This is a genomic window from Halorubrum saccharovorum DSM 1137, from assembly GCF_000337915.1.
Classification (GTDB): domain Archaea; phylum Halobacteriota; class Halobacteria; order Halobacteriales; family Haloferacaceae; genus Halorubrum; species Halorubrum saccharovorum.
Window position 1 is genome coordinate 1 of record NZ_AOJE01000020.1, and the last position, 56,484, is coordinate 56,484.

58 protein-coding genes, 1 tRNA gene and 1 pseudogene are annotated in these 56,484 nt (G+C 58.5%); 18 read left to right on the plus strand and 42 right to left on the minus strand.

The window, feature by feature from the left end; all coding sequences use genetic code 11:
• Positions 1-121 precede the first annotated feature (121 nt).
• The 8 genes from C471_RS16240 to C471_RS06245 all read left to right on the plus strand — a co-directional run bounded on the left by C471_RS16240 (position 122) and on the right by C471_RS06245 (position 7,045).
• On the plus strand, positions 122-898 hold the full coding sequence (locus C471_RS16240; protein ID WP_080505546.1) for a restriction endonuclease: 777 nt from the start codon (positions 122-124) through the stop codon (positions 896-898).
• Positions 899-1,224: 326 nt separating this feature from the next.
• On the plus strand, positions 1,225-1,407 hold the full coding sequence (locus C471_RS06220) for a hypothetical protein (protein WP_049909037.1): 183 nt from the start codon (positions 1,225-1,227) through the stop codon (positions 1,405-1,407).
• Positions 1,400-2,065 carry a recombinase family protein gene (locus tag C471_RS06225; protein ID WP_004047192.1) on the plus strand — a complete coding sequence of 222 codons (666 nt, stop codon included), beginning with the start codon at positions 1,400-1,402 and terminating at the stop codon, positions 2,063-2,065. The genes C471_RS06220 and C471_RS06225 overlap by 8 nt, the downstream gene beginning before the upstream one ends.
• A gap of 325 nt (positions 2,066-2,390) precedes the next feature.
• A complete protein-coding gene (locus C471_RS16885) occupies positions 2,391-2,900 on the plus strand; it encodes a hypothetical protein (protein WP_152421826.1) in 510 nt (169 codons plus the stop codon).
• Between the two features lie 58 nt (positions 2,901-2,958).
• Entirely contained in the window at positions 2,959-3,255 is a 297-nt protein-coding gene (locus C471_RS06230; protein ID WP_049909038.1) for a hypothetical protein, read from the plus strand.
• Positions 3,256-3,404: 149 nt separating this feature from the next.
• Positions 3,405-4,001, plus strand: coding sequence for a DUF3267 domain-containing protein (locus C471_RS06235; protein WP_004047193.1), 597 nt, complete (start codon positions 3,405-3,407; stop codon positions 3,999-4,001).
• Between the two features lie 51 nt (positions 4,002-4,052).
• Positions 4,053-5,285: an AAA family ATPase gene (locus C471_RS06240; protein ID WP_004047194.1), complete on the plus strand. Its 1,233-nt coding sequence runs from the start codon at positions 4,053-4,055 to the stop codon at positions 5,283-5,285.
• Complete coding sequence (locus C471_RS06245; RefSeq protein WP_004047195.1) at positions 5,285-7,045, plus strand: 5-methylcytosine restriction system specificity protein McrC; 1,761 nt, start codon at positions 5,285-5,287, stop codon at positions 7,043-7,045. Before C471_RS06240 ends, C471_RS06245 begins: the two co-directional genes overlap by 1 nt.
• Positions 7,046-7,053: 8 nt before the next feature.
• On the opposite strand, the gene C471_RS06250 is transcribed toward C471_RS06245, so the two are convergent.
• The 7 genes from C471_RS06250 to C471_RS06270 all read right to left on the minus strand — a co-directional run bounded on the left by C471_RS06250 (position 7,054) and on the right by C471_RS06270 (position 18,466).
• Complete coding sequence (locus tag C471_RS06250) at positions 7,054-7,437, minus strand: hypothetical protein (RefSeq protein ID WP_049909040.1); 384 nt, start codon at positions 7,435-7,437, stop codon at positions 7,054-7,056.
• A gap of 76 nt (positions 7,438-7,513) precedes the next feature.
• The gene (locus C471_RS06255) at positions 7,514-7,915 is read right to left on the minus strand and encodes a hypothetical protein (protein ID WP_152421827.1); all 402 of its coding nucleotides are present in this window, start codon (positions 7,913-7,915) and stop codon (positions 7,514-7,516) included.
• Between the two features lie 166 nt (positions 7,916-8,081).
• Positions 8,082-8,495: an HNH endonuclease gene (locus C471_RS16245; protein ID WP_160163127.1), complete on the minus strand. Its 414-nt coding sequence runs from the start codon at positions 8,493-8,495 to the stop codon at positions 8,082-8,084.
• 150 nt (positions 8,496-8,645) lie between these two features.
• Positions 8,646-11,315 carry a DUF1156 domain-containing protein gene (locus C471_RS06260; protein ID WP_004047198.1) on the minus strand — a complete coding sequence of 890 codons (2,670 nt, stop codon included), beginning with the start codon at positions 11,313-11,315 and terminating at the stop codon, positions 8,646-8,648.
• 185 nt (positions 11,316-11,500) lie between these two features.
• Entirely contained in the window at positions 11,501-13,099 is a 1,599-nt protein-coding gene (locus C471_RS16890; RefSeq protein ID WP_152421828.1) for a hypothetical protein, read from the minus strand.
• On the minus strand, positions 13,092-15,053 hold the full coding sequence (locus C471_RS16250) for an AAA family ATPase (protein WP_080505549.1): 1,962 nt from the start codon (positions 15,051-15,053) through the stop codon (positions 13,092-13,094). Before C471_RS16250 ends, C471_RS16890 begins: the two co-directional genes overlap by 8 nt.
• A 206-nt stretch (positions 15,054-15,259) precedes the next feature.
• On the minus strand, positions 15,260-18,466 hold the full coding sequence (locus C471_RS06270; RefSeq protein ID WP_049909041.1) for a DUF499 domain-containing protein: 3,207 nt from the start codon (positions 18,464-18,466) through the stop codon (positions 15,260-15,262).
• Positions 18,467-18,825: 359 nt separating this feature from the next.
• On the opposite strand from C471_RS06270, the gene C471_RS16895 reads away from it, so the two are divergent.
• The 7 genes from C471_RS16895 (at position 18,826) to C471_RS16905 (ending at position 29,752) form a co-directional block, all read left to right on the plus strand.
• A complete protein-coding gene (locus C471_RS16895) occupies positions 18,826-19,086 on the plus strand; it encodes a hypothetical protein (protein WP_004047201.1) in 261 nt (86 codons plus the stop codon).
• Between the two features lie 246 nt (positions 19,087-19,332).
• Positions 19,333-21,990, plus strand: a complete 2,658-nt coding sequence (locus C471_RS06275; RefSeq protein WP_049909043.1) for a DUF1156 domain-containing protein — start codon at positions 19,333-19,335, stop codon at positions 21,988-21,990.
• A gap of 311 nt (positions 21,991-22,301) precedes the next feature.
• A complete protein-coding gene (locus C471_RS06280; protein ID WP_004047203.1) occupies positions 22,302-24,053 on the plus strand; it encodes a DEAD/DEAH box helicase in 1,752 nt (583 codons plus the stop codon).
• Entirely contained in the window at positions 24,046-25,197 is a 1,152-nt protein-coding gene (locus C471_RS06285) for a hypothetical protein (RefSeq protein WP_049909045.1), read from the plus strand. Before C471_RS06280 ends, C471_RS06285 begins: the two co-directional genes overlap by 8 nt.
• Positions 25,198-25,291: 94 nt before the next feature.
• On the plus strand, positions 25,292-26,623 hold the full coding sequence (locus C471_RS16900; protein ID WP_152421829.1) for an Nmad2 family putative nucleotide modification protein: 1,332 nt from the start codon (positions 25,292-25,294) through the stop codon (positions 26,621-26,623).
• Between the two features lie 389 nt (positions 26,624-27,012).
• The gene (locus tag C471_RS16255; protein ID WP_080505548.1) at positions 27,013-28,308 is read left to right on the plus strand and encodes a hypothetical protein; all 1,296 of its coding nucleotides are present in this window, start codon (positions 27,013-27,015) and stop codon (positions 28,306-28,308) included.
• Positions 28,232-29,752 carry a hypothetical protein gene (locus C471_RS16905; RefSeq protein WP_152421830.1) on the plus strand — a complete coding sequence of 507 codons (1,521 nt, stop codon included), beginning with the start codon at positions 28,232-28,234 and terminating at the stop codon, positions 29,750-29,752. The genes C471_RS16255 and C471_RS16905 overlap by 77 nt, the downstream gene beginning before the upstream one ends.
• A 297-nt stretch (positions 29,753-30,049) precedes the next feature.
• Here C471_RS16905 and C471_RS06295 read toward each other — a convergent pair whose 3' ends face one another.
• From C471_RS06295 to C471_RS06430, 28 genes and pseudogenes are all read right to left on the minus strand, one after another.
• The gene (locus tag C471_RS06295) at positions 30,050-30,553 is read right to left on the minus strand and encodes a DUF7342 family protein (protein WP_004047206.1); all 504 of its coding nucleotides are present in this window, start codon (positions 30,551-30,553) and stop codon (positions 30,050-30,052) included.
• 452 nt (positions 30,554-31,005) lie between these two features.
• Complete coding sequence (secY, locus tag C471_RS06300; protein WP_004047207.1) at positions 31,006-32,484, minus strand: preprotein translocase subunit SecY; 1,479 nt, start codon at positions 32,482-32,484, stop codon at positions 31,006-31,008.
• A 3-nt stretch (positions 32,485-32,487) separates the two neighbouring features.
• Positions 32,488-32,985 (minus strand): uL15m family ribosomal protein, encoded by a 498-nt coding sequence (locus C471_RS06305; protein ID WP_004047208.1) that lies wholly within the window; start codon positions 32,983-32,985, stop codon positions 32,488-32,490.
• Positions 32,982-33,446: a 50S ribosomal protein L30 gene (locus C471_RS06310; protein ID WP_004047209.1), complete on the minus strand. Its 465-nt coding sequence runs from the start codon at positions 33,444-33,446 to the stop codon at positions 32,982-32,984. The genes C471_RS06305 and C471_RS06310 overlap by 4 nt, the downstream gene beginning before the upstream one ends.
• A complete protein-coding gene (locus tag C471_RS06315) occupies positions 33,446-34,093 on the minus strand; it encodes a 30S ribosomal protein S5 (protein WP_004047210.1) in 648 nt (215 codons plus the stop codon). Before C471_RS06315 ends, C471_RS06310 begins: the two co-directional genes overlap by 1 nt.
• Positions 34,086-34,643 (minus strand): 50S ribosomal protein L18, encoded by a 558-nt coding sequence (locus tag C471_RS06320; RefSeq protein ID WP_004047211.1) that lies wholly within the window; start codon positions 34,641-34,643, stop codon positions 34,086-34,088. The genes C471_RS06315 and C471_RS06320 overlap by 8 nt, the downstream gene beginning before the upstream one ends.
• Complete coding sequence (locus C471_RS06325) at positions 34,643-35,104, minus strand: 50S ribosomal protein L19e (RefSeq protein WP_004047212.1); 462 nt, start codon at positions 35,102-35,104, stop codon at positions 34,643-34,645. Before C471_RS06325 ends, C471_RS06320 begins: the two co-directional genes overlap by 1 nt.
• Positions 35,097-35,807 carry a 50S ribosomal protein L32e gene (locus C471_RS06330; RefSeq protein WP_004047213.1) on the minus strand — a complete coding sequence of 237 codons (711 nt, stop codon included), beginning with the start codon at positions 35,805-35,807 and terminating at the stop codon, positions 35,097-35,099. Before C471_RS06330 ends, C471_RS06325 begins: the two co-directional genes overlap by 8 nt.
• A gap of 3 nt (positions 35,808-35,810) precedes the next feature.
• Positions 35,811-36,344, minus strand: coding sequence for a 50S ribosomal protein L6 (locus C471_RS06335; protein WP_004047214.1), 534 nt, complete (start codon positions 36,342-36,344; stop codon positions 35,811-35,813).
• Between the two features lie 2 nt (positions 36,345-36,346).
• Positions 36,347-36,739 carry a 30S ribosomal protein S8 gene (locus C471_RS06340; protein WP_004047215.1) on the minus strand — a complete coding sequence of 131 codons (393 nt, stop codon included), beginning with the start codon at positions 36,737-36,739 and terminating at the stop codon, positions 36,347-36,349.
• A gap of 2 nt (positions 36,740-36,741) precedes the next feature.
• On the minus strand, positions 36,742-36,915 hold the full coding sequence (locus C471_RS06345; RefSeq protein WP_004047216.1) for a 30S ribosomal protein S14: 174 nt from the start codon (positions 36,913-36,915) through the stop codon (positions 36,742-36,744).
• Positions 36,912-37,436: a 50S ribosomal protein L5 gene (locus tag C471_RS06350; protein WP_004047217.1), complete on the minus strand. Its 525-nt coding sequence runs from the start codon at positions 37,434-37,436 to the stop codon at positions 36,912-36,914. The genes C471_RS06345 and C471_RS06350 overlap by 4 nt, the downstream gene beginning before the upstream one ends.
• Complete coding sequence (locus C471_RS06355) at positions 37,429-38,154, minus strand: 30S ribosomal protein S4e (protein ID WP_004047218.1); 726 nt, start codon at positions 38,152-38,154, stop codon at positions 37,429-37,431. The genes C471_RS06350 and C471_RS06355 overlap by 8 nt, the downstream gene beginning before the upstream one ends.
• Positions 38,151-38,507, minus strand: a complete 357-nt coding sequence (gene rplX, locus C471_RS06360) for a 50S ribosomal protein L24 (protein WP_004047219.1) — start codon at positions 38,505-38,507, stop codon at positions 38,151-38,153. Before rplX ends, C471_RS06355 begins: the two co-directional genes overlap by 4 nt.
• Before the next feature lie 2 nt (positions 38,508-38,509).
• A complete protein-coding gene (locus tag C471_RS06365) occupies positions 38,510-38,908 on the minus strand; it encodes a 50S ribosomal protein L14 (protein ID WP_004047220.1) in 399 nt (132 codons plus the stop codon).
• The gene (locus tag C471_RS06370; protein WP_004047221.1) at positions 38,908-39,252 is read right to left on the minus strand and encodes a 30S ribosomal protein S17; all 345 of its coding nucleotides are present in this window, start codon (positions 39,250-39,252) and stop codon (positions 38,908-38,910) included. The genes C471_RS06365 and C471_RS06370 overlap by 1 nt, the downstream gene beginning before the upstream one ends.
• Positions 39,243-39,701 carry a ribonuclease P protein component 1 gene (locus tag C471_RS06375; protein WP_004047222.1) on the minus strand — a complete coding sequence of 153 codons (459 nt, stop codon included), beginning with the start codon at positions 39,699-39,701 and terminating at the stop codon, positions 39,243-39,245. Before C471_RS06375 ends, C471_RS06370 begins: the two co-directional genes overlap by 10 nt.
• 2 nt (positions 39,702-39,703) lie before the next feature.
• Entirely contained in the window at positions 39,704-39,916 is a 213-nt protein-coding gene (rpmC, locus tag C471_RS06380) for a 50S ribosomal protein L29 (protein ID WP_004047223.1), read from the minus strand.
• Complete coding sequence (locus C471_RS06385) at positions 39,917-40,855, minus strand: 30S ribosomal protein S3 (RefSeq protein ID WP_004047224.1); 939 nt, start codon at positions 40,853-40,855, stop codon at positions 39,917-39,919. It abuts the gene before it with no gap.
• The gene (locus tag C471_RS06390; protein WP_004047225.1) at positions 40,855-41,319 is read right to left on the minus strand and encodes a 50S ribosomal protein L22; all 465 of its coding nucleotides are present in this window, start codon (positions 41,317-41,319) and stop codon (positions 40,855-40,857) included. Before C471_RS06390 ends, C471_RS06385 begins: the two co-directional genes overlap by 1 nt.
• 3 nt (positions 41,320-41,322) lie before the next feature.
• Entirely contained in the window at positions 41,323-41,748 is a 426-nt protein-coding gene (locus tag C471_RS06395; RefSeq protein ID WP_004047226.1) for a 30S ribosomal protein S19, read from the minus strand.
• Positions 41,745-42,467: a 50S ribosomal protein L2 gene (locus tag C471_RS06400; protein ID WP_004047227.1), complete on the minus strand. Its 723-nt coding sequence runs from the start codon at positions 42,465-42,467 to the stop codon at positions 41,745-41,747. Before C471_RS06400 ends, C471_RS06395 begins: the two co-directional genes overlap by 4 nt.
• Before the next feature lies 1 nt (position 42,468).
• The gene (locus C471_RS06405; RefSeq protein ID WP_004047228.1) at positions 42,469-42,723 is read right to left on the minus strand and encodes a 50S ribosomal protein L23; all 255 of its coding nucleotides are present in this window, start codon (positions 42,721-42,723) and stop codon (positions 42,469-42,471) included.
• Positions 42,720-43,466 (minus strand): 50S ribosomal protein L4, encoded by a 747-nt coding sequence (gene rpl4p / locus C471_RS06410; RefSeq protein ID WP_004047229.1) that lies wholly within the window; start codon positions 43,464-43,466, stop codon positions 42,720-42,722. The genes C471_RS06405 and rpl4p overlap by 4 nt, the downstream gene beginning before the upstream one ends.
• Before the next feature lie 3 nt (positions 43,467-43,469).
• Positions 43,470-44,486 (minus strand): 50S ribosomal protein L3, encoded by a 1,017-nt coding sequence (locus C471_RS06415; RefSeq protein WP_004047230.1) that lies wholly within the window; start codon positions 44,484-44,486, stop codon positions 43,470-43,472.
• A gap of 4 nt (positions 44,487-44,490) precedes the next feature.
• Entirely contained in the window at positions 44,491-45,357 is an 867-nt protein-coding gene (locus C471_RS06420) for a putative RNA uridine N3 methyltransferase (protein WP_004047231.1), read from the minus strand.
• A gap of 226 nt (positions 45,358-45,583) precedes the next feature.
• Positions 45,584-45,862 carry a hypothetical protein gene (locus C471_RS06425; protein ID WP_049909050.1) on the minus strand — a complete coding sequence of 93 codons (279 nt, stop codon included), beginning with the start codon at positions 45,860-45,862 and terminating at the stop codon, positions 45,584-45,586.
• A gap of 106 nt (positions 45,863-45,968) precedes the next feature.
• Positions 45,969-47,259 (minus strand): annotated as a pseudogene (locus C471_RS06430) (PQQ-dependent sugar dehydrogenase).
• A 137-nt stretch (positions 47,260-47,396) separates the two neighbouring features.
• Here C471_RS06430 and C471_RS06435 point away from each other — a divergent pair.
• A tRNA-Gly gene (locus tag C471_RS06435) sits at positions 47,397-47,467 on the plus strand.
• Between the two features lie 343 nt (positions 47,468-47,810).
• Positions 47,811-48,650: an aldo/keto reductase gene (locus tag C471_RS06440; RefSeq protein ID WP_004047234.1), complete on the plus strand. Its 840-nt coding sequence runs from the start codon at positions 47,811-47,813 to the stop codon at positions 48,648-48,650.
• Between the two features lie 55 nt (positions 48,651-48,705).
• Here the strand turns inward: C471_RS06440 and C471_RS06445 are convergent, their stop codons facing one another.
• The 4 genes from C471_RS06445 to C471_RS06460 form a co-directional block, all read right to left on the minus strand.
• Positions 48,706-49,233, minus strand: a complete 528-nt coding sequence (locus tag C471_RS06445) for a redoxin domain-containing protein (protein WP_004047236.1) — start codon at positions 49,231-49,233, stop codon at positions 48,706-48,708.
• 2 nt (positions 49,234-49,235) lie between these two features.
• Positions 49,236-51,116 carry an acyl-CoA carboxylase subunit beta gene (locus tag C471_RS06450; RefSeq protein ID WP_004047239.1) on the minus strand — a complete coding sequence of 627 codons (1,881 nt, stop codon included), beginning with the start codon at positions 51,114-51,116 and terminating at the stop codon, positions 49,236-49,238.
• A 94-nt stretch (positions 51,117-51,210) separates the two neighbouring features.
• The gene (locus tag C471_RS06455; protein WP_004047241.1) at positions 51,211-52,128 is read right to left on the minus strand and encodes a class 1 fructose-bisphosphatase; all 918 of its coding nucleotides are present in this window, start codon (positions 52,126-52,128) and stop codon (positions 51,211-51,213) included.
• A complete protein-coding gene (locus C471_RS06460) occupies positions 52,128-52,931 on the minus strand; it encodes a class I fructose-bisphosphate aldolase (protein WP_004047243.1) in 804 nt (267 codons plus the stop codon). The genes C471_RS06455 and C471_RS06460 overlap by 1 nt, the downstream gene beginning before the upstream one ends.
• Before the next feature lie 223 nt (positions 52,932-53,154).
• On the opposite strand from C471_RS06460, the gene C471_RS06465 reads away from it, so the two are divergent.
• A complete protein-coding gene (locus C471_RS06465) occupies positions 53,155-54,012 on the plus strand; it encodes a 3-hydroxyacyl-CoA dehydrogenase family protein (RefSeq protein WP_004047244.1) in 858 nt (285 codons plus the stop codon).
• Positions 54,013-54,018: 6 nt separating this feature from the next.
• Here C471_RS06465 and C471_RS06470 read toward each other — a convergent pair whose 3' ends face one another.
• The 3 genes from C471_RS06470 to C471_RS06480 form a co-directional block, all read right to left on the minus strand.
• On the minus strand, positions 54,019-54,702 hold the full coding sequence (locus C471_RS06470) for a hypothetical protein (protein ID WP_004047246.1): 684 nt from the start codon (positions 54,700-54,702) through the stop codon (positions 54,019-54,021).
• 76 nt (positions 54,703-54,778) lie between these two features.
• A complete protein-coding gene (locus C471_RS06475; protein ID WP_004047247.1) occupies positions 54,779-55,057 on the minus strand; it encodes a zinc ribbon domain-containing protein in 279 nt (92 codons plus the stop codon).
• 60 nt (positions 55,058-55,117) lie between these two features.
• On the minus strand, positions 55,118-56,434 hold the full coding sequence (locus tag C471_RS06480; protein WP_004047249.1) for an MFS transporter: 1,317 nt from the start codon (positions 56,432-56,434) through the stop codon (positions 55,118-55,120).
• Positions 56,435-56,484: the final 50 nt, after the last annotated feature.

The window sequence follows — 56,484 nt, forward strand, 5'->3', positions numbered from 1 at the left end:
TCGATCCAGGCGATACGTTCGCTGAGGCGGTCGAATTCTGTCATAGACACTCAGAAATCGTCCGCCTCATCCTCTAACTTAACGCGACCCTCAAAACACCCCTTATCATGAAAAGGAACTAATCCAAGCGAAGAGATATCAAGAGGGCAATCGTGTCGGTGGACCTGAGGTTCAGCAGTACGCCTCATTACGGCATCAAGAGGATAACGTGGACAAGGTCGTGATTGTAACGACGAGTGGTTTTACCGATAGTGCCCTCTCTATTGCAAAGAGGGCAAATCTGAAACTCATCGACGGGGCAGGGCTTGCTCAACTGGTTAGTACACTTAATGCATCGGACTTAGTTGAAGATTATACATCCAAGGCTAGTGCCTCATCCGAAAGTAAAGTCCCGAAGACTACAGTTCAACAACCGGAGGAACAGCAGGGGGGTAATACAGTGGCGCTATCGGATACAAGCGAATCCTTATCTATGGAGATTGTTGGGATGGGTCCAATCGAAACAACGACCCAAGGAGGGATACTTCAAGACACTACCCATATCGACGGTATAATATTTGCATTAAAACTTTTCAACCATATTGATGCAGACAGTCTTATTGAAGATCTTAGTGCCTTTGATTTGATTGACGAGAGAGGGAACACGTATTCTCCGGCGAATCTTGGTGCAGGCCAGTTTGATGGAGTCTGGGAGAAACACGGTGGTAAGGGTAAGAGCCTTGATTTCAAAGTAATTGAACCGGGGTCACGAATGAAATACGCCATCGCGTTCAGTATCCCTGACCGCGCGAAGCTAGCTGAGTTGAGGTTTGACCGATACAATATCGAGATCCAATTCAATCACGAATCACGCAAGCGTATTCCTGAGCTACCTCCCGAATTAAAAGGGATGACTTGAGACGGTCGCAGTTTTGATTGCGCGGAAATGACCGTTTTTACGGTGTATTTCATATTAGATCGGGTCGGACCTTCATGCACAGTCAGCGCTATGCATCTTACATGGATCTCAAAACATCACTTGGAACTGGTAGGATTCTCGTTAGTCAATAAGCAGCTCTCATCTATTGGTTGTTTTCAGGTGAGAATCTGTCCAGGGAATAGAATTTCGACGGAGCCCGGTTAGCTTTTCGTGTGGAACTGATCCTGTAATGGCTCAGAAAGGTGAGTTTCTGATACACACCCAATTAGTACTAAGTGTATGGCTATGATTAGTACTAATTATCCATGCCCGAAACCACCGTCACGAAGACGACATCAAAGAGCAGTGACCGCGAGATCGTCCAGTATAGAATGACGGTTCCCAAAGGCCTCGCTGAGTCGTTCGACTTAGAGGGAAAGAAGCTCAACTGGGAAGTCGCGTCTGGCAACAAGTTCGAACTGACGATCGTGGACGATGATCATGAGTGAAACAGCCGTCGGCTACATCCGCCTCTCGCAAGACGGGAAGTCACTAGAGCGCCAACGCCGCGACGTCGAAGAGTATGCCGACGCAGAAGGATTCGATCTCGTAGAAGTGTACAACGAGGGCCGACACGCATCTGGCTTCGACGAGGACCGTCGGGAGTACCAAGCGCTGTTAGAGCAGGTCAGCAGCGGCGACGTCGGCGCAGTCGTCGTGCCGAACATGTCTCGCCTTTCACGCGACCGGAAAGAGCGCTTGCGGCTGCTCTTGGATCTTGACACGGCCGACGTGGAACTACACTCACACGAGCTTGGGCGCGCAGTTGATCTCGATGATGACTGGGAACTTGTACAGCAGTCGATCCAAGCGACCGCCGACGATGTCGGGAAGCGAAAAGAGATCGAGCGATCGAAGCGGGCGACTGAAGAGCGAATAGAAAGCGGGTTCGATCACGGCCGGCCACCGTTCGGTCTTCGATTCGACGACGCCGGCGAGTACTGGATACCCGGCGAGGATTTCGAGGACGCACTGGAAGTCATTTCGTGCCGAAAAGATGGCCTCTCGTGGCGAGAGATAGCCGGCGAGACCGGCGTGAATAAGGACACCGCACGGCGAGTTTGGGAAAGACGTGAGAGGTACCTAAAGGAAGTCGAAACTGCCTGAATCACAGCCCCCGTGAGGCGCTAAATAATCCTCGGAACACGCTCAAGCCGATGGTGGACGGGAAAGTGAAGCGCGGGTCATTGATGATCGTCGCACACGGCCACTCAGCGACATTGGTAACCAGTCACGGAACGACGCAGGGTAGTTCCAAGCTCAGGGAGAACACAGAAACAATGAAATCTGCAAAATCGGGGTATTGCGCAAAGATAAGATCTCAGATACTCGGGTAAAATCCGGCATTTGGTGCAATTATCTCGCGTATTGATCCCAAAAACCTTGATTTACTAGCCTTTTTAATTATATGGTTGTTGGATGTAAATGTAGTATGATCGGAACGGAGACTCAAGCTAGGCTACAACGACGTGCCCGAGAAGAGGGCGAAAGCACCGAAGAAATCATAGTTCGGTTACTCGATGAAACTGCGCCAAAAGTTGAACTCAAACAGGTTGTCGAAACTGCTATCGAGCAATACGGCCACGTGCCACAAGTCGCAGTTGAGCACCAGTCGTTAGAAGAACCGAGGGATCTCGTGATCCTGGTCTGGGGAGCAGATTGCGTCGAAGAAGGGCTCAATGCACTACCAGTAGATGCACAGGTCGTCATCAATACGAAGAACGGAACGATGCAGCTTCCAGTTGAGATGAGGGGGTTAGGGTATCTCCCTCCCAGCCGCGACAGTCGAATGAGGACAACCGTGTATCAGGAAGCTGATGACGAGGTACGCGTTGATATTGAGACGGGAGTTGAATACTTGGAGGAGAAGCTCCGGAATCCAGAAGTGTGGAAGGAAGAATGGTCCGGTAATTCGTTCGAACCATTCGAAGTCAAGCAGTAAACAGCCCGTCCCGCTATTTTGGTCAATCTATTTGACTTCTGAGCCTCATTCACCGTTCATGAGCGACGAAGACGATAGTGAGGCTGATGTTGACGGAGTAGTTGGTCAGTCATCTAGTGAATACTTAAAAATCGACGACAGCAAGCACGCCGAGGAGCGCCATCTCCAGTGCGATGTTGATGATTCTGGATCTAGTAATGACACCGCCGTCGGGAAAACTGAATACCCGGACAATATTGACCAGACGACGCAAGGACACCCTGACCAGGATGACATGGATATTATCGATGAGCCGGACCCGAACGCTGGGAAAATACCGTATCCCGACGAAGTCACAGACAAAAACAGTCAGTAGAATAAGCTTCTCAGTGGGCGTACCGTACTGAGCGGCTCGTAAGTATCTTTTATTAATCGTAGTCGGCCGGAATATGCCATCTGCTGAGATGCCTAACAGAGCCGCTACTTACCATCAATTTTGTTAGCACCCGATAACAAGTATTGTACATGTTGGATGTTGAAGAGTTCGAGAACAAAACCGAATATCATGAATATATCCCATCAGATCGGCTCGTAAGCGCCATCACATTACTGGTGATGGTTGTATTATTGTTCCCTGTTTTCCCGGGCTGGATAGAGTGGATCATGAGTTTCGACAGTGACTACGTAGGTCTTCTAACCACTCTTTCCGACGAAATCGTGTTTATCATCGCTGTAACACTCATTCACGAGTACATCCACTACGCCGTGGGGCGGGCACTCGACTATGAGCCAGATTTTGGAATCGCGCTGAAGAACACCTTTTGGCTGATCAAGGAACCGGCACCATACGTCGTGATAATTGAAGAGTTCGTGTCTCGTGACGAGAATATTCTGGTGCTGATAACCCCGTTTCTACTGATAAGTGGAACAGCACTCGCGGTCTTACTCGTGCCAACACCGGCCTGGGTAACGCACTACGCAGGCGCAGCGTTCGTGTTCAACACAGCCGGCTCGATGGGAGACGTATACAACTGCGCACAGCTACTTTCCCCCCCCCAAGACACTGAATTCGTTAACGTGGAAGATAACGGGATTCGGACCTTCTACAGCACAGCCGAGTGATTCACCGGGTTGAGATGGATTTTATAAGTACTGGGCTATACCTATCTGAAAATGGGTAATTCGTCGGACGATACGTACACGCTGGAAGATGCCGAGGGTGAGATCAACATCCTTCGGCGTGTTGAGGACGACGTCGTTGAAGCGATCGAGAACGCTGCCAGTGAGGAAGTCCTCCAGTACCTCATTGAGGAGCAAGAACTCGATATAGCCCACGACGGTAAACGCGGCCTCGGAAAGGTCCGGCAGGCAGTTTTGGAGTCGCGCCTCGCTTCGGATCGACTGAAGCGTCTCGTGAGCCTCCGTGGAGACGAGACTCCCGAGGACATACTCGTCCCTGAAGACGTCATGCGGAACGCTAAGGTCGCGCTTGAAGCCGGGAAACCTGTTGTACTCTACGGGCCGACAGGAACCGGGAAGACGACATTTGCGAAACAGCTGGCCCGAGAGACGGGTATCGGATACTCTCTCCACACTGCGACGCCCTCTTGGACGCCCTCAGACATTATCGGCGGGATTAGTCCCGACTACACCGGTGAATCGCTCAGCTATCGGACCAAACTTGGCTGTGTCTCGGAGGGCGTTCAGCGTGCTCGCCGGTTCGACGTCGAATACGGGGTTATCCTAGATGAAATCACTCGGGCCGACATCTCCAAAATCTTCGGGCCGCTCTACACCGCGATCGAAAACCCCCACCAGACAATTTTTGAGACCGATGAAGGGGAGACCATCGAACTAGACGAGCGGGTGAACATCATCTGTACGATGAACATGTCGGACCGGACGGTGAATGAGCTTGACAATGCGATCCCCCGCCGGTTCGCCATGATCGAGCTGGACGAGTACGAGGAGGACAAGCGACGACAGCTGTTCCAAGACTGGCTCGATACACACGTCTCCGGACAGACGGATATCGACGACGGCGAGTTGCTCCGCCTCTTTGAGCGTGACTACGAAGGAATCAACCACGGCAACGAATCCACCGCTCAGGGCGCAATCATGCGGTTCGGTCCGATGCACTACCGCGACGTCGCCGTCTTCGTCGGTGTCGCCTGCCGCGACGGGGGGGAGTACGAGTACGACCAGACTGATTCCGTCGGACAAGCCTTCCGGACGTACATCGTTCCCCGGCTGTTGAACTCCGCGGCGTTCCCGCAGGTGGAGCGTATCGCGGAACATTACCGGGCACTGAACGACGAGTTCGAGGAGTTTGACCTCTCTCCGGCGGCTGAGCTCGCCGAACGCGAGCTTGAACAGGAGCGACGCCAGATGGGTTCCTACGAGTAATGAGTAGCATCGACGAAGTCTACCAGTACGGGCGGGATACGTTCGACGTCCCAGAGCGGGGCGAAATTCGGATCGAGGACTGTCCGTCGTCCATCACTGATCAGCTTCGTCGCGCGTCCTTCACACAAGAGAGTCCCGGAGTATTCACAAAACACCAGGAGTCTCTTGACTCCGATCAGCAGTACGACGTCATCACGGTCACTGTGGAAGGTGACGACGGCGACGTCATCCATGTTTCTGCAACCGATATTGTTGGAGCGGTCAGTCTGACTCCGTCGTCGAAGGTGACGATCTCTCCGAAGATCGACTGGGGACCAATCTTCGATATGCTCCTGGCGGTGTACGACCAAAATCGATCCATCGATTACCACGGGATCCCGCTCCAAGACTTCCTCTCCGACGACATCGAACTTGACGACGTGCTCGTCGTAATGGCGATCAACTACCTAGAAGGACTGGAGACGATCCAGCGCAACGGATACATCCGAGACCTGATCCTCCGACGGACCAACAGCCTCGAAGGACGGGGTGAGATCGACGTCGAACAGACCCTCCTGAATCATGCCCGCGGAACCGTCGAACCGAACTGGATACGGAACGAGACGGAGTACGACAACGCCGCGAACTCGTTGCTTCACTACGCCGGGAAGACGTTGTTGCGATTGTTCCGACAAAACGCCTCAGAGTACGAGCATCCCGGGTACGATCGCATCTTCTCGGAAGTCCACCGCGAAGTCGAACGATTGGAGGGGATGGGCGTTGACAGCGGGCTGGGTCGTATCGACGAATATCGACGCATCACCCTCGGCGACCTTCCGAAACAACGCCAGTACTACCGGAAGGCGTTCGACGTCGCAAAGGCAGTATTGTCGTCGTCGCTCGGCCAACAGCTCAAGGATGGCCCCCGAGAGCTGGTCGTGGACTACGTACTGAACATGGAGTCACTGTTCGAGCAGTACTCCCAGGTAGTGATCGAGCGCGAACTCTCGTACATCAAATCGTACGACCACTTCGACTCGGTCGCCAACGTCACTCCCGCCAGATCGCCGTCGGTCAACCCGTTCGAGGGAGAGAACCAGATCTATCACGAGCCCGATCACGCCCTCCAAGAGGGTGAGGAGACGATCGCTGTCCTTGACTCCAAGTACTACGCGGAGGGACACGACCCGGTCAAGGAGTCACCGTCACGGTCCCGGCTGTTCAGCTACGCCTACCTCCTTCACGCCGACAGGCTCGCGTTCCTGTGTCCGTTGCTCGAACCGCGACGCCGACGTGTGACACAGACGGGCGCAGAATTGGAGATCGTCTCACCAACAGGAGACTTCTCGCTGGAAAAGTACGACGAGGTCGTCCACGAGTATCTTCATAGTGTTCTCGAAGAGATCCACTCCGAGCTTGAGCCCTTCCGCGCCATCGCGGAGAACGAGCTCTGTCTGGATGGTGTGAACGAGAGCGATCTGAGTAAAGCCGCAGACGTGAACGGGCCGTTCGCATTTCAGAATCCCCAGGATTTCTCGCTCAAGGTTGTGAAAGCGGCTGCGGACGAGTACTCGTACAACGTGCGGAACCGATACCATCTGGAGCAGGACGGAGATTGGACGCGTGACCAGATCGAGACCCGGTGTGGAAGGCGCAACGAGTACACGTGGACCTGTCTGCCCGTATTCTACGAGGAGGGGGGACGAGACTGGATCGACCTATACTTCCTCAAACGGGATACTGGAGAAGTTGAGAAAGAAGGGCCGTTGAAGCTCTTATGAGAGGAGTCTCAGAAGGGCGTAACGAGCCAGTCTCCACTCTCTTTCCGTTCGAGTTGTGGCCCGAACACGTCCTGTAAGGAGTGAAGTTCGTCATCGTAGCGGAGATCGTACGTTTTTCCCTGCCGATGGAACGATCCTTCGACGACAAACTGGACCGTCGGGTTCTGGTACTCCAAGTCATTCGCGCGCCGATCCATCGCGTCAGCGAGTTCGGCACGAAGATCGTCGTCCGAGAGCGCCTCTTCGAGTCCGACTATAGAGACTTCCGTGGGGACGTCGTCGTTTCGAAGGCGCTCAATAAACTCCTCGATCGGCATCCGGTGGTCGAAGGTATCGTACGCATCTTCGATGACGAGATTGTATCGTCCGGGGATCCGTCCAGGGCCAGCCATTAGTTGAATCACAGTTTCACAGGATAAAAAACGGGATGCTGTCTCCCGGTTATCCAGCAAGTTCGGTTGAGATGGATCACACCACGATATAGATCAAGTCTGGCCGGAAGAACAGCAATCCTCCCACTCCCATCACCATCAGTGATTTCGGATCTGCGTACCGAAAATTGTCGATCGAGGCATTGAACGCGATCATGCCGGCGATCAGGATGAGACCAATTCGCTGACCGGCGATGAAGTTTTGAGTAATAGCTGAGACTTCAGCTCCGATTAGGCCCTCGCCATACTTGATGAACAACCCGAGAAAGAACGTGGTAAGGAAGAACGGGAGTGCTTCGATCTTCCCCGCAAACTGATCTCCGGACCACGCTGTCTTTGTGTATCGGTCACCACTCTCAAAAATCAGGCCACTGATTGAAGCTCCTATGAGACCATAGATGAACGCTTCCATCAGATTAGCCGATAATTGTTCGACCATCTAATCCCGTAATTCACAGAGAATACATAAGAACCCCTACGGAAGAACAGGTTCTAATTTTCTCTCTACTTATGGGAATACTCCGTTCTGTTATCCAAAAATAGAGTTGAATCGGTACCCCATTATTCGCCCCACTATCTTGAACCCAAATACTGTCGCGTCTCGTTCAGAACTCGGAGAGCCCTCTTTGTGAATCGTCATCGGTGAAATCCTGTCCGATGAACTTCATGGACTCAACCTTTGAGATGGCTTTTACCGTGAGCTCGTCCGGACCAACTTCGTTAAGTCGCATATTCAACGCGTTCCGCTCCGCCTCAGAAAGCATCAGTTCCTCCCGATCCGCGAGATCGAGGATGCGAAGTTGGGCATCCAGAGACCGAGACTCAAGTTCGCTATGGCATGATCGACACAACGAAACCAGATTCACTGGGAGGTGCGCATCGTACTCGTCAGGTACACGGGAATCTGGAACAAGATGATGGACGCTTAGTCGCACGTCTCCTTCTGCTTCCTCACAACGGCGACACCGCCCTGCGTCCCTGTTTCGAACCGAGAGAGAAATCTCCTCGAATCGTTGCATTCGATCTTGGTGGGAATCATCAGACATACATCCTGCTACCGTCGGGGACGTTTTGGATTTATCCCTGTACCGACATGGTCCGAGACCGGGACCGCATGAAAATGGAGATACCTCATGAGGGATTCGTGGATTCTCTTGGATCGAGGTGTTTCAGTAGCTCGTGATATCCCGATCGCCGAGTACGCGAGTGTAAGTGTCGTCGCCGGTCACGTCCGCTAGCCGGCCGGCAAGCTCGCGGAGGTCGTCATCAACGCCCCACTTCTCCACGTAGTTCTGGACGGACTGGCCCTTCTCGTAGCGGTAGCGGAGGAATTGAAGTTTATCAAGATTTGAGAGATGTTTGTCACCGTTACCGTTGGTCCGCTCTTGGATGTACGCCTGGCGCTTCTCGTTGTCCCACGTGCCGATCTCGAAGCCGTCGTCGGTGTTGTACAGGCACATCTCCTTGAGGTCCTCAGGCGCGGCGTTGGTGCCGCGACAGAGCTTGTTCACATCATCGAACGAGGGGTCTGGACTATCGAGCAGATCGATGAACACGTCTTCGACACCGATGTCGCTGGCCTCCTGGATGATGCCGTAAATCTCCTGAACGACCTCCTTCGCGGACATAATCTCACCATCGCGCTGTACCTTCCCGTGGTGCTTGGAGTACTCGCGGAAACATGCACCCATCTCCATCACGCCGATATCGCCACGGGAGAGTTTGCGGTTCTCTTCAAGTTGCTTCCGGGTACGGCGGGCTGTGCGGTAGATGTCACGCCGAAGAGATTTCCAGGAAGCGGATTCAGTGTCATCGATTGGGCGGGCGACAACGACAATATCAAAGGATACAGCTTCGCCCTGAATGAACTTGTTCAGGTCTGATGAGATGGGATACGTAGCTGTTACCTCAAAGCCGGTCTCGCAGAGGGACTCTAGTAATTCACCCCAAGATTCCGAGTCAGAGTGGTGATACGTGAAAGCCAGTAACCCGTCAGACTTGAGATGGTAGTGAATATTCTCAAACGCCTGTCCCAGCTCAGACTCAAAATCCTCTGCTGTTTTCCCGTGGAACGGATTTGTGACAATACTATCTGCGCGAGGTGTTTTTTTATCATCGAACCCCGGATAATCACCTTCTAGCAGAATTTTCTGCCAAACGTAGAAGTAGTCAGCAACTTCAGAATACATAACATTATCATAGTACGGAGGATCGGTAATTACTGCGTCAAATTCGCTTTCTCCGAAATCAATTGTTCTAGCATCACCCAAGTTTAGAGTGTGATTTCCACCAATCTCTTTGGAAAATGGCTCTGACTCCTTTGTCTCTCCATCGTCAATATAACGTTCAGTGGGATTTGAGGCGTACTCTACAGCACTGAAGACTTTGTCCATCGTGTTAGAGAAAGTCCCCCGTCCGAATTTGGTACCCCATAGATTGTTCTCAACGAAATCTGTCTGAGGAACGAACGAATTCATTCTAAATGTGCCTTCGATCTTGTTAGCGTTTAGATTGTAGATGGAAAAGGTACTATTGAACATCAAGCTGTCAGAGAAGCCCAGAAGCAACAGTTCCTTGAGATTGCTGTCCGACACATTCTGATCAATTGAGCGTAGAAGTGTACTCAGACCGAACAGCTGTCGATCGGTGAACATATCCTGCCAATTTGCATATCCATGGTCAAAGATGGGATTTCTTTCTGAAGGAATGTGCCCCTCAGGAATTTGCTCGGAAGGGGCATAGGAATGGAGATCTTCGTTGGTTTCCCACGCCTCTTTAGCTTCATTAAAAAGCTGGATATCAGCATCTTCTGCCTTTTTATATCCCTTGTACAGACTTCTATCTTCATCTGCATCTTCGCAGTGTTCACAGTAATACTCTAAAGCGTAGAGTCGCGTTTCATACCCTCCCTGTTCCTGAATCGCATCAGTAATCGCGTACTTCTGGCCACAGTCGGGACAGTTGTAATTCCCCCCCCGCGAAACGTTCCCCTCCTTCGGAACGAACCCATGCCCGCAGTCGTTACAGACGCTCTCTGACTGCCAATCGTCCACCAGCGTCACCGTGCCGCAACCGGGACAGAGAACATTGTACTTGTCGCCGTTCTCGTAGCGTCCCTTCGCTACGCGATAGTCTTTGAACAGCGGGACTGTATGCCCACACGACACACAATCTAATTCCTTTACCCAGAAGTTGTACATCACGTCCGCGTCGTGCTCACCATCACAGTTCGGACAGGGCGTCTTGTAGTATCGCGTGATCTCGTCGGCGACATCCTCCTTCACTTGCTTGAAGGCCTCTTCAAGCTCCCCGACATCTGTCTGTCCAGCTTCGAGTTGCTTTTTTGTGACGAACCACGCAACCGGGTTCAGATCATTGCCGATAACCTCTGCGCCGAACCGTGACGCCTCAACGAGAGATGTGCCGCCACCCATGAACGGGTCAAGAATCTTCTTGTCTTCAACACGGACGTCCTTCGGATAGAGCTCCCAGAGGCTCTCTGGGTCCGTCATATCTACACCGTTGAGGAGCGACGCGATATCGAGGTCAGACCCGCTATCGTCGTCTCCGTAGGCCGCGAGCGTACTACCCTTGTGACCTGGTTCGTAGACAGAGACCTTCTCTGGATCGTCAAGTAGTGTGTAGAGTGAGATTGCACGGAAGACGCAGCCGAGTCGGCGCGCCCACCACTTGTGCATCGTGTAGATCGGGCGATAGTGCATCTTTGCTCGGCCTTCTTTCGCGGCGATCTCGTTCACGCGCTCGATCGGGAACCCGCGTTCAATGGGGAGTTCCGTACGCTCGTGTTTCTCCTGCGGGGGCCCGGATTGCTCAGACATGATTCAGTGTATAGAAAGAATTACTCAGGGCCCTCATAAATGTGGGTTCTCAGCTACTGAATCAGCAGAGCCGACAACTCCTTACTAGCACATGGGTCTAGGAAAGATTATTTTATCTGTCACTCAGAATACAATTGATTGATACTACGGCGATCTCAGAGAATTCACATAGAGTACAACATTAATCAAATAATTCGCTCTGGTTTCTGCTCAAACCCAAGTATATTAATCCCGTCTGGTCCATTCCCCTCTATAACGCCTTTGTGCCCAACAAAATAACCCAATTCTACTTCTTCCGATCCGATGATCGACGGATCATTAGCGAGGAATGGTTTATCAGATTTAGAAACTAATTCGGCATCTTCGCCGACCTTTACAAAGGCACCATATTCCAAAAGCTGCTGAATGCCGCTACGAAGATATTCGATACTAGTTGAGTGCTTAACCTCGCCAACAAGGATTCGCTCGATTTGAGGAGTCTCACTGTTGGTTGCAAGCTTTATTAAAACAATATCTGGAGTTTTTTTATCCGGATTATATCCAAACACTGTCGTCTCAAGTCGATAGCGGTTACTCAGGACGTTCCGTATTCGTAGATTCAAATCCTCTCGTTCAGAACGGCTATTGTTACTTTGATCCCCTTCCTCATCATCTTCAGGCAAGAGATCTTCTACAGTTGGGATGTCGAATCGCAGATATTCCTTGTCATTATATTTACCATCCCAGTCATTGAATAGGAGATAGGTTGCGTCGTCTTCTTTCCATTTAGCAATGAGATTCTCATCCGAAGCCATAGTGAATAGACTACGCTTTGAGTCATTGTGGGTGTCTAATATTCTCAGTATCCAATACATTTCGTATAGTGTGGACACCGCTTCATCGTTATCTGGTGGCTGAATAATCCTTGAATCTAAGAGCCTTTTAGCCAGATCTTCATCCAAATCTTCCCTGACTAATTGTCGGTACATTGCTAATAACTCTGCAGCCTCTCGATATAGTGGCGTCCGGTCACCTCGGACTTGGTGTATTTCAGCATCAGAGATGCTGATAGATACCCTATCCAAATTGGAAAGTTGAGTTCGACTGAGAGTCGTATCAATAATTGACCGGAGATTGATCGGCTCACGTTCTCTTTGCCCTGGATGCTCTAATTCACCGCCAACCGCAGACTGGGTTTCAATTTCCTCAATAGGAATACGATCCTCTTCTTTGAGCCATGGATAAAACCATTGAGGTGCCCTATTTCTGTCTATTCGCTTGTCAAACCGGGTGTATATGTTTTTAATTGTGTATAGGAGTTCGACAAGAATCTTGTTTCGAGCAGATCTTATAGTGGGTTGCTGGATTTGGACAGCAAATGTTTGTCCCCGAAAATCTCCAGTCAGACATCGGTTCTTAATGGTCTCATTCCAGTCAATGTGACCCGGAGCTTGCCCTTGATAAATCTCAGTTTTTTGTTTGGTTTCGGGATCAAGTGAACGCGATCTCAATTTAAGTAGAGATACAAAGTCACGTACTCCAATTGAACTACCGTGAATATCCGTAATAGGTGTGTTTTTAATTTCATAATTTGACCTAGATGGTTTATTCAATGGAATCTCTACTCCAGTAAGTAAAAAGTAGTATTCCAACAGCTCTGTTATTCCGTCTATGTTGATGTTTGGGGTGAAATTATCTAGTGCCGGTTTAATCGAGATCCCCTCTCCTATGTAACCGACGAGATACTCAGCAATATCAGCAACAAGCTCATCTCGATCCGGTTTTTGAAACGAGTTATCAGACATTACTCAACATTTGCTTAGCAGTACGATTTGGAACTTCCTTGGAGAACTGAGACATTCCAGAACTATTGGCTTCTATTCGTCCATGTAGTTGATTTATTATATCAGTCGCGGTTCCAATTGGCACACCCTCAAGTTGAGGCAGAATATGTGCTGCAAATGCGTTACCGTAGTCCAACTCGCCTGACGCATTTAATTCGGAGAGGGTATGCTGGAGTGTATCCTTGATTAAGCCTGGTCCAATCGTGAGGTCTGCTTCGTATCCGTCATCGTTAAGCAGAACTTCCCACAAAATACTCAGATCCTTGTAAACTTGTTCAGCAGGTTCTGAGACGTCATCATCAATGCCAGCCTCAGGCCAAATCTCGGCTTCGGAATCGGGAATATCAACATCGTCCCAACAATCAATATATCGCTCAACAATTTCAGATGAGATCTGGTCAGCATCAGGTACTGGAACAGAAATAAAGGCGAACCGTCGCATAAACGCATATCCCATTCTGTAGAGTGAGGATTTATCAACCGTGTTCATTGTCGCAAGTAGACGCCAGTCAGCAGGAATATAATAATTATACGAAGTGATCGGGGTTGACTCAAGTGAAGCAGGGTTACCATAGAGCATCACTTGGTATCCCCCAATATCAAACGAGAGTGATATATTTCTCTTAGTAAGTGCTGAAAAAAGAGAACCGAAAGCCTTCGCAATATCAGCGCGATTTAACTCATCAAGAACTAACCATTCGTTTTTTGATTCGGGGACAGACGGATCAAGCAATCGTTGTAAAAATACACCTGGTTTGAATTCCAGTTGACCGTCTGATTTAGGTCGATATCCACCAATTGTATCGAAAGTTGACCAGTCAGCGGTTGCTGTGGCTATCGTATAATTATCAGACACGTAGTGTCTACAGATATATTCGGCAAGCGCTGTTTTTCCTGATCCGGGCGGTCCAGTTATGATAACATGTTTTCCTGATCGTATTGCATCGTCAATCTGGGCAGTTACTGGTCGCTCATTTTCTTTCTGGGGGAAGTATAGTCCATCTGGTTGGGAAGGACTAGAGGTTGAATCGATCAGATTATCAACATTATCCCAAGTTCCGTTAGAATGTTGTGGGCCGACCGTATCTGTTTCAGGAGACTCAACAACGGTGGACTCCGATTTCGAACGTTCCAGATCTTTCCACGTTTCTTCGATCTGCTTTAGTCGATCATCAAATACATCCGTTAGTGTATTTCCAGCGCCTGAGTCTTTTTTGAGATCTTCATTACACTTGGATTGTACCGTTTCAAGTTTCACATTTTCGTCTTCTGCGACAGCTTCCTGAGCAAATTTACGCCGTTCACTGATTGAGTGTTTTTCACTATTATATTCTTCAAGAAATTGTACAACTGTTTCCTCGATTTTATAGTGTTTGCTTGCTGAATTTTTCCACTTTTTGGGAAAATGATCATCTATTATTGATCTGATTTGTGTTCGTTTGTACCTCTCAATAAGGGCGTCATCCAATGAGTCAGGCCTTGCGGCTAGCGCTACTTCTGTACGTGGCGTTTTTTTCAATCTACGTTTTTGTCTCCCAACACCGTCTCTAAGTGCTTTGTCCAGTGTAGATTCTTTAATCTGTATCGTCTGGGAGTACGAGAACTCTTGCTGCAGATATGCATCCCAAATAGCAAAAACGTCTTTTTGATCGTTATAACCTGCAAGCAAAACGAAAGACTCCACATTTGTATCCAACTTTCCGTCTCCTTCTGGTTCAATTGGTTGGACATTAAATTCGCCTTCTCGTGTGGAATGGGTAAGGCTGAGGAGGAAGGTTCGAATCTTCTCAGGCAACGGCTGTTTTAGCTCTACTTCGAATGGTACATCTGGACTACCAGTGTCTACAATATACGAATCTAGGGCCTGAACAAAAGCCGTATGACGCTCTTCAATTGGAACGCGCCCATCTGACATAATGAAACCATCGTAATGATACTGTAAAATACATTCGCTCACAGGTTCACGGTTTCTATGAATGATGTACTACTAGGTGTGTTATTATGAACTCACACGTATGTCCATGGTCGTTACATAGAGTAATTGTTGGAATCTTGACTCAGTAAAAGCATACATCATTCGATATAGTGACTAATCTTGGAATCAATCCTCAGAGATATGCCCTATTTTTGGAAACTGATCTCGATTTTTAGACTTGATGCTTCGTCAGGCATCCGCTCGAATAGATCCTGTACCTTAGTGTAATCTTGTTCAGATCGTAGCGTCAAGCTCACTTGCGAGCGTTCGATCTCGGCTGTTCCCTGGAGCGCGCTCGGGACGCCCTCACGGTCCGGCAACATGAACGTGACGTCGCCGTACTCTACGGTCCCGGTTTGGTGGTCCCGACGCCACTTTTTGCGCATGGCGGCGACGTCGTCGCCGTTGTACTCGAACCGCCACGTCTCCGAGCCGACGTCGGGAATCCGGAACGGGTACCCAGGAACCCAATCGGACGCCTTCTCGGAACCCGTCGGCCCGACAATGTACACCGGATCCTCTTCGCGGCCGAGGTTCTGCAGCAGGAACGTCTGTACCATGTCCTCTCTGACCGTGTTGTCGAAGCGATCGGCGACCTTACTCACGGTGAACTGGTCCCCAGTATCTAGGTCGTCCAAATAGTCCAGAATCTCTCCGCCGATCCGGTTGGAGACCGTCGGAACGATTTTCACGGTCATCGGGTTCCGATCACCGAGCGAGTCAAGATACCGCCCGCCAGCTTCCAGTACGTACTCGTCGATGAGGAACTCGTTGACCGCCTCACGGGCTGCCGTCTCGGTCTCGTCCGGCGGGAGGAACACTGATTCGTCTGCGCGTATCTCGCCGATGATCGTTTCGACGTTCGCGTGTCCCTCCGCCTCGATGGCCTCCTCGATGCGCTCGGCAAGGTACGACCCGCCGACAGTCGTCGCGCTTCCGACATCGCGGAGTGTCGCGTCCGACTGCGGCTTGTCAAGGATCTCGTTACCTCGGACAATCACGTACTGGTCCTCACGGTTCATACGCCCGATTGCTCGCATAACGACGTCGTGGCTGTCGCCGTCGATCCAAATTTCTCCGTCTTCGACTAGTTCCAGTTCGAAGTCACCGATATCCAGTGCAGTCGTCCCGCTTCCGAACCGTTGGCGGAGTTCCTGTTCGACGTCGTCCACTCCCCACAGCTCTACGTCATCCTGCCTGATTAGGACGGTGTCAAGCGAACTCCCAGAGAGGTCGTCACGGAAGCCGCCGGAGTCACGAGCCAGTACCGGTTTCCCATCGAGCGCCTTCACCGTCGCGTTCAGTACGTCGTTCGCGTTCCCCGGGACCGGGAGTTCCGGGTCACGGAGGAACTGCTCGTACACTTCCTCGATAGATATCTCGCCACGGCGCTCCAGTAGGTCCGTTACGATGGGCCACACATGCGACTGTAGATCAAACGGATCGGCCGCCGCAGAATCCACGATGTTCGAGGCGTCAAGCTCCGGCCCATCGGACACGTAGACATCGAGATCCATCGGGGCCGCGAGATCGAATTCCTGGAGCAGGTTGTCGCCGTCCAGAACCTCCCCATAGAGCAACTGTAGCTCTTCGCGGAGCTCGCTCTCCTCTTGATCCTCCATCGACTGAATTGATTCGCGGATCTCGTCGTCAAGCGATTCGTCGGCGAGAACTTGACGAGCTCCCTCGATGTACCGTGCCTTGTCGATATACCGAGTCCCCGACTCGATCGCCTTGTCCCCGGAGGGCTGGACGAACACCAGTGTGTTCCGCCACTGGCGTCCGCGACTGTCGTTCGTGATGACGCGTTCGACCTCCTCTTGGGTCCACTGGTCGTCCTTCACGACGACCTTGATGTCGCGGTCGTCCGGGACGTCCCGAATGTCATCAGTCCGGAAACCGACCGGATAGGCGGTCGATCCGAAAATCTCGGTGATGAAGTCGGCAATCTCAGCCTTCGCAGACCGCTCCGACACATCGACGGCGGCGTTCCGAATGAGTGCGTTTGGATTCTGACGGTCCCGGATTGCGTACTTCCCGTTCAGCTTGTGGAGGTGCCACGCGACGCCGTGGAGCCGTTCGAGATTGAGCACGACGTCGGAGACGAGATCGCCCGTCTGGTACGCACCCATCACGATCTCAGAGACCTCAGCACCCTCCCCTTCGCTCGGCTTCAGCGAGTAGAGAAGAATGGTGTTGAGGATGCGACGGCCGTGGGGGACGTCGTCCTCATCCACTCGATTATTGATGTCGCCGGTCGCCGCGTTCAGTCGTTCGTAGTTGATCTTGGCGAGTTCGTCCTCGAATTTGATCCCGTCAATATCTCCATGCGTGATCAGGTCCGTCTCGTCCTGCATTTCGATGAGGACCTTCGAGAAGAGATAGATCATCCCGCGCGTGTTCTGGTTCCCCTCGTCGGCGTAGTACCGCGTTTCAAGCGCGTCTAGGAGGACTGGATGGAACGGGTAGAGGTCGTGCATCTCCGACAGGAGATCGTCGGGGATGGTGACGTGGTCGGACTGATCGTAGGCGTCGAAGTACCCGTTCACGATCTCACGGGCAGCCGATTCGTCCGTGTCCTCGATCAGGCGGTGGTGGAGGACCTGTCGCTTGTCCACCTGATTGTTCATGTTGACTTCGACCGCCTGTTCTCGATTCAGGATATCGTGGACCTCCGAGTCCTCGCGGAGAACCGAGACGATGGTGTAGAGCTCCAGATCAGACAGCGCCGTCGATTCGAGTAGGGACTGGAGGAAGGCCTTGTTCGCGCTTTTCCGATCTCCCTGAAGGGTATCGAACCAGTCCTCAAGCTCGTCTACGAGGAATGCGACGGTGTCGTCGCCCACGGCGTCCTGAATCGTCTGCATGTCCGGGTAGCCGCCGGACTCGTACGTTCCAGGATCGTAATCGAGCGCCTCGAAGAACGGCTCCCAGAGGTACTCGTACTGCTCGTTCTGCATGGCGACCGTGATCGGAACCGCCGCCTCTGGAAGCGACGATTCGAACCCTTCGATATCGTCGGCAGCCCACGAGCCCGCTGCGGCAGGATCGTCGAAGCAGTGATACAGTGCCACCATCTGGTGAGACTTCCCACTGCCGTAGGGACCGTAGAGAATGTGCGTGCCACGTGGGTCATTACCCGTCAGGGAATCCCGGAGGATCGACAGGGCCTCTCGAAGTCCCTGGGTCATTAACGTGCGATCGAAGAAGAGCTCGGCGTCAGACTCGAACTCGTTCTCGTCATCCACGTTGTAGAGTTTTACTTGTCCGTCTATCTGTCCGTCCTCTCGAAGCTCACGGCTGAGCGTAACCGTGTCTTTGAGAGTCTTGGACAGGGAACCTACTTCGGACATGCGTTGATGTATACATAGCTCACCACTAACCAGATAAGCACTATGGTGAGGGGACACCGTTTCCATTAGATGAAAATTGCGTGGATTGGGATCTCAACTCTCTAATTCGAACCGAGACAGATCCAGGCTGTCGGGTGGCTCCTCAGTTCTGAGCTAGGCACGCATCCCCGGTGTCGCTCCAGTGTTTCGGTGGTAAGAAATGCCCGAACGCGAGTTAGAATCCATCTCGCCGAGACGTGCGAAGGAGATGTATCTTGAGGTATGGAAACACGAAGTGTCCGAGAGTACCCTCTCCGGGTATCACTATCGTCTCAAGCACTTCGGTTCGGTGGTGTGCTGAAGAAGCGAGCATAGACAATATGAACGACCTCACGGGGCGGAAGTTCCAAGATTTCAAAACGTGGTGTCGGGATGAGAACGGCCTGAAACCCATCACACTCTGGGGACAACTAGCCACGCTCCGTATCTTCTTGAGGTGGTGTGAATCTATTGACGCCATTGAGAAAGGACTTCACGCCAAGATTGTGATGCCGGTGCTAAAGAAGGATGATGGGCAAAGTGAAGAGATACTGCGCTCAGAAAATGCCGAGAATGTGCTTGCGTACCTCCGGCGTTTTTAGTACGCTTCACGGTGGCACGTCATCTTGGAACTCTTGTGGCACACGGGAATTCGCCTCGGGGCGCTCTATTCACTTGATGTGGATGACTACGATAGCGAGAAAGAACGTCTGGGATACGGAATCGCTCGGATAGAGGCACTCCACTAAAGAACGGAAATGAAGGTGAGCGAATAGTCGCACTAAGCGTTGACGTCTGTTGGTGTGCGGGATTTATGAGACTCGGATGGATTGGATGGATATATCCCAATGTCTCAAGAGACGGGTCACTCTGCTGAAGAAAGTGAACAGAAGGAATCTCCAATTCATCGAGCGTTCCCTATTGAACAAGTCAATAAAATTGCCGAAAAAGAGGCACGGGGTATTGCGAAACGTTACTACCGGCCTATCTACACGATGCATAAATGGTGGGCACGAAGGCTCGGATGTACATTTCGCGCGATCTCGCTTTATACATTGTTAGATGATGCAGATAATGTGAGTGTGTACGAACCGGGAGAGAACGGCACGTTAAACAACTTTGATGGTGAGTATGATGGTTTATCAGAATTGATTGATGAGGTCAATATTGAAAATCCGGACTCACTTTGGGAACTTTATTCTAAAGATATACGGATTGATGGGAAGAAGGTCTTAGACCCATTTATGGGGGGTGGAACAAGCGTTATTGAATCCTCCCGTTTCGGCGCAGAAGTTGTGGGCCACGATTTGAATCCTGTTGCTTGGTTTGTTTCGAAAAAAGAGGTTGATACCGGCCAAACCGACGTGGCGGATATCGAAGAAGCATATGAATCCCTGACGAGGGTCGAAGACGAAATCAAGCAGTACTTCAAAACCTCTTGTCCCAACGGCGATCACGAAGCTGAAGTGATCTCTTACTTTTGGGTGAAGGAATTAGATTGTCCTTCCTGTGGTGACTCTGTACCGTTGTTTAATGATTACCGAATTGCGAAAGGGCGTTACGATCACAAAGGGGAACAAATTGTACTCTGTCCTGAGTGTAACTCATTCGAGTATGTAGATGATTGGCAATCGGAGTGTGACTGTAGCGAATGTGGAAATGAATTTAATCCGAGTAATGGCACTTCTGCGTCCGGTGGTTCAAAATATGCTTGCCAAAGTTGCGGTCAAATCTACCCGGTCACTGATGCTATTGGAGAACAGGATGGATTCCATCTCAATTTGTACGGGTTAGAATACTTCTGTGAAGAATGCGACAAGCGGAGTGATCTAGACAAAGGCGATTACAAGGCATACAAACCCACCTCTAAGGCCGATCAGGAGCTATTTGAAGCAGCTAAGCAGGAGTGGTCGAACAGCCCCGATTTGAGGGCATATATTCCGGATGAAGATCTTCGTCCGGGTCATATGATCAGCGACCGCAATCCGGTGTTTGATCACGGTTATACAAAGTGGGAAGATATGTTTAGCGAACGGCAACTCTTATCTCTGAGTAAACTTCTCAAAGCAATCGATCAGATAGAGGATCAAAACGTGAAGGAATTTATGCTTCTTTGCTTCAGTGATTCACTCCGCGGTAGTAATATGATGGTCACATATCAAACGGGAGCTAATGCAATTGATCATATCTTTAAATCGAATTCCTTTGACCCGCCAAAGCGTCCTGCTGAAAACAATCCGTGGGGTGCGAAAGAAGGCTCCCGAGATTTCAAAAGAGCATATGATCGCCTAAAAAAAGGTGTCGAATACGGATCTGCCCCTTTCGACCGATATCCTGATTCCGATGGAGAAATGGTGAAATCACCTCCATTTAATCAGCCTGTTGGCAAAAATGCGACAGTATTCCAAGGTGATTCAAAGAAATTAAACTATGAAGACGAATTTGATGCAGTTATTACAGATCCACCGTACTATGATAATATAATCTATTCTGAACTATCTGATTTCTTTTATGTATGGCAAAAAATCGTACTCAGCAAGGAGTATGAAGAGTTCAAAGGTGAAGCCACGCCGAGAAGTGATAGTATCGTTGCAAACCCGTTTGAGGGAAAAAGAGAAGAAGAATTTGAAAAAGAGCTTGGAGAAGTATTCAGCAATATAATTTCTGCCCTCAAAGAAGATGGAACATTAGTATTCACGTATCATCATAGTGGATCGGAATCTTGGGGGCAAGTTCTAGAATCCCTGTGTGAGGTCGGTTTCGAAGTAACCGGCGCTTATCCGATAACAGCAGACTTGGATAAGCTAGAGAAGGGCGAATCGGTTTCATTCGATATAATAATAGTGGCCCGCCCGGTGAAAAGTCGGGAGCCAATAAGTTGGAACTCACTTCGTCGGAACATCTTCCGAACCGCAAAGCAGACCCACGATCAACTGAAAAACGAACGTGAATTATCGGCAGGCGATATTGGTGTTATTGAGATGGGTCGATGTTTCCAAGAGTATTCTAAACATCACGGGAAGGTTCGACGTGGGGGTGAGCCAATGTCTGCCAAAGAAGTCGTAGACGAAATATATGGTGTGATCCAACAGGGCAGTGATATTGGGGAAATCGATGTTTTCCTTGACCTGCTTGAGACACCTAATGCTAGCTACGATGACTTGAACAAGCTCACTCGGGGAACAAATGCTAGTCCTGAGCAAATGAGAGATATGAAGCTTTACCGTAGAGATAACGGGAACTTCGTCCTCGGGACGTGGGATGATGAAAAGCGGATGGCCTACATCCAAGAGCGAGTCAACGGCGACGACGAAGCCCTGAACGCTCTTGATAAGGCCCAATTCCTTCGGTATCGCTACGAACAGGGTAAATCCACACAGAATTACCTCTCAAAGTGGGACGTTGACGACGAACTCCGCGAACTCTGTGAAGGGCTAGCCGACGCGACCGGGGACGATACTTATCAGCGTATCCTTGGGGCAGACACGACACTCGGAGACTACTGACACCACGGCAATTCCCCAGTGCCCCGTCAGTTCCCCTGACGTGTTCCCCAGCTGGCCACACACTACTCTTTGTGGGTGTTCCCTATGTCTCAAGACGCTATCAGTAGTCACAGAGCTCCACAGAAGTGTGTTTACAGACGTTGCTGAACATCAACAGCCGTTGTGGCGTATCGGGTTCTCCCTGATTCTAAAAGCGTGTTTCAATTCCATAGGTTGGCAGTCTGAGTGTTCTGTAATAAATATTGAAAACTGTCGTGGACAGAACACATCGCTACACAACATATTTGACGGTCAACTAACTCTCCAACTACATGAGCGATTTTGACCTCGTGGATATCGAGGTCACCCATGAGCCAGCGGACGATGTTCTACACTTAGACCCTAGCGAGGCAAGTGAAGGTCACCTTCATACTATTCAGGCGGTTCGTCTACAAGCGGGCCAACCGGACTCCGAACTCCGGTCGCTGAAACAGCTGGACGAGAATTCGGTCAAAATGCTCGAACATCAGGTCGATGCGGCGTATCGGGCCTTGTTCGAGATGGATGGAAAGGCGTTGCTCGCCGATGAGGTTGGACTGGGGAAGACGATCGAAGTTGGGATGATCCTCAAAGAGATGCACTTTCGGGATACGAATGACTCCGTCCTCATCTTGACGCCCGCTCAACTGGCCAAGCAGTGGCAGGCAGAACTCCGAGAGAAGTTCGGACTGGAGTTTGTCTGTAACTACGACGACGAGTTCAACGGGTTCGACAGTCACGACTACATCATCGCCAGCATCGATACGGCCAAAAGCGACAGATACCGACAGACGGTTCTCGCCCGCAACTGGGACGTACTGGTTCTGGACGAAGCCCACTACGTGAAGAATGAGGAGACAGACCGGTACGAGCTGATCGACCAGCTCTCGTACAACTACGCATTCTTCCTCACGGCGACACCGATACAGAACGAACTTACAGACCTCTACAACGTCGTCTCGCTACTCCGCCCGGGCCTGTTCGGAACACGTGACGTATTCCACCAGTACTTCGTCAATAGCGACCAGGAGACCCTCGTCAACCGTAACGAGCTTCAAGACCGGTTGAACAAGGTGATGATCCGGAATCGGCGTGAAGACACAGACGTCGATTTCACCGAACGACGGATCGATACGCGGAAGTTCGACCCGTCCCCGGCGGAACGCGAACTCTACCAGGCCGTATCCGACTACGTCAAAGGAGCCTACAGCCAAGACCAAGGGCAGAAACTGGTGTTGATGCTCCTCCAGAAGGAGGTTGTCAGTAGTCCTGAGGCGCTTGAGACGACGATACGAAGACGCCTTGACGACCAATCCGAACTCACACAGACAGAAGAGCTGGAGTCGATCTTGGACCTGATTGATGACGTAGACACCGTTACCAAACAAGAACGGTTACTCGATATCGTCGAAGAAGCGCGTGATAACGTTGAGAAAGGTCGTGTGATCGTCTTCACGCAATTCCGCGCTACACAACGCCGCGTAGCCGAACGACTGGCCTCAGAAGGGTACACAGTCCATTCGTTCCATGGCGGTCACTCAAGCCAGGAGAAAGAGGAAATCATCACGAATTTCGAAGAGCAGGGCGGAATCCTTGTTTCGACAGATGCGATGTCCGAGGGACGCAACGCACAGTTCTGCAATATTATGGTGAATTGGGACCTGCCATGGAACCCTATGCGCGTTGAGCAGCGTATAGGTCGGATTCATCGGATCGGTCAGAAACGGCAGGTCTACGTGTTCAATATGGCGTTGAAGGATACTATCGAAGAATACGTTCTTGAACGTCTGTATCACAAGATCGACCTCTTCCAACAGAGCGTCGGCGAGCTGAGCGAGATCCTCACGAGGTTGGAGGAGTCCGGGAAGAGCTTCGAGGACGAGATCTTCGAACGGTTGGTCAACGCCGATTCCGAGATCGATCTGGAGAACGATTTCGACGCGATGGCGGTCGATCTTCAGGAGCAACGTGACTTGGCTGAGAAGTTAGAGGAGTTCAACAGCGGTGTCTTCGAAGGATTCGATTTGGGGGCCAGCGATGACTGATGCCGCTGTTCCAGTGACCCAATCTGCGGTTGAAGATTTCACAGCCCGGTATCTCCGCTCCATCGGTTCTCAAGTGGAAATTCAGGGAGACAAATGGGAGGTACAGATCCCGGAGGATGCCGAAACGGATCTACCGAAAGGTCATTTCACCCTCGTCTGTGGTACGATCGAAGAGATAGATGAGGGTCTCAAACAACTACACCCGGAAAGCCCGTTCTTCCAGGATGTCCTCGAAGATGCCGCTGACAATGCGCCCCTTGGCGGTGTTTCGATCGACGCGTCCCACACGGAGATAATCATACCTGACTGGCTCCAAGAGGCCGACATCTCGGTTACCGACGCTGAGTTCCTTCCCTACTACGATCGACGGGCACTCGCAGTTCTCTTTCGGGTGAGCATCGAAACGGTGAGCGAATATCAACGCGAGTTCCTTCGCGCGATTGCCATCGACACTCGGTCCGAAGAGACTCTTCCAAATCTTGATCAAACGTTTCTGGACCTAACTGAACCCGGGAGAGACACTATTACATCTCACGAAATGACGACTGAGATGAAACGGATTCAGGAGCTCGTGGATGCCTCACGGAAGCCTCTCGTTGAGGACATACAGCCCACGATCGACGAAACCCATCAAGAGGCTTCGCGGGCCGCTGATGCAGAACTCGAAGAATACCGTCAGCTGCAACAACAGCGAGAGGAAGAATTGGCCGAGAAGCTCGATCGTCTTCAGTCGCGGATTGAGGAATTGAACGCGATGATCGATGATAGCGAACAGGAAGATCGAGTTGAAGCTCTCAAAGAGCGCAGAGATCGTAAATCGGACCAAGAAGATATCGAGTCTGAGCTCACGAAGTTACGCCAACAACGTGAACAGGGCTACCCCGAGCAGCAGAGAGAGATCCGTAATCGGCATGCTCTGGAAGTGGTCGTTACTCCAGTCACTGTCACCGAGATCGAATACGAGCGAGGTGATGCCGAATTCAAACTCACAAACGGTGGCGCCAAACAGACAATAACGGTCGGATACGGTAGTGGTGTCGGTGTTACCGAAGAGGTCAGTTGCGATGAGTGTGGACAGCCTCTTACAACAGATAGGCCACTTGGAGGATTCAAGGAAAAATTACGGTGTGTAGAGTGTAACTAGCCGGTCTCCACTCTCCTAACTTTGAGCAGCAGCTAGATAATGTATGGTCTAATTATGTGACAAAATTAATATAGATGGGGAGGAATCCTGAAACATGTCTGTTGACAATATACTTTTGCTCCGGGTAGGTATTGATAGTGGAACTGGAAACGGTCACGGACCCCTATTCGAGGATAATTCGTTCGAATATATCCCGATTCCAGAAGGACCTGAAGGCCCCTCAACGACCGAAGGGAGAACGTACGATGAAATCGCCGGTCGGTACGGGGGATCGCTTGCTGATTACGTGCCACACCTCTCTAACGGTACTCCCCACTTTGACCCTGAGTTTGAAACCTACACCTATGGCGATCCAAGTCCTAACAAGCGTAGTCAGTTGTCTAGGCTATCTTCGGACGATCTTCTGATTTTTTACAGCAGTCTGTCGCCCCAGGATGCCGACATCAAACCGCGTCTGTGCGCAATTGGGGTTTTCACTGTAGACGCCACGTACGACTTAGAAGCGATGTCGCCCGATGAACGAGCGGAGGCTCTCGATCAGGTTCAGAATAATGCACACGCTAAACGGACTGGTTTGACCCCGGATTCGCCAGTCCGGGATAACTTCCCTGTAATTGTGAAAGGACGTCCTGAGGAGAGCGAACTTTTTGATATACCTCGTCCACTCGGGAATAGTGACCGTTCAGTACTTTCTTGGGTTGCGGATATAATCGGATTTAGCGGAGACTTGACCCGTGCAGGTGTCGCTCGTGTATTGGACGAATCAAATGCGGATGAAATCAAAGACTGGTTACAGCACGGGAGCGATCTGTTGATTCGAGATGATCGAGCGCTCCGGTCGTATGTGATGACCTCAGATACTGGATTTGCTCCAAATGTAACAGGAGATGTCTGTACACTCGCTACGTGTAAACCTAGGGTGCGGGAGCATGCACAGGTTGGCGACTGGATTCTAGGGACTCCCTCACGGTCTGCTGGTGAAGAACACCTAATCCATCTCAGTCGCGTTGAGGAAACTCTCTCCTATGACGAATACTACCGAGACGATAGATTCCAGGATAAAAAGCCAGAGCATGATCCGAATGGGGATAACATCTATTACCTGAAAGATGGAGTTCTAACTCAGGATGAAGGAACGAACCATCATAAGAGCCGAAACCACCGGGAGCGTGATTTGAAGACAGATCGCGTGCTGATTAGCGAGACCTTCTGGTATTTCGGAAATTCTGGTGTAGCTGTCCCAGAAAGACTACGACATGATGTGATCCATAAGTACAACCAAGATAGTCGTCGGTTATATTCGAAGTCGGAATCAACATCGCTCCATGATCTCGTAGAGTGGTGTAGTCTCAGATTTGATCTGGGAGACCATGGAACCAGAGATCTAACTCTTACTGGTCCGTCTACCTCCGGATCTGGATGCTGATGTGTCTCTGGCTCTGTTGAAATCCTCTCAAGGTTACACATCTCAACCCGCTGCGGTCAGCACAGGGGACTCACGTATCGGTCAGTATAGTCGAACGCTCTAACACGCTGGCAGCCAACTTACTCTGGATCTCTCAGGACCGGTTTGATGAATATTCTGAGGGAACGATCTATCTCAACGATCACCGATTTCTGACTTACTGTAAGTTAAAATCAAACCTGACGATTGAATCTTTCCACCGTCCGAAGTAGACTCCTATAATAGGGGATTTACGAGTATTTCCCTGAAGGGCCTTGCTCACCCAGACAGCGCGGTACAGGGTATTCAACAGTTTCTAGACACACTGTGAAGAAGTTTTATTAGTTATAACTCTGATAAGATAAATCAATATGCCAATCACTACTCCCGAAGAGTTGGATTATGATGACGAGTTGTATGAAACGCTGAATCCTCGGAAGAAAGACCTTCTCTACCAACTCTTCAATCTGTATAATGACCGGATAGACCATCGAGAGATAGTCAAAGATACGTACACAACCGATGAACTGCGGAAGATACTAGCGAGTAGACTATCCGAAGAGACGCGTACATTTCTGGAACAGCACCGGAAGCTTAGCGAAGAGGGGGTCCGAACTGGTCCTGCGATAGATTATCTTGCAGAACATTACGATATCGATGAAAGCGATTTAGAGATCAATACACGATACGAGCTTCTACTTCTTCTCCATCAAGAGGGGCTAATTGACCGATTGAATGAATTAATGATTCGGTCTCGCATTCGGTCATATTCTGCGAGACGGACCTACTTTCTAGAGGAAGAGCTTGACCTGAGCGGACTGGAGGACGGACTTGGTCAATTTCATCACGAATGGAACCGAGAACAGGAGGATCCGAGTGCCGTTTTAGTTGACGTGGAGTTTGAGACAGAGCAGTTGGTTGTTTTGAAAATCTATCAGGAAGTTGGGCCGAAATATCCGAAGACGTTCTCATTCCGGATTGACGATACCGAGGATGAAAGAGACGGTGTACCAACTGAGCCAGAGCTTTCACAGATCAATTACCACCAACTGAAGACTATCCGCTTCCAATTAGAAATTCTGTCTGATGAAACTGAGATCGTCTTTACAGAATCATTCAACCGCTGGCGTAGGACCCTTAGCCACTTCTTTGATACGGCATTCGGTGTCGATGATTTCTATGACAAGCTTCAGGAACGGACTTCGGACATCGCTGAAAAGATCGAGGATGAAATCGTTGAAAGCGTGGAGGAACGAGACGAGTCTATTGAGGCGGCTCGTGAGACAATAGAGGCTCACCGTTCTGAAGCGATTGATAGAATTGCCCGTCTTGATATCCCAGATGAGCGGAAAGAGGACTTGAAAACGCGAATCCAGACGATTGAGATCAGTGGATCAGAAATCTTTGACGACCAATCAATTGAAACACAGGAATTCCGGTTGATTGCGACCCTAGATGGCCTTTTTGACTCTGTTGATGGAATAGAAGAGGGATTCCGAGAAATGATCAAAAACGCCGACACCGAGAGCCAGTCGTTCGTTCTCACAATTAGTGATCGACCAGTCCAGTTCAGTAATGGTCTGTGGCAGAGTGTCGGAGCAGGAACGCTACCGGATCGAGACCAGCGTGCGCTTGAAATCTTCTTTGATGATGAGAACGATGAATGAAGAAGTAATTGGCGCGTTAGATGAACTCCTTACTCTTGAGGAAGGTAGCACTTCCTTTGAAGAGAACGAGATTCCAGAAATATTGGTAGGTACTGAGTATATTGAATCTGAGATCAGGCATCCGACTCGCTGTCCTATCATACCTTCCTGCCGAGAGCCATGTGAATGTGACCAAGACGGTCCATCGATTGTTGTCCAGTGTGATGCCGGGCATGAAGGGAGCATATCCACGAGCGAATACACCTACTACGACATCAATTTTGAAGCGGTTATTCGCTCGATAGCGGACCACATAGAGCGAAGCTTGGTGAATGTCGATACGAGCACTCAACCCCGCTATGTGTCGGGGATTACCGGCGATAATTTAGATATCTATCTAATAATCTCACCGTCTGATTACCAGAAGGCTATCAATGAGATCTGCATAGCGACTCTTCGGGAGGAGACACCTGCTCTGTTGATTACTCCTGAGGAAAGTGTCACAGAATTGCTTGAGATTCAATCTCTGTTCGCGGGGGGGAATCTGATTTACACGATTCCATTCACTATGCTCACTGCGATTGGTGAGATCCAAAGTTCACTTGAAACGATTGATGAGATCAAATCCTTGGAACGGGAATTTATCGAAGAACAGGCTGATACTGAGCATCCGGTTGTTCTTCGTGTAAACTCGAATCCGAGATACATACTCACAGAGCTCAACCAGATGCGGTTGCTTCGAATGGCAGGTGAAATCCCCCAATCCTCAGGAAAACGATTGGAGAAAATCGGAGAATCGGTCTTCTCGCACCTCTTCGTAACGTATCCTGACCGAGGGGGCGAAGATGACCGGGGGACCAATCTCCCTGATTCAATCTTCTATATTGCGGACAACGGATTGCCGGATGATTGTGAGTCCGTTCTCGGGATCGTCGATACCAAGTCAGGAGAAGATGCAAGCTTCCGGACTGAGTCTGTGGAAGGGAAACATGATGAATATCTACGGCGGGGCCGTCGTCAGTCAGTTGCTGCCGATGTACTTGCTCATACCTTTGTGATTCTGGAATTCGACGGACAGCAAGAACTTGATTTCTTTGATCAGATGGCAACACGGTATCACGATGGCGAATTTATGGTCATATTCACAGCAGAAGCGTTGGCAATGATTATGGCAGCTTATCTCGCCCATACTGTCACAAACGAACTGACACTAGTTGAAGGAAACTTCCAAGCGACCATCTACCCATTTTTCAATAAGGAGCACTTTCGAGAGGCGGGACTCGCTGGCATTACTCGGGATGTTGGGAGAAACCAAGAAGACTACAATGATGCATATATCCAGCGCGATAACCTGCTAATCGTTACAGAAAGCGTTGTGGAAGAACGATTAAAAGACTGTATTGATTCCCCGAATGAAGTCGAACAGATTTTATCATCCTATTATCGAGAAATGACAACAATATGATATTCGTCTTGATTTCAGGCTATCTATTCCAGCATAGCGTGTCATAAAAGTCGAATACATCACCCCAGTCGTCTTAGACGATAGGTACGCACTCTTCAGCAACCGGCTGTTTCAGTCGATAATGTATCTGAAGAATAGAATTTCAATAGAGTCGAATATCTCTATTAAACGAGTACGAGAAGGTGCCGTAGTTTCGGTGGTAAACCTGCGGATGAGAGTGTTGGTGAGTAGTTCAACCTAGTCGTAACGCCACCTGGGTCAAGTAAAAATTGGAACGCAAGCCAGTAGCCCCCAATACTAGGTGGATCTAGCCGCCTTTGTTCGAGCGCGTTCATACAGGCGGCGTTCCTCAATAGCTGTGGCCCAGTCGCCAAGTTCTGTGTAGACGTTGTCAATCTGTGCTTCGTCGAATTCGAGGGTGTTGACTTCAATAGGCGAATCAGCGTCGTACTCGTCTCGGTATTCCTCAATACGGTCGGTCAGCTCTGACACTCGGGACTGCAACTCGCAAACAGTGCTCTCTTGGGCCAGTTCGTACACCCGCCGCCACTCGAAGTAGTCATTATTACGCTGGTACCGAACTGGCCGACCCCCGTGGCGGATAACAATACCAAGTTCAGTATAGAAGGACAGGTGTGTCCGTGCTGAGTCCACCGAGCAATCCGCCCACTCGGCGATTTTGGAGACTGCTGTTGGCTTTCGGGCATGCAACACCGCTCCGTATACGCGGTGTTTTGTATCCCCACCCTCCATCGGCCTATCAAATGAGGGTGGACCGTCGCGGTGAACATCGTCAGTCATACTTATCGATCCAGATTAGGATATCGCCCAGGCGTATTTTTGTAGTTACCTGCATAAAAACTGTATCTGACGTAGACCCTGATCATCATATTCCAAACGGATAATCCAGTGAATTCCCCGTATCTCTAATGTCGTGACAAATCATTATTTATCAGATCGTCTCATCTGTTCTGAGCGGCAACGTGTTGATCTAGTTAGGGACCTAATATGGGCCCAGTAAATCTATGATGCGCCAGTTGTTCGTCAGATGAACCCAGCTCAGCTATTACGGACATATTGGTTTGAGTTTGAAGATATCACGGACTGAGCGTGGGTAACACTCATGCGTCAAAAAGGCGAGAGAGGCTCGATAGCCAGTGCTGAATATAAAGCTAGCCTCGAAGTCAGCTAATCGGTTTCAATAAAACAGCGTAAGAACGCCTAGAACGCCCGTTTACGTTCTAGAATTGTTCTTACTCATTCCCAAACATCTGGCGCATCATCGGGTGCATCTCCATCAGCTGCTCTTCCGCGATCTCCTCGTACAGCTTGTACGTGATAGAGACCGCGAGCAACAGTCCGGTTCCGGAGACCTGCCCGATGGTGCCGAGCAGGTTCGCCATAACGGCGAGCAGCCCGACGAGGGCGCCGCCGATGACCGTTACCTGCGGGATGTACCGTTCCATGACCTTCTCGACGACCTGCGGGTTCCGTCGGAACCCGGGGATCTGCATCCCGGAGTTCTGGATCTGTTTCGCCGTCGCCTCCGGGCCCATCCCGGTGGTCTCGACCCAGAAGATGGCGAAGATCGCGCCGCCGACGACCATGAAGGTGAGGTCGATAAGCAGTCGAACCGCGATCATCCACGGCTCAACCGACGCCGGTATCTCACCCAGGAACCACATCCAGTCGGTTCTGCGCTGGATCGGGTTCAGATAGTAGAACAGCCCGGAGATGGGCTGACCTTGGCCGCTGTAGACGCCGAGCCAGCTCGGCATCCCCGCCCACTGAGAGGAGAGGAGCTGCCCGAGGAACTGGATGTTCGCCTGCAGCGCGCGGACGAGGATCATCGGCAGGACGGACGCGTAGATGAGCTTCACCGGGAAGCGCCCGCGAGCACCCTTCACTCGCGCGTGCGACAGCGGGATCTCGACGCGGACCGACTCCGCGTACACGACGATCCCGAAGATGAACAGCGTGGTGAAAAGCGCCAAGATGTTCCCCGGGTCGAACAGCAGGTTCTGGAGACCCTCCGCCGTGAACGGCGAGAGCGACACCGGCACGTCGCCGACGATGATGCCGTACCAGCTCGCGAAGAAGCCGGAGGCGCCGAGCGCGGAGAAACTGAAGAACCCGCCGACGATCTGCTGGCTCACCGCCGCGATGATGAACAGCCCGACGCCGGAGCCGACGCCCCACTTGCTCACGATCTCGTCCATGAACAGAAGGAGGACGCCGCCGACGAAGATCTGTACGAAGATCAGCGCCTCGACGCCGAACGTTCCGATACCGAGCGACTGTCCGACGGCCGGATCCGCAGGCAGGAACTCGCCGGTGAACACCATGGGCGCGGCCGTCAGCGCCGTGACGATAATCACCAGCAGCTTCTGGAGGCCTTGGTACAGGACCTGATCGCGCGGGTCGTCGGTGTCGAGCCCCAGCAGGTTCGCACCGCCCAACAGCTGGAGGACGATGGACGCCGTGACGATCGGTCCGATACCGACCTGCAACAGCGAGCCGGACGAGCCGGCAAGCACCGACCGGAACTGCCCGAAGAAGTCAGACCCCTGGCCGACGGCCAACCCGAACGGGTTGATGTTGGTCAGGAAGAAGTAGACGACCAAGATGCCGGCCGTCCACATGAGCTTCCGCTTGAACGGAACGTGACCCGCGGGCCGCTCCACGACGGGCATCCGCGTGAGCACCGGTTCGGCGACCTCCTTCCAACTCATTGGTTACGCCTCGTCGTCCTCGTCGTCAGAAGTGTTTTCCGATTCGTCAGCGGCCGCTTCGGCGCGCTCAGAGAGCGTCGCCTCGCCGCCGGCTTCCTCGATGAGTTCGACCGCACCCGCCGTGAACGCGTCGGCGGTGACGCGGAGCTCGCGACGGACCTGTCCGCCGCCGAGCACTTTCACGACGTCGGCCTCGTGGCCGTCCTCGACGACGTCGCGCGCGTCGATGACGTACCCGTCTCCGTCCTCCTCGGCGAGGTCCTCAGCGGCGTACAGCGCCGCGTCCTCGTCGATCTTCTGGACCTTCACTTCGAGGACATCGGTCTGCGTGCTTTCGGGACGCTTGAATCCGTACTTGCCGAGCGGACCGTAGTTGTGGAACTCGTGTTTCGCGCGACCGGCCGCGCCGCGGCCGCCGCGGTGACCGGCGCCGCGCCGGTTCTTGTGCGTTCCGCCGCCGTGCGTTCGGGAACCGCGCTGTCGGCGTTTCTTGCTCGTCATCGCATCGCCTCCAGGAGACTGTCGATCTCCTCGGTGCTGTGTTTCCCGAGTTCGCCGCCCTCGATCACGGGGTGTTTGATGCCCTCGTGACCGCCGCGGGGAGCGTGGAGCCGGAGCGTCGGCGAGAGGCCCTGCTCGCGCAGAGTCGTCTCCTCGTCGACGAGCGCCTCGGCCAGCGCCTCGAGATCGGCGTAGTCGGTGTTGTCGTCGATCCACTCGTCGTCGATGTCGGCCGAGCCCTCCAGGGGCTCTCCGCGTCGCGCGACGGTTCGCGCAACGGCCTCGACGCTCGGTTCCCCGAACGCGACGACATCGTTCACCTTGGTGATCATGCCGTGGTACGAGTCCGTCTCGGGGACGAACGTCGCGTGGTTGACGCGCCCGATGTTCAGCATGTCGAGGGTGTCCTCGACGCCGTACCCCAGGTTCACGTCACCGCGGAGCTGCACGATCGCCTGCATCACTCGCTCACCTCGTCGTAGTGGACCTCACGCGCGTGCTGCGGAGTGCGGGACTGCGCCGCGTTCTCCAAGGCGTTGAACGTCGCCTTCGCGAGGTTCACGGTCGTGCGGGTGTTGCCGTCGGAGTTCGTCCAGGCGTCCTCGACGCCCGCGAGCTCCAAGATGTTCCGAACCGTCTCCGCCGCGGCCAGCCCGAGCCCCTGCGGGGCGGGCTGGATCTCGACGGTGACGGAGCCGGCCTTCCCCTCCGCCTTGCGGGTGAGGGAGTTCGTGCCGCCGGGCTGGTCCTCCCAGGACCCGGAGCCGCGGTCGACCTCGATGATGTTCAGCTTCGCGACGTCGATCGCCTTCTGGATGGCGCCGCCGACCTGGTCGTCTCGGGCCTGCGCGTAGCCGAGGTAGCCGTCGCGGTTGCCCACGGCGACCACGCAGCGGAACTTCACGCGGCGGCCGGAGTCGGTCATCCGCTGGACCATGTTGATGTCCAGCACCTCGTCTTCCAGCCCCGGGAGGAGCTGGTCGACGATTTCGGCCTCCTTCAGCGGGAGACCGGAGTCGAGCGCCTGTTCCATCGACGAGATATCGCCGTTCTGTACCTTGCGGCCGAGTCGCGTCCGCGGTTCCCAGCCGTCGTTGTGTCTACTCATGGTCCTCCTGGATTGTCGCGAGCACGTCGTCGAAGTGCTCGGGTAGGTCGGCCGCGTCGAAATCACCGCTGTACAGCGGCTCGTCGAGCTGCTCGGCGTACGCGGCGATGTGCTCGCCACGCGTGCGCGACCAGTCGGCCAGCACGTCGTCGTTGTGCGGGATCTCGAGGCCGGCGTCGATCGCTCCTTCCTGTACTGCGAACGTCTTGTTGCCGGGCGTCGCCGTGTTGAGCCCGATGTCGAGGACGGCCTCGTCGAGGCCGGCGTCGACGGCGCGGGCGCCCGCGAGGTACCCGGTGAGGTACGCGCTGGGGAGGTTGCCCGTGGGGGCGTCCCAGCCGTACTCGCCGAGCTCCTCGCTGGAGGCGGCCGCGTGGGTCTCATCGCCGTCGGATCCGGGAGTCACCAGCTGCGCCCTGACGTGAGCGTTGCTCACCCGGGCGACCAGGCGAGGCTTGCCCGATTTCAGCAGGCGCAACCTCTGATGGTAATCCGTCCGGACCTCTCGGCGGCGACGCATCGGCACCTTGTATCGTGGTCCTGTCGCCATTAGTCCGTCACCTCGTAACCGTACTGCGTCTGGATGTACGCCTCCAGCCGCGCGACATCCTCGAAGTCGCCACCGCTCGCCTTGTTGTAGAGCGTGCGGTACTCGCTGGCGTCGAGCACGTCCTCGTCGTCGCGGAGCTCCTTCAGGCGGGCGCGCTGCGCACGGATCCGCGCCTTCCAGTCGTCCTTCGTGTTCTGTCGCGCGCCGGCCTTCCCCTTCCGGGTACCGGCGCCCGACTGGTGACCGTACGAGCGCTTCTCAGCGCGCTCGCGGGCCTGACCGCGGGAGTTCGTCTTCGCGTCTTTCGCGCGGATGGTGCCCTGTTCGATGAGTTCGCGGACGTCCTCTCGCGTGATGGCGTCCTCGATCTCCTCCTGTGCCTCGGGATCGAGCCAGACGCGGCCCTTGCCGACGTCCAGCTCGTCCGCTGCGAGCCGTTTCTGCGCCTTCAGATCACTCATCGTCGACCTCCACTTCGACGTAGGTCGGGTTCAGCACGCGGATCTCGCGCTCCTCCGCCTCGTCTTCGATCAGTTCGCGCTTGCGACCGCCGACCTTCGAGGCGATCCGAACCGCCTGCGTGTCGCCGTCGACGCCCTCGAGGTCGTCCGTGTTGTGCACGCGGACCTCCTCGAAGCCGCTCGGGTGCAGGTCGCGCGACGCCTTCGGCGATCGGAACCCCGCCTCGACGACGGGCCCCTTCGCCTTCATGCGGCGGCGCTGCTTGGAGAGCCCGCCGCGCGGCTTGCGCCACGACGTCGGGATCCGCTTTTTCTTGTGGTAATCCTGCCGGTTGAACTGCGGTTTCCCCTCGCGGTGCTTCTGTGCGAGCGCGCGAGCGGTCTCGTCGTCCAGTTCCGGCGTCTTGTCGGCGTGACCGCGGGGGCGAAGCTCCGTCTCGACGTCCTCGTCGGCGTCGGCCTCGTCGGCCTCCTCCTCCTCGTCCGTCTCGTCTTCGATCTCCGCGTCCGCCTCCTCGTCGACCTCCAGCCCGCCGACGTCGGCCTTGATACGCGCTGCGAGCGCGTTGCCGACGCCGTCGACCTCGGAGAGCTCCGACTGGGAGGCGGCCTTCACGTCCTCGACCGTCTCGTAGCCGGCCGCGCGAAGGGCGTCCGCCTTCGAGGGACCGACACCGCTGATGTCTTCCAGTTCTTCGGCCATTGGTTAGGCACCTCCGGTGGGCTTCTCGACGATGTACACGCCGTCTTGGAAGACGCGCGTGTCCTTGTCGGTCACCTTCGTCAGCTGTTCGATGTCGGCGGCGGTCTGCCCGACGGCCTCCTTGTCGGAGCCCGAGAGGGTGACCGTCTCGCCGTCGATCTGTACGTCCGTGTCCCCGCGGATCGGGGTGCGTCGCTGTGCCCGCTCGCCGAGGAAGTTCTCGATGACGACCTCGTCGCCCTCCACGGTCACCTGCATCGGGAAGTGGGCGTAGTACACTTCCATCGTGTACTCCCATCCGTCGGTGACGCCGTGGATCATGTTGGCGACGTGGCTCTCGAAGGTGCCGACCGTGGCGTTCGTCTTCGCGTCCTCGTTCTCGGAAGCGATCGCGACGACACCGTCCTCGACCGTGACCTCGACGTCGGGGTACCAGAGGCGTCGCGTAACGCTCCCGTTGGGACCCTCGACGGTGAGTTCGAGGTGGTCGGTCTCGGCGGAGACGTCGTCCGGAATCTCGATTTCGACTCTGTTCATTGTTAGTAGACGTATGCGATCACTTGGCCGCCGATGCCCTCTTCGCGGGCCTCGTAGTGGCTCATAACGCCGTGGCTCGTCGTGACGATGAGCGTCCCGTAGTCACGGGCGGGGAGGTATCGCTTCTCCCACTTCTCGAACTCGTCGGCACCCGCGGAGTAGCGGGGCTTGACGGCGCCACACTCGTTGATCGCTCCTTTCAGTTCGACCTCGAACTTCCCGGCCTTCCCGTCGTCGACGTACTCGAAGCCGTCGACGTACCCGCGGTCGTAGAGGACCTCGAGGACGGAGCCGATGATGTTAGAGGCGGGCTCAACCGTGTACGACAGGTGGCCAACGCTCTCGGCGTTGTCCATGCCGGCCAGCGCGTTGGTGAATGGATCGTTTCCCGTCATGATCAGCTGTACTTCTCGAATCCCATGTCTCGGGCAACCTCGCGGAAACACTGCCGGCAGAGATTGATGTCGTACTTGCCGACAAGTCCCTGCTCGCGGTCGCACCGCCGGCACGTGTGCCGGGAGTCGGTGCGTTTCGACGCGTGCTCGCCCGTGTCGTTGTTCGCTTCGCTCATTCCGTTACCTCAACGTCGAAGTTCGTTTCGAGGAACGCGGCCGCGTCCTCGGCTGTCATCCGGTGTTTGGACGGGATCGAGGCCGTCGCCTTGTCCCGCTTCGACACGCGGTAGCCGGGACGGACGATCGTCGTCGTCACGTCGAGGCCGTAGATGCCGATGCTCGGGTCGTACTCCTGGCTCGGGAAGTCGGTGTGGTCCTCGACCCCGAAGCTCAGGTTGCCCGTGTCGTCGAACTGGCTCCGCGAGACGTCGACGATGTCGAGCGCGGTCGCGAGGAACTCGTGTGCGTCCTCGGCCCGCAGCGTCACCTTGACGCCGATCGGGTCGCCCTTGCGGATCCCGAACTCGGCGATGGTGCGCTTCGAGGTGGTCCGGACCGACTGCTGGCCCGTGATCTCCTCGATGATCTCCTCGGCGTCCGCGAGCGGCTCACCGCCCTGCCCGACGCCCATGTGGACGACGACCTTCTCCAGGTACGGCTCGCGCATCTCGTGGGACGCGCTCTCGGATTCACTCATCCGAATCACCCGCCTCGTCGGCGTCGTCGCCGGTGAAGTTCTCGTCGATGACGACGAGGTACTCTTCGACCGTCTCGTAGCCGTCCTCGTCGTCTCCGACGAAGACCGTGTTCGAGCCGGAGCCGAGCGTGACGTCGATGTCGGCCACTTCGCCGATACGACCGGCGTGTTGACCGGCGACGGCGGTGACCAGAGCGCCCTCTTCGTACTCGAAGTGGGCGACGATCTCCTTCGACTCGTTGTCGACGACGATCGAGTCCTTCGTGTCGTACTCGGCGTCGTCGTCCACGAGGACGTTCGTCCCGTCGTGGAGCGTCAGCTGGACGTCTCCGCCGGGGACGACGGACTTGTTCGTGATCTTCCCGAGCCGGCTGCCGGCGGCCTCCTCGTCGACGGGGGTCAGCGCGAGCCGACCGCCCTCGTCGGGGAAGACGCGGAAGAACTCCCCGCGCTCGGGGAACGCCAGGATGTCGAACATCCCGATCGGACGCTGTTCGTCCGAGACCGCGTCCCCGTTGACGAGGACCGAGTCGTTGTTCAGCGCGTAGCGCGCCTCCTTCGTCGAGTCGACGTAGCCGAGCACGTCCCGCAGCAGGACGACGAGCGGAACGCCCGCCTCACCGTGCGGGCCGGCGCCGGCCTTGACGGTGAACGTGTTCGTCTTGCGCTCGACCGGCCAGGAGTTCGGTACTGCCAGTCGCTTCTGATGTCGCGTCATTCGTTATCCTCCTGGAGCCGCGCCTCCCGGCGCTCGTCTTCCAGGTCCAGATCGATCACCCGGACGTTGCTCGCCGGGATGGGGCGGGGAACCTCCTCCCCGTCCGCCTTCTCGACGGTGACGTCCTCGACGGTGATCCGTTCCGCGGACAGGTCGACCGAGATGACCTCGGCCTCCGTGCCGGCCGCGTCGCCGCGAAGCACCTCGACGGTGTCGCCGGCGTTGACGCGGACGTTCCGCTGTCCGTACTCCTCGCGGAGGTCGTCCGTGAGGGTGGCCCGGACCTGGTTCTGCCGCTCGTGGAGCGGCGCGGTCTCCGACCGTTTTCGCTGTTTGCGTGGCTGTTTCGTCATGATTAGACGATCATCGTCGCGGTCGAGGCGATGCTCCCGAATCGTTCGGCGACCTCGCGGGCGACGGGGCCTTTGATCTCCGTGCCCCGCGGCTCCTCGAGGTCGTCGATGATGACGGCCGCGTTGTCCTCGAACTTCACGCGCGTGCCGTTCGGACGGCGGATCGGCTTGCGCTGGCGGACGACGACCGCCTCCAGCACCTGCCGCCGCATCTCCGGGGTCCCTTTGGTGACCGAGACGGTCACCTTGTCGCCGATACCTGCCTTCGGGTGGCGGTTCTTCGTGCCGGAGTAGCCCGACACGGAGATCACCTTCAGCTCACGGGCGCCGGTGTTGTCGGCGCACGTGATGAGCGAGCCCTTCGAGAGCCCCTGCGTGACGTCGGCCTTGAGCGCCTCCATCACTGATCACCCGACAGGTTCTCGACGACGACGTGGGACTTCGTCTTCGAGAGCGGTCGCGTCTCCGCGATTTTCACTTCGTCACCGACTTCGAGCGAGTCGAGCACGCCCGGCACGTGGGCCGGGATGCGCGAGCGACGCTTCATGTACCGATCGTATTTCGGTACGAACACGTCGTACTCTCGCTCGACGATGACGGTCTTTGCCATATCCGTCGACACGACCGTTCCCTCGCGGGTCTGGCCGCGGACGGAGAGCTGCCCGTAGAACGGGCACTTCTCGTAGTCGTAATCCTCCGGGTTGTCTGGCTCCGGAGGCGTGGGTACGTCGATTCCTATCGCCATTGTGTGACACCTTGTTCGGTGCGTTCGGCGGGTCGATACCGTAGCCGCTCGCCATCCACCGTCGCGTAGACCACGTCTTTGCACTCGCCGCGTCGGCTCGCCGGACCCGCGTCGTCACCGGTGACGACGCTTGTGGACCCGGACGGGCCAGACTGACGGGGGCGGACCCCCGTAGTATCCGACCCGAGTTGGGACGTAGACCCCGACGACTCGTCGTCGTCGGCGGCTTCATCTGTGCGGGCGGTCGGTCGATCGACGACCGCGAACTCGAACGTCGCGCCCGACTTGGGCACGCGTTTGTCCCCCGATCCCGTTCGCACCACAAGGGTGCCGAACGTCTCGGACAGCACGCGACCGGCGATGCCCGCGTGGGCGTCGCTCTCGGCGTCGGCCACCCGAACCGGGAGGCCGACGAGTTCGTGCCGAACGAGTGTGTCGGGGGATATCATCGTTATTCGTCGTCGAAGTCGCCTTCTTCCGCCTGGATCGTCTTGATCCGCGCGATCGTCTTCTTCATCTCCTTGACGCGGCCGGGGCTCTCCGGCATGCCGCCGGCGGCCCGCTGCGCCTTCGAGTTGAGCAGCTCGGTCTCGAGCTCTTCCAGTTCGACCTGGCGCTCGGCCGCGGTCATGTCGCGGATCTCGTCGGTATAGAGGATCGCCATTTATTCGTCCTCCTCGCCTTCGTCGGCGGCTTCCATCTCTGCGACGAGGTCGGCCGCCTCGGATTCGATCTCCTCGTCGAGCTCGTCGATGTCCTCCGCCTCGGCGTCGCCGACCGGCTCCTCTTCGGCGACGTCGGTCGCCTCCGTGGCCGTCTCCTGGGTCTCCTCGACCACTTCCTCGACGATCTCCTCGTCGATGGCCTCTGCGGGGTCCTCGTCGGGGATCTCGACGTCCTCGTCGGCTCCCGCGTCGGGCACCTCCTCGGGCTCCTCTTCGAGCAGCGACTCGACGCCCTCCTCGGCCTCGGCGCCGACCGCCGCCTGCTCGACCTCCGGGACCTCGGCGTCCTCGCGGATGTCGAAGTCGTCCGGGAGCTGTGCGCCTGGCGGGATGATCTTCACGTTGACGCCGATCGTCCCGAGCTTCATCACCGCGACGCCCTGGCCGTGGTCGACGACTTCCTCCGCGGGCTCACCGTTGTGCTTGATGTAGCCGCGGTTGAACTTCTCGACGCGCGATCGCGCGCCGGTGACCTTGCCGGACAGGACGATCTCGGCACCCAGCGCGCCGGCGTCCATGATCCGGTCGATCGTCGTGTGACCGGCCTTCCGGAAGTACCAGCCGCGCTCCAGTGCGTTCGCGAGACGGTCCGCGACGATCTGGGCGTTCAGGTCGGGCTCGTCGACCTCCTGAACGTCGATCTGCGGGTCGTCCATGTCGAATCGGTCCTCAAGCTCGGTGGTGATCTTGCGGATGTTCTTCCCGCCCTTCCCGATCACCATACCGGGCTTTTCGGCCTTCAGGACGATCTGAGTGCCCATCGGCGTCTGGGCGACGTCCATGCCGCCGTAGCCGGCGCGGCCGAGCTCGTCCGCGAAGAACTCGTTGATCTGTGAACGGCGCAGGCCGTCCTCGATGAATTGGTGTTCGTCAGCCATTATTCGTCAGCCTCCGGGTCCTCGATGATGAGTTCGACGTCGGCGAGGGTGGTGTTCCATCCGGTGGCGCCCGCGGCTCGCGGGTTCCGACCGGGTCGCTCGCCGACCTTGTGGGGGGCGACGTGTTTGATGACCATCTCGTCGCCGTCGAATCCCTGTTCGTCCGCGTTGTTCTTGACGTTCTCCAGGAGCTTCAGGAAGTCCTTGGCGGCCTTCTCGGGGTATCGTCCCGCGTCCCAGCCGTCGATGTCGGAGCGGTGCCCCGCGCCGGCGTTGTGCTGGCGCATCGGCACCGAGGTCTCCTCGTCGATGACCTCCTGGAGGAACTCCTCGGCGTCGGCGACCGTCTCGCCTTTGATCTCCCGGGAGATCTCTTTGCTGTCCTTCACGCTGATGGGCCGATCGCGGAGCATCCCCTTTGCGGTGGTCTCCGGGTCGGCCTCGACGCTGTAGTTGATTCCCATGGGTTACTTGAGGGGCACGAACTTCGAGGACCGGGTCGCGCCGATGCCGGCCTGGCCGTGTTCGACGGTGCTTCGAGTCAGGTGGAACTCGCCGAGGTAATGACCGATCATCTCGGGCTCGACCTGCACGCGCTCGAAGCTGTGTCCGTTGTACACGGAGAAGGTGACGCCGACGAACTCCGGCAGCACCGGCATGTCGCGCAGATGCGTCCGGATCGGGTCGTCCGCCGTCGTCTCCTTGTCGCGGCTCCGGACCGTCTCCAACAGCTTCTGCTGTTCGGTGCCGAGGCCGCGAACGATGCTTCGCCGCTGGCGTGCGGGGAGCAGTTCCGCGACTTCCTCTACGTCCATCTCCTGCAGCTCGTCGAGCGAGTGACCGCGGTAGGCGAACTCCTTGCCCTCGCGGCCGGTTCGGTAGTCTGAACTCATTTGTTGCCACCTCGTCCGGTGCGCTTGGATGCGATGTCACCGACCTTCCGTCCCGGCGGGGCGTCCCGCGAGACCGATTTCGGCTGGCCGGGGTGTTGGCGACCACCGCCGCCGAAGGGGTGGTCGACGGCGTTCATCGCGACGCCGCGCACGCGCGGGTATTTGGTCCCGCGCGCTTTCATCTTGTGGTGTTTGTTACCGGCCTTGACGAAGGGTTTCTCCGTCCGACCGCCGCCTGCGACCACGCCGATCGTGGCGCGGCACTGCGGGTCGAGCCGCTTCACTTCGCCGCTGGGGAGCTGGACGACCGCGACGTCGCGGTCGTGGGTGAGAAGCGTCGCCGACACGCCGGAGGCGCGCGCGAACTTCCCGCCGTCCCCGCGGTTGCTCTCGACGTTACAGACCGGGACGCCCTCGGGGATCTCCGCCAGCGGGAGCGTGTTCCCGGGCTTGATCTCCGCGGAGACGCCGACCTGAATCGTCTCGCCCACGCGCACGCCTTCCGGCGCGAGCACGAGCCGACGGTCGTCGTCCTCGAACTCGATCTCCGCGAGCGGAGCCGAGCGAGCGGGGTCGTGTTCGATCCCGACGATCTCGCCGGTGATCGTGTCGACGTCTTCGAGCTTCTTGTGCGACAGTTCCGCCTTGTAGCGGTGGGACGGGGCCCGGAACGTCGGGCCGCCGCGTCCACGCCGCTGTCCTTGGATTCGTCGTCCCATATCAGAACACCCCGATGCGCGATGCGATCTCGGTCGCGTCGTCGTCGTCGGAGAGCGTGACAGTGGCCTTCTTCGCGCCCTGCGGGGTCACCTGCGTGTTCACGTCGACGACGGAGACGTCGTACCGGTCCTGCACTTCCTCGCGGACCTCGGGTTTGGTCGCGTCGATGTCGACGAGGAACAGCAGCTTGTTCTTGAAGTCCATCTCGTTCATCGCCTGCTCGGTGACGATCGGGTGCTCGATGATGGAGTTCATCGGTCGGCCACCTCCTCAACGGCGCTCTCGGTCCACAGCGTGAGTCGGCCCGGGTGCGCGCCCGGCGCGAGGTCCTCGGCGTTGACCTCTCGCGCGGTCGCGACGTCGACGCCCGACAGGTTGCGGGCGGCGCGGGACGGCTCCTCGCTGGTGACGACGAGCACCGACTTCGGCTGGCTGTACTTGCGACCGCGGGTCTTCCCGCGGCCGGCTCGGACGGAGCGACCCTCCTCGGCGCGCTCGATGTCGGCGTCGACACCGACGGCCTCGAGCACGCCCAGGGCCTCCTGGGTCTTCTTGAGGTCCTCGAACTCGTCGCTCACGACGAGCGGGAGATCGAGGTCCTCGTCGAACGCGTGACCGCGTTCGGCGACGAGCTCGGCGTCGGCGGTGGCTGCGATGGCCGACCGAATCGCGAGCTGTCGTTCCTTGTCGTTGAGGCTCTTCGTCTGGTCCTTCTCGGCCTTCGGCGGGTGCGCGGCGCGGCCCGAAACGGCGTTCGGGACGCGTCGGGCGACGTTCTCGGAGCGCGGGATGTGTGCGAGCCCTCGCCCGGAGCCGAACGACTCCGCGGGGGTTCGCAGCCCGGCGAACTCGTCGGCACCGTAGGCCTGCTTCCGGTTAGCCTGTGCGGCGGAGACCGCCCGACCGATGAGGTCCGGTCGGAACGCGGTCTTGAAGATCGCCGGCAGCTCGACGCTGCCCGCGTCCCCGCCGTCCAGGTCGTGTACTGTTGCGTTCATGGATTATCCCTGGTTGGATGCGGTGGATACGTACCGGACCTCGGGGTCGAGGCGCGGCTGGTCGTTCGGCCGGATGGCCGGGCGGAACCGAAGCAGGCGCTTGTCCGGACCGGGCAGCGAGCCCTTGATGAGCGCGTAGTCGCCGTCGACCTCGCCGTAGTTGACGAAGCCGCCGTCGACGGAGGCGTCGTCGCCCTCGCCGAAGTCGATGAGGCGCTTGTTGAGCTCGGTGCGCTGGTGGTAGCCGGTCTGCCCCTGCTGGGGGACGGTGGAGCGCACGCGGGAGGGGTTCCACGGACCGAGGTTGCCGATCCGGCGCCGCCATCCCTGGCGGGCGTGTTTGCCCTTCCGCTTTTGAACGCCCCAGCGCTTGACGGGACCCTGGGTCCCCTTCCCCTTCGTGATGCCCGACACGTCGGTGTACTGCCCCGCGCGGAAGACGTCGCCGAACTCGTGGGCGCCGCCCTCCGCGACGAGGTCGAGCCCGAAGTCGACGCGCTCCTCGAGGGAGCCGCCGCCGACTCGGGTCTCCATGATGTCGGGCTTCTTCTTGGGTACATTCGAGAGCTCCGAGGGGACGGTGTGCGTGATGACGCGGACGTCGTCGACGGCGTCCTCGTCGAGCAGCGCGCGCAGCTCGTCAGCGTCCTCCTCGAAGGTGTCTTCCGCCGGGAGGTCGAGCGCGCGGTCGAGCTCCTCGTGGAACTCGGTCGCCCAGACCTCTTCGACCGGCTTCTTTCCGTACGGCGTCTGTTCGTAGGCGCGCAGGGCCACCGCGTACATCGGCGGCGTCTCGACGACGGTGACGGGAACGGACTCTTCCATCCCTTCACGCGGCGAGTTGGCCTCGTCGTTGACCATAACGACGTGCGTCATTCCGGCCTTGTAGCCGGCGAACCCCTGCAGTGCGGGGGCTCCGTCGTCGTCTGGCCACGATCGAATGCGCGGGACCTCTCGGTCTGCGCGGGTACGCGGGCCGTAGCCCAGCGAGCCTTTTCGTGGTCGGCTTGGTTGTGGCATGTGTTTACTCCGTGAGTGTGAGCGAGCCGAGAGTCACGAACAGAGCCTCCTCCGTCCGGACGACCTCGCTCGCCTGTGCCGGGATCGTGTTCAGCCAGAGGTCGAACCCCGGATCGGGTTCGACCGAGCGGCCGTCGGCGACAGCCGCCCGAATGCCGTCGGGCGAGAGCCCGAGCATCTCCGGAAGCCCTCGCTCGGGCGAGCCGAAGGCGACGGTGTACCCGCCGGCCTCCCGCGCGTCCGAGACGATGGTGCCAAGCCGCGAGACGGAGAGTTCCTCCCCGTGTCGCGACGTCGCGACGGCCAAGCCGTCGCCGGCGAGCGCTTCCGACAGGTCCGCTTCCACGACCTGGAAACCGTCCTCCGGCTTCCCGGTGATGCGGGCGCGGACCGGTTCTCTCGAAGAGACCCTGATGGTGACGCGCTCCCCCTGCTCGACCTCCATTCCGGAGGGAACGAGCAGGGAGATCGGGTGTTCCCGCAGCGGGGAATTGACCCGGACGCGGCCTTCAGGTCCGACCTCGGTCACGAGTCCCTGTGTTTTCGACTCTTCCCCGCTAGGGGTCGAGCCGGTCCGCCACGGCACGCGGAGCGGCGGGAGCACGCCGGCGTACCGGAGTTCGTCGCGCTCCCCCCAGAGGTCCTTGCGGAGCCCCGGAGGGGTCGCGGCGTACCCCAGCACGGTCCGAACGTACTCGCCGCCCCGTCGCCGCTCGCCTTCCCCGTCGGGGAAGACGACCAGTCGATCCGCCCGGAACACCGCCGCCGCACGGGCGACGTAGCCGAGTTTGCGAGTCGCCTCGCGAGCGTCCTCGGCCTCCCGGACGACCGAAGACGGAATGCAGATCGTGAGTCCGTCTTCGGTACGCATCGTGGCGAGACTGTACCCCTCGATTTCGGACGGCGGCCTAAAAGGGTAGCGGTACCGATTTCGCACTGTGGCGCGTTCACACGGGGTCTGGCGGGGGTTTTCGGCCGCGGATCGAGAGAGTCGATCGCACGGTCCGGTTCGGGCCGGAGGTCCCCCGTCGTGCTCGTGAGGGCACGCGATTCCGGTCAGCGACTGTACGCCTGCCGTCGCCGGCGCCCGGCGGCGGTCACGCTTCGAGACAGACGTTCGTCCGGGGCACACAGACCCGGTTCACTTCCCGTTCGCGCGCCGCACGCCGGAGTCGGTCGGCGAGCGGTTTCGGGCCGTAGCGAACGACGATCGCCGCCGTGACGGCGACGGCGATCGCAGTCGGATACGTGACTGCGACGGCGAGGCCGAACGTCGCCGCGAGCAGCAGCGCCGCTCCCGACGCGATGTCGCTCGCGTCGGCGCCGGGGACGGGGTTCGGTGCACCGCGTGACGGCCGTTCCGTGTCAGGTCGCATACGAGATACGTGGGGCGGACCGGCCTTAATGATAATCTGTATGACGTTTTTGTAACGTTCCTTACGGTAATTCGTTTGAGTAGATCGGTGCGAATCGCTCCCGCCCTCATTCGGGAACGATCCGCACGACCGGGGCGTCGGCGTCGTCGACCGCGACGTAGAGGTGGCCCGTGGTCTGGTCGACCGCGATCGCGCGCATGCGCCAGCCGCGGTCGACGAGGAGAGGTTCGCGCTCGGTCACCGCGGCGTCGGCGACGCCCGCGCCCTCGACCGTGAACCGACCGAGATACTGTCCGGCGAGCGTCCCCGCGAAGAGGTCGCCGCGCCACTCGGGGAAGGCGTCGCCGTCGTAGAAGACGGCGCCGCTCGGCGGGAACCCGCCGGAACCGCACGGCCAGTAGTGGACCGGGGCGACTGCGTCGTCCCGCTCGTCGTGGCCCGGCGCGACGGGGTCGTCGGTCCCGTAGCGACACGCCTCGCTGGCGACCGGCCAGCCGTAGTTGCCGCCGCGCTCGATCACGTTGACCTCGTCGCCGTCCTCCTCGCCGTGCTTGCACTGCCAGATCGCTCCCGTCTCGGAGCGCACCGCCATCGCCTGCGGGTTCCGATGGCCGTAGCTGTAGATCGCGTCCGACGCGCCCCGTTCGTCGACGAACGGGTTGTCGGAGTGGGCGTCGCCGTCCGGGGTCAGCCGGAGCGTCGACCCCAGTTCGTTCGACCGATCCTGCGAGACGTGGTCGGGGCCGAACTCGGTGTCGCGCCGGTCGCCGACCGTGACGAACAGCGCGCCGTCGGGACCGAACGTCGCCCGCGAGCCGAAGTGCAGGTCCGTTCCGCGGAACGGCTCGGCGACGAAGAGCGCCTCGAAGCCCGACAGCGCCGGGGCGTTCGGGTCGAGCCGTCCGGCGCCGACGTGCGTCGTCGCGCCGCTCCCGTCGGCGGGCGAGTCCTCGGTGGTCGCCGCGTACGAGGTACACGCGCGCGTCGGCCGGGTAGTCGGGGTGGACCGCGACGTCGAGCAGCCCGCCCTGCCCGGCCGCGTGGACCGCCGGGGCGCCCTCGACGGTCGAGCGAGATCCGTCCTCGGGGTCGACGAGCGAGAGCCGACCGGTGCGTTCCGTCACGAGGAGGCGGCCGTCGTCCGGGAGGAACGCGAGCCCCCACGGGTGTTCGAACCCCTCAGCGACGCGCTCGACGGCGTACTCGACGTCGCCACCGTCGGCGGGCGGGGCGTCCGCGCCGTCGGCGCCGTCGGCGCCACCGTCGCCGTCACCGCCGTCGGCCGGGCCGTCGTCGCCCCCTTCGCCGAGACAGCCGGCGGTCGACAGGGCGGCGAGGCCGCCGGTCGCTCGGAGCACGCTGCGTCGATCGGCGACGGGGGCGAGGTGGCTCGTCATGGAGGTCGTCCCGTGTGCGTCTCGGTCGCGAGGCCGATGACGCTTCCGGCGGCGAGAGCGACGGGTGGCGGTGCCACGTCGACTGTCGTTCGGAACCCTTATATCTCCGACTCGGGCTATGTGAAGATGCGAAGCACGCACCGGTAGTGTAGTGGTATCACGCAACCTTGCCATGGTTGCAACCCGAGTTCAAATCTCGGCCGGTGCATCTTCTCGAACGTAGTGAGAGAAATCACCGAGCGATTTGAACTCAGAAAGACGCAGCGGCGAGCGTAGNCATCTTCTCGAACGTAGTGAGAGAAATCACCGAGCGATTTGAACTCAGAAAGACGCAGCGGCGAGCGTAGCGAGCCGACCGTCTTTCCCTCGTTCAAATCTCGGCCGGTGCATCTTCTCGCTCCGCTCAAAGAGACACCGCCCTGACTCCCGCTCGCGCTGCTCGCGGGGAGTCTCGGCCGGTGCATTTTGCGCACGGACTACCCGAGTAGCGTTTGCTCCGCGGCCTTCCCCGACCGATACTTTCAATCGGCGATCCGCCGAACCCGTGGCGTGTGACCGTTCCAACGAAAACCCTCCCGAGCGGGGCCGAGCTACCGGCGCTCGGACTGGGCACGTACGATCTCGGAGATCAGACGGCCGAGAGCGTCCGCGCGGCGCTCGACGCCGGCTACGCGCACATCGACACCGCCGAGGGGTACCGCAACGAGGCGGCCATCGGCGACGCGCTCGCGGCGAGCGACGTCGACCGCGACGACGTGTTCCTCACCTCGAAGGTGCTCGCCAAGAACCTCAACTACGAGTCGGTGATCGAGTCGTGCGAGGCGTCGCTCGACCGGCTCGGCACCGACTACCTCGACCTGTACCTCGTCCACTGGCCGAACCCCGCGATCTCGCTGCGCGAGACGCTCCGGGCGATGGCGGAGCTCCGCGATCGCGGGCTCGTGCGCGACGTGGGCGTCTCGAACTTCAGCGCCTACCAGCTGAGCTGCGCGCACCACGTCTCGGACGTGCCGATCGCGGTGAACCAGATCGAGTACCACCCGTGGTTCCAGCGCCCCGACCTCGTCGACTACTGCCGAGAGTCCGACACCGTGATCGAGGCGGCGGCGCCGCTCGCGCGGACGGACGTGTTCGGCGACGAGGTCGTCGCCGAGCTCGCCGAGAAATACGACACCCACCCCGCGCAGGTCGTGCTCCGGTGGGCGCTCGACAACGGCGTGGTCGCGCTGCCGCGGTCGTCGACCCCCGACAACGTCCGGGCCAACGCCGACCTCGACTGGGAGCTCGACCCGGCCGACCGGCGGCGGCTCGACGAGCGCGACCGCGACGAACCGGTGTACGACACGCCCGCCCGCGACTGGACGGACGACGTGTACGGGATCGAGCAGTAACGGCCCCGCGGCCTCCACCGCGCCCGTTCACCACGCCCCGTTCACTACGGCCCGTTCACCACGGCCCGTCGTAGTTCACTCGCGGGCGGTCGACGTCGACGCCGATCTCGCGGAGCGCCGCGGTCGCGTTCTGGACCGGGGAGGGCGTCAGTCTGTCGAGCGCGTCGGTCGTCGCCTCGGCGAACCGCACCGTCCAGTCGCCGTCGATCGCGACGACGGCCCGGCGCGGGATGTCCGAGTGGCCCTCCCACGACTCCGCGAGCAGGTCGTACGACTCCGCGATCCCCCCGTGGAAGTCGGAGACGATCGGGAAGGGGAGATCGAACCGATCGGCGTACGCGAACCCCGCGTACAGCGAGTCGTCGGTGAGCGCGACGACGGCGAGGTCGTCGCGGTCGTGCCAGCCCGCGTCGCGGACCGCGGCGAAGGCGGCGGTGCAGGTCGGGACGAAGTTCGCGGGGGCGAAACAGCAGACGACGGCCTCGTGTCGGTCGACGAGCCGGAACAGCTCCAACTCGGTCGCCCGCCCGCCGGCGACCGCGGGCGCGATGAAGTCGGGGGCCTTGACGCCGACGTCGATCACGGTTACAACACCGTCCCGTGTTTCTTGTCCGGCAGGTCCTTCTCCACGTCCTCGTAGAACGCGAAGCGGGCGGCCAGCTCCTCCCGGAGCGTCGAGGGCGGGACGATCTCGTCGATGACGACCTCGCTCGCCATCCGGTGGACGTCGATGTCCTCGCGGTACTCCTCGCGCAGGCGCGCCTCGGTCTCGGCGCGCTCCTCCGGGTCGTCGATCCCGGCGAGCTTCCGGGCGTACACCGCGTTGATCGCGGCCTCCGGCCCCATGATCGCGATCTCGCCGGAGGGGAGCCCGATCACGCTCTCGGGGTCGTAGGCGGGCCCGCCCATCGCGTAGATCCCCGCGCCGTACGCCTTCCGGACGACGACGGTCTGTTTCGGGACCGTCGCCGAGGAGGTGGCGTAGATCATCTTCTTCCCCTTCTCCAAGATCGCGTCCGTCTCGACCTGTGAGCCGGCCATGAAGCCGGGCGTGTCACAGAGGTACAGCAGGGGGATCTCGTAGGCGTCGCAGGTCCAGATGAACTCGGCGGCCTTCTCGGCCGCGTCCGGGAAGATGGCTCCCGATCGGACCGCGGGGTCGTTGGCGACGACGCCGACGGGGCGGCCGTCGATCCGGCAGAACGCGGTGAGTATCTCCGCGCCGTACCCCTCCTTCAGCTCGAACACCGACTCGGCGTCGGCGATCCGGTCGAGCAGGTCGCGCACGTCGTAGGGGCGGTTCGGCGACTCGGGGATCAGCTCGTCGATGCCGTCGGGCGAGTATTTGGGGGGTTTCGTCTCTCGCTTCGGGGGCTTCTCGCCGGCCTCGTCGGGGAGGTAGCCGATCAGGCCGGCGACGAGCTCGCGGGCGTGCTCCTCGTCGCGGGCGACCAGGTCGGCGGAGCCGGACTCCTCGGCGTGAACGCGGGGGCCGCCCAGCTCGTCCAGCTCGATCTCCTCGCCGGTGACCATCTTCACCATCCGCGGCGAGGCGATCGCCATCGCGGACATCCTCTCGACCATCACGGTGAAGTCGGCGAAGACGGGCGTGTAGGCGGCGCCGGCGATACAGGGGCCGTAGAGGACGCAGATCTGCGGCACCGCCCCCGACAGCATCGAGTGGTTGTAGTAGTACTTCCCGATCCCCTCGCGGTTGGCGAAGAAGCCGGTCTGCTGGTCGATCCGCCCGCCGGAGGAGTCCATCAGGTAGAGCACGGGGTTCCCCGTCTTCAGCGCGCGCTGCTGCATCCGGAGGAACTTCTCGACGCCCTTCGCCGCCATCGACCCCGCCTTCACGGTGAAGTCGTTGGCCATGAAGTGCACGTCGCGCCCCTCGAACTCGGCCGCGCCGGTGAGCAGGCCGTCGCCGGGGAGGCGGTCGCTCGTCTCCTCGGACCCGTCGCCCTCGCCGTCCTCGTCGCCCTCGCCGTCCTCGTCGCCCTCGCCGTCCGCGTCTCCATCGTCTCCGCCCCGCCCGGCCCGCCCGGGCGCGTTCGGGTGCCAGTCGTCGAACGCGGCGAACTTCCCGTCCTCGAAGTGGATCCCGGCCGGGCCGCCCTCCGCGGCGCTCGCGTCGCCCGCGCCGCGGGTCCCGCCCTCGCCGCCGAACCAGAGGTCGAGCCGGTCGCGGACGAACAGCTTCCCCTGCTCGGGGAGGCGGTCGCGGTACTTTTCCGGCCCGCCGTCGAGGATGTCGTCGATCTCGGCTTTGAGGGCGCGCTCGCGGTCGGTGGGCCCGAGGTCGTCGTCGAGGGGGTACTCGACCTCGGGGGGCTCCGCGCTCGCGGCGGGCTCCGCGCTCTCCCCGACGTGGACGTCGACGTCGACGCCGAGGTGCTCGGCGAGCGACTTCGCGATCGCCTCGGCCTCCTCCGGCGTCGCCGCCGCGCCGACGTGGACTTTCATGGGCGCAAGATTTGCGGTAGATCCTAAACAGTTTTCCATGCACGTCTCCCCGGCGCAGAGAGGTCGGCCGCAGGAAGGGTCGCGAACAGCGAGATCAGTCCAGCGCCGCCTTCAGCCGCTCGACGAGTCTCTCGTTGCCGACGTAGAGGGGGACGCGGTCGTGGACGCCCTCGGGTTCGACGTCGAGGATGTCGACCTCGCCGTCGGTGGCCGCCCCGCCGGCCCGCTCGACGATGTAGGCGATCGGGTTCGCCTCGAACGAGAGCCGGAGCTTCCCGTCGGGCGCGTCGACGAGGGCGGGGTACGCGAAGATGCCCCCGTAGGTGAGCACCTGGTTCACGTCGCCGACCATGGCGCCGCCGTATCGGAGCTTCAGCTCGTCTTCGACCTCGCGGGCGTAGGCGGTGAAGTCGTCGGGCCAGTCCGGGACGCGCCCGCCGAAGCCGTAGACGAGGGGGTCGTCGGGGAGCCGCAGGTCGCCCTCGACGATCGAGCGGTCGACCGACCCGCGTTCCGATTCCGTCACCACCTCCTCGCGGACGCCGTCGGCGTCGGCGACGACCATCGTCGTGATCGGGCCGTACAGCACGTAGCCGGCGGCGACGAGGTCGCGTCCGGTGGCGGGAAGCGGGGCGTCGTACACGCCGACGACGGTCCCCATGGCGTTGTTCGACCGGAGGTTCGAGGAGCCGTCAAGGGGGTCGATCGCGACCGCGTACGCGCCCTCGCCGACCGCGCCCCCGGCGTCGACGGCGGCCTCGCGCTCCTCGCTGACGAACGAGCCGACGCCCTCGACCGCGGTCAGCGCGTCCGCGAGCAGCTCGTCGGCGTAGAGGTCGCCGGCCAACACCGACTCGCCGGAGGGGTTGTCGGTCCCGCTCTCGACGCGTCGACCGGGGAGCGCGGCGCGGATCTCGGGCGCCGTGGCCGCGACCGCGTCGAAGATCGCCTCGACGATCGGGTCGCTCTCGGGCGGATCGCCCCCGTCGGCGGCGGGGTCCGGGTCGGCCATCAGTCGGCGCTCTCGGCGATCGCCAGCGCCTCCGCCGGGTCGACCTCGTCGAAGACCACGGCTTCGAGCGCGTCGAGGATGCGCTCGGGCTCGTCGCGCTGGAAGACGTTCCGGCCGACCGCGAGCCCGGTCGCGCCCGCGTCGATGGCGTTCGCGACGTTCCGGAGGAACGCCCTGTCGTCGCGCATCGTCCCGCCGGACATCACGACCTTCGTGGGGCCCGCCATCCTGACGGCCTCGCCCATCGCCTCGGCGGAGCCGGGGTACTTCACCTTCACCACGTCGGCGCCGAGCTCCAGCCCGAGCCGGGCCGCGTACGAGATGGTATCGGGGCTCGTGTCGTTTTTGACGCCCTGTCCGCGCGGGTACGACCACATGACGACGCCCATGTCGTGCTCGCGGGCGCCCTCCTGCGCCTCGCGGAACTCCTCGGCCATCTCGACCTCGTAGTTCGAGCCGCCGTAGAGGGTGAACCCGACGGCGTCGGCGCCGAGCCCGGCGGCGTACTCGGCCGAGCAGTTGACGGGGCTGTCGGGCTCGCCCATCCAGAGATTCGAGGTGCCGTTCAGCTTCAACAGGAGGTTCACGTCCTCCTCGTAGTCGGGGTAGTACGCCTCGGCGACCCCCTTCTGTACGGCCAGCGCGGTGACCGCGTCGTGGGTGGCGAGCTCGAACAGCCGCTCCGGGTCGGCTGTCGACGGGTTCGGATCGAAGTCGACCGGACCGTGTTCGAGCCCGTGGTCGTATGCGAGGATCAGCGACTTGCCGTCTCGCGAGATGGCGTCGTCAGCGTGGGGAAGCATCAGTTCGTACTCCCGTTACATCCGTAAAAAACACTATGGTCGTTCCGGCGGACGTAAAGAAACGAATACGACTGTGTCAGCCCGTTTCTCCCGTATCTTCGGCACATCTATCGCACTCATACTTACTACTCGGATAGTTAATTACCGGGGGCGTCGAATCGGATCGCGGACCGCCACCCTCGGAGCCGCAATACTTACCCCCGCCGCCGCGACAGCGTCTCGCATGCGGGAGCTATCCGACATCGGCGTCGTCGGCGTGGTGGGGGCCGGCACGATGGGCAACGGGATCGCGCAGGTCGCCGCGACCGCCGGCTACGAGGTCGTGATGCGCGACATCGAGACCGAATACGTCGAGCGCGGGCTCGGTGACATCGACGACAGCCTCGCCCGGCTCGGCGGGAAGGGCCGACTCGACGAGGAGCCGGCGGCGATCCGCGACCGGATCGAGGGCACCACCGACCTCGGCGCCCTCGCCGCCGCGGACGTGGTCGTCGAGGCCGCGGTCGAGGACCTCGACGTGAAGCGGGAGGTCTTCGCCGACCTCGACGACGTGACCGACGACGACGTGGTCCTCGCGACCAACACCTCGACGCTGTCGATCACGAGCATCGCGAGCGCCACCGACCGCGCGGGCGACGTGGTCGGGCTCCACTTCATGAACCCGGTGCCGATCATGGACGGCGTGGAGGTCGTCGTGGGGGAGCGCACCGCGGCCGCCGTCGTCGACTTCGCGCACGCGTTCGCCGAGGACCTCGGTAAGGAGACGTGGGAGGCCGACGACAAGCCCGGCTTCGTCACGAACCGCATCCTGATGCCGTGGATCAACGAGGGCGTCCGCGCGTACGACGAGGGCGTCGCCGACAGGGAGGACATCGACCGGGGGATGAGGCTCGGGACCAACGTCCCGATGGGCCCGCTCGAACTCGCCGACCACATCGGGCTCGACGTGGTGTTAGACGCCAGCGAGACCCTTCACGACGAGCTCGGTGACCGCTACAAGCCGGCGTACCTCGTGAGGCGGAAGGTGGAGGCCGGCGACCTCGGCAAGAAGACGGGGAAGGGCTTTTACGAGTACGAGTAGCCGCTATCAGGTCCCTTCGGCGCCTTCGCCGTCCGTGTCGTTGCTCGCGGTCCACCGGCGCGCGCCGGGGAGCAGGCCGACGAGCTTCGTCACGTAGCCGAACCTGAAGAGACCGAGCTGAGAGAGCGCGCCGAGCGCGAACACGGCGAGGAACGCGGGACCGGTCACGTCGAACAGCAGCGGCTCGACCGTGGTCTCCGAGGCGGCCGCCTCGAGCGTCGCGGGGGTGATCGACCGCGACGCGAACGCCGCGCCGATGAAGGCCGTCGAGACGACGAGCGTCGTCCGGCTCAGCACGAACCCGAACAGCGCGCCGACCGCGACGCCCGCCAGCGTCGCGCCGACGAGGAGGAGGGTCCCCTCCATCCCGGCGGCGTCGGCCGCGTACATCGGCCCGACCGCGAACCGCCCGGCGAAGCCGCCGACGAGCCCGCCGATGGCGACGACCGCGAAGGAGAGCCCGGCGTACGCGAGGAAGCCGCCCACCGCGGCGCCGAGCCCGGCGGCCGCAGCGGTCAGCACCAGCCCGTCGACCGCGATCAGCCCGGCGAGGTTCGGCGCGGCGACGTAGCCCGCACCGGCGCCGACGAGGACCCCGGTCAGCGTGACGGCGTAGACGGAGACCGCGGCCCCGACGAACGCGAGGAGCAGCCCCGCGACGACGAGCCCGGCGGAGAGTGGCGTGATCATGTCTCCACGTGCATTCCGATCCGACTTAAAAGGTCGCGAGGCGGGAGCGTCGGCGGAGCGGGACGGCCTGACGCACTCACCGCCCTCGACGCCCGGCCTGTCGATCGATGTACCGCGTGTAGCCGCCGACGGCGAGGCCGAACCCGGCCACGATCAGCCCGAGCCCGAGCATGCGGGTCGTTCCCAGCGTCATCAGCGCGAGGATGCCCCCGAAGACGAACGCGAACACGCCGGCGACGACGACGCCGACGTCGAGGAGCGGAGACGGTTGGACGGTCTCGCAGTGGGGACATATCCGCGCGTCGCTCGGGATCGGCTCCCGGCAGTCGACGCAGTGGACGCGGTCGCGGGACACGACCGCCGGTTCGCCCGTCGGAGACTTATAAGGATCAGTCGAGGGCTACGGCGTCCACGCTCAGTCCGCCGCGGCGGCGTCAGCGACGCCCTCATCCGCCCCGAGCGTCTCCTCGACCTGCGTCGCGACGCACGCGAGCGCGACGACGGCGAGCGCGGCGCCGACCGCGAAGGGGACGACGAAGCCGAAGCCGACGAGCCAGCCGGACGCCAGCGGGCCGATCGCGACCCCGAATCCGAACCCCATCGTGAGCACCGACAGCGTCGTGCCGGACTCGCCCTCCCGCGCGAGGTCCCCGGCAAGCGCCAGCGACGGCGCGAACACGCACGCGACGGCGATCCCCTGGCCCAGCCGGACGAGCGTCATTATCACGGGGTCGGTGACGATCCCCTGCAGGAGGGTCGTGGGAGCGAGCAGCACGAACCCGGCCAAGAGGAAGGGCCGTCGCCCGATCCGGTCGCTCGCCTGACCGATGGGAACCTGGAACAGGACGTTCGCGACCGTCACCGCACCGAACTGGAGCCCGAACCACACGGGCGGCTGGTCGAGCCGGACGTTCACTTGGTTCTGAAGGGTCGCGAACAGCGCGATACAGATCCCCATCGCGACCGTCGCCAGCCCGAGCGCGAACACCGGGTCGAGCAGGCGCCCCTCGCCCCGGACGCGGATCGAGAGGTCGTCGCTCGCCTCGCTCGACTCGGCGGCGTCGCGCACGAGGAGGAAGACGAGGGCGAAGCTGAGGTACGCGCCGGCGCAGGCCGCGACGAACGCGGCGTCGAACCCGTCGAGGACCGGGAGCCCGACCGCTGAGAGGTCGTACGGGCCGCGCTCGACGACGGCGCCGGCGAGGACCGGTCCGAAGCCGAACCCGATCAGTCGAAAGGTGTTGTACACGCCGAAGTTGCCGCCGCGGTCGGCGTCGCTCGCGGCGTACTCGTTGACAAGCGCGACCGTCGCCGGGATGATGAGCGCCGCGCCGAGCCCCTGGGCCGCGCGGAGCGCGATCAGCTGCCAGTAGGCGTCCGCGACCGTGTAGAGCCCGCTGGCGGTCCCGAGGAGGGCGATACCGGCCAACACGAACGGGCGTCGCACGCCCGTCCGGTCCGAGAGCCGTCCCGTGAGTGGCTGGGAGAGGCTGTTGAGGAAGCCGAACAGCGAGAGCACGAGCCCGATCAGCAGCGGCTCGGTCAGGGTCACCGACGCCGCGCCGACGCCGACCGCCGTCCCGAGGAGCGACTCGATGTCGATCAGGTCGCTCGCGATGTACAGCGGCAGGACGACGATGAGGAAGGAGTTGCCGGCGGCGCCGACCATCCGGGCGAGCGCGAGCACGATGACTCGGCGGTCGGTGTCGACGACGCCCGAGAGCACCCCCATCGACCGCGCGTTCGCCCGCGAGCGCAAAGGCGTTTGCGAACGGGGGGCAT

Bases quoted from the DNA above. Each gene is read 5' to 3' on its own strand.
- C471_RS06260 (WP_004047198.1), bottom strand. From the start codon at position 11,315: ATGTCTGAGCAATCCGGGCCCCCGCAGGAGAAACACGAGCGTACGGAA.
- C471_RS06230 (WP_049909038.1), top strand. From the start codon at position 2,959: ATGAGCGACGAAGACGATAGTGAGGCTGATGTTGACGGAGTAGTTGGT.
- rpmC (WP_004047223.1), bottom strand. From the start codon at position 39,916: ATGGCGATCCTCTATACCGACGAGATCCGCGACATGACCGCGGCCGAG.
- C471_RS06270 (WP_049909041.1), bottom strand. From the start codon at position 18,466: ATGTCCGAAGTAGGTTCCCTGTCCAAGACTCTCAAAGACACGGTTACG.
- C471_RS06480 (WP_004047249.1), bottom strand. From the start codon at position 56,434: ATGGGGGTGCTCTCGGGCGTCGTCGACACCGACCGCCGAGTCATCGTG.
- C471_RS06220 (WP_049909037.1), top strand. From the start codon at position 1,225: ATGCCCGAAACCACCGTCACGAAGACGACATCAAAGAGCAGTGACCGC.
- C471_RS06235 (WP_004047193.1), top strand. From the start codon at position 3,405: ATGTTGGATGTTGAAGAGTTCGAGAACAAAACCGAATATCATGAATAT.
- C471_RS06415 (WP_004047230.1), bottom strand. From the start codon at position 44,486: ATGCCACAACCAAGCCGACCACGAAAAGGCTCGCTGGGCTACGGCCCG.
- C471_RS06315 (WP_004047210.1), bottom strand. From the start codon at position 34,093: ATGAGTAGACACAACGACGGCTGGGAACCGCGGACGCGACTCGGCCGC.
- C471_RS06325 (WP_004047212.1), bottom strand. From the start codon at position 35,104: ATGAGTGATCTGAAGGCGCAGAAACGGCTCGCAGCGGACGAGCTGGAC.
- C471_RS16245 (WP_160163127.1), bottom strand. From the start codon at position 8,495: ATGCAACGATTCGAGGAGATTTCTCTCTCGGTTCGAAACAGGGACGCA.
- C471_RS16250 (WP_080505549.1), bottom strand. From the start codon at position 15,053: ATGTCAGATGGGCGCGTTCCAATTGAAGAGCGTCATACGGCTTTTGTT.
- C471_RS16895 (WP_004047201.1), top strand. From the start codon at position 18,826: ATGAACGACCTCACGGGGCGGAAGTTCCAAGATTTCAAAACGTGGTGT.
- rpl4p (WP_004047229.1), bottom strand. From the start codon at position 43,466: ATGAACGCAACAGTACACGACCTGGACGGCGGGGACGCGGGCAGCGTC.
- C471_RS06455 (WP_004047241.1), bottom strand. From the start codon at position 52,128: ATGGCCGACCCGGACCCCGCCGCCGACGGGGGCGATCCGCCCGAGAGC.
- C471_RS16900 (WP_152421829.1), top strand. From the start codon at position 25,292: ATGTCTGTTGACAATATACTTTTGCTCCGGGTAGGTATTGATAGTGGA.
- C471_RS06320 (WP_004047211.1), bottom strand. From the start codon at position 34,643: ATGGCGACAGGACCACGATACAAGGTGCCGATGCGTCGCCGCCGAGAG.
- C471_RS06365 (WP_004047220.1), bottom strand. From the start codon at position 38,908: ATGGAGGCGCTCAAGGCCGACGTCACGCAGGGGCTCTCGAAGGGCTCG.
- C471_RS16885 (WP_152421826.1), top strand. From the start codon at position 2,391: ATGATCGGAACGGAGACTCAAGCTAGGCTACAACGACGTGCCCGAGAA.
- C471_RS06465 (WP_004047244.1), top strand. From the start codon at position 53,155: ATGCGGGAGCTATCCGACATCGGCGTCGTCGGCGTGGTGGGGGCCGGC.
- C471_RS06395 (WP_004047226.1), bottom strand. From the start codon at position 41,748: ATGAGTTCAGACTACCGAACCGGCCGCGAGGGCAAGGAGTTCGCCTAC.
- C471_RS16255 (WP_080505548.1), top strand. From the start codon at position 27,013: ATGCCAATCACTACTCCCGAAGAGTTGGATTATGATGACGAGTTGTAT.
- C471_RS06460 (WP_004047243.1), bottom strand. From the start codon at position 52,931: ATGCTTCCCCACGCTGACGACGCCATCTCGCGAGACGGCAAGTCGCTG.
- C471_RS06250 (WP_049909040.1), bottom strand. From the start codon at position 7,437: ATGGCTGGCCCTGGACGGATCCCCGGACGATACAATCTCGTCATCGAA.
- C471_RS06345 (WP_004047216.1), bottom strand. From the start codon at position 36,915: ATGAGCGAAGCGAACAACGACACGGGCGAGCACGCGTCGAAACGCACC.
- C471_RS06405 (WP_004047228.1), bottom strand. From the start codon at position 42,723: ATGAACTCCATCATCGAGCACCCGATCGTCACCGAGCAGGCGATGAAC.
- C471_RS06275 (WP_049909043.1), top strand. From the start codon at position 19,333: ATGTCTCAAGAGACGGGTCACTCTGCTGAAGAAAGTGAACAGAAGGAA.
- C471_RS16890 (WP_152421828.1), bottom strand. From the start codon at position 13,099: ATGTCTGATAACTCGTTTCAAAAACCGGATCGAGATGAGCTTGTTGCT.
- C471_RS06280 (WP_004047203.1), top strand. From the start codon at position 22,302: ATGAGCGATTTTGACCTCGTGGATATCGAGGTCACCCATGAGCCAGCG.
- C471_RS06340 (WP_004047215.1), bottom strand. From the start codon at position 36,739: ATGACGGGAAACGATCCATTCACCAACGCGCTGGCCGGCATGGACAAC.
- C471_RS06420 (WP_004047231.1), bottom strand. From the start codon at position 45,357: ATGCGTACCGAAGACGGACTCACGATCTGCATTCCGTCTTCGGTCGTC.
- rplX (WP_004047219.1), bottom strand. From the start codon at position 38,507: ATGACGAAACAGCCACGCAAACAGCGAAAACGGTCGGAGACCGCGCCG.
- C471_RS06370 (WP_004047221.1), bottom strand. From the start codon at position 39,252: ATGGCGATAGGAATCGACGTACCCACGCCTCCGGAGCCAGACAACCCG.
- C471_RS06310 (WP_004047209.1), bottom strand. From the start codon at position 33,446: ATGCAGGCGATCGTGCAGCTCCGCGGTGACGTGAACCTGGGGTACGGC.
- C471_RS06285 (WP_049909045.1), top strand. From the start codon at position 24,046: ATGACTGATGCCGCTGTTCCAGTGACCCAATCTGCGGTTGAAGATTTC.
- C471_RS06255 (WP_152421827.1), bottom strand. From the start codon at position 7,915: ATGGTCGAACAATTATCGGCTAATCTGATGGAAGCGTTCATCTATGGT.
- C471_RS06295 (WP_004047206.1), bottom strand. From the start codon at position 30,553: ATGACTGACGATGTTCACCGCGACGGTCCACCCTCATTTGATAGGCCG.
- C471_RS06390 (WP_004047225.1), bottom strand. From the start codon at position 41,319: ATGGGAATCAACTACAGCGTCGAGGCCGACCCGGAGACCACCGCAAAG.
- C471_RS06355 (WP_004047218.1), bottom strand. From the start codon at position 38,154: ATGACGCGACATCAGAAGCGACTGGCAGTACCGAACTCCTGGCCGGTC.
- C471_RS06330 (WP_004047213.1), bottom strand. From the start codon at position 35,807: ATGGCCGAAGAACTGGAAGACATCAGCGGTGTCGGTCCCTCGAAGGCG.
- C471_RS06400 (WP_004047227.1), bottom strand. From the start codon at position 42,467: ATGGGACGACGAATCCAAGGACAGCGGCGTGGACGCGGCGGCCCGACG.
- C471_RS06470 (WP_004047246.1), bottom strand. From the start codon at position 54,702: ATGATCACGCCACTCTCCGCCGGGCTCGTCGTCGCGGGGCTGCTCCTC.
- C471_RS06240 (WP_004047194.1), top strand. From the start codon at position 4,053: ATGGGTAATTCGTCGGACGATACGTACACGCTGGAAGATGCCGAGGGT.
- secY (WP_004047207.1), bottom strand. From the start codon at position 32,484: ATGAGTTGGAAGGAGGTCGCCGAACCGGTGCTCACGCGGATGCCCGTC.
- C471_RS06225 (WP_004047192.1), top strand. From the start codon at position 1,400: ATGAGTGAAACAGCCGTCGGCTACATCCGCCTCTCGCAAGACGGGAAG.
- C471_RS06335 (WP_004047214.1), bottom strand. From the start codon at position 36,344: ATGAACAGAGTCGAAATCGAGATTCCGGACGACGTCTCCGCCGAGACC.
- C471_RS06305 (WP_004047208.1), bottom strand. From the start codon at position 32,985: ATGACGAGCAAGAAACGCCGACAGCGCGGTTCCCGAACGCACGGCGGC.
- C471_RS06245 (WP_004047195.1), top strand. From the start codon at position 5,285: ATGAGTAGCATCGACGAAGTCTACCAGTACGGGCGGGATACGTTCGAC.
- C471_RS06350 (WP_004047217.1), bottom strand. From the start codon at position 37,436: ATGAGTGAATCCGAGAGCGCGTCCCACGAGATGCGCGAGCCGTACCTG.
- C471_RS06450 (WP_004047239.1), bottom strand. From the start codon at position 51,116: ATGAAAGTCCACGTCGGCGCGGCGGCGACGCCGGAGGAGGCCGAGGCG.
- C471_RS06385 (WP_004047224.1), bottom strand. From the start codon at position 40,855: ATGGCTGACGAACACCAATTCATCGAGGACGGCCTGCGCCGTTCACAG.
- C471_RS06425 (WP_049909050.1), bottom strand. From the start codon at position 45,862: ATGCGACCTGACACGGAACGGCCGTCACGCGGTGCACCGAACCCCGTC.
- C471_RS06375 (WP_004047222.1), bottom strand. From the start codon at position 39,701: ATGATATCCCCCGACACACTCGTTCGGCACGAACTCGTCGGCCTCCCG.